This window comes from Isoptericola maris, from assembly GCF_048065335.1.
In the GTDB taxonomy this organism is placed as follows: domain Bacteria; phylum Actinomycetota; class Actinomycetes; order Actinomycetales; family Cellulomonadaceae; genus Isoptericola; species Isoptericola rhizosphaerae.
The window spans coordinates 140,486-182,605 of record NZ_JBLUNY010000006.1 but is presented as its reverse complement, the minus strand read 5'-3'; the positions used below and the strand labels follow the sequence as shown (position 1 = coordinate 182,605).

34 protein-coding genes and 2 tRNA genes (1 of these 36 running past the window's edge) are annotated in these 42,120 nt (G+C 73.6%); 23 read left to right on the top strand and 13 right to left on the bottom strand.

The features are described 5' to 3' along the window. Positions 1 to 91 precede the first annotated feature (91 nt). A complete protein-coding gene (xylA, locus tag ACH5HR_RS11020) occupies positions 92 to 1,255 on the bottom strand; it encodes a xylose isomerase (RefSeq protein WP_402374368.1) in 1,164 nt (387 codons plus the stop codon). A gap of 92 nt (positions 1,256 to 1,347) precedes the next feature. Here xylA and ACH5HR_RS11015 point away from each other — a divergent pair, with 92 nt between their 5' ends. From ACH5HR_RS11015 to ACH5HR_RS11005, 3 genes are all read left to right on the top strand, one after another. Further along, positions 1,348 to 2,583 (top strand): ROK family transcriptional regulator, encoded by a 1,236-nt coding sequence (locus tag ACH5HR_RS11015; protein ID WP_416477847.1) that lies wholly within the window; start codon positions 1,348 to 1,350, stop codon positions 2,581 to 2,583. Positions 2,584 to 2,667: 84 nt separating this feature from the next. Then, positions 2,668 to 2,740: transfer RNA gene (locus ACH5HR_RS11010), tRNA-Arg, on the top strand. Positions 2,741 to 2,792: 52 nt separating this feature from the next. Continuing rightward, a complete protein-coding gene (locus ACH5HR_RS11005; protein WP_416477846.1) occupies positions 2,793 to 3,311 on the top strand; it encodes a DinB family protein in 519 nt (172 codons plus the stop codon). Positions 3,312 to 3,321: 10 nt separating this feature from the next. On the opposite strand, the gene ACH5HR_RS11000 is transcribed toward ACH5HR_RS11005, so the two are convergent. Beyond that, a complete protein-coding gene (locus ACH5HR_RS11000; RefSeq protein ID WP_416477906.1) occupies positions 3,322 to 4,512 on the bottom strand; it encodes an MFS transporter in 1,191 nt (396 codons plus the stop codon). Positions 4,513 to 4,888: 376 nt separating this feature from the next. Between ACH5HR_RS11000 and ACH5HR_RS10995 the strand changes: the two genes are divergently transcribed. Then, positions 4,889 to 9,148 (top strand): PDDEXK-like endonuclease domain-containing protein, encoded by a 4,260-nt coding sequence (locus ACH5HR_RS10995; RefSeq protein WP_416477845.1) that lies wholly within the window; start codon positions 4,889 to 4,891, stop codon positions 9,146 to 9,148. Next, complete coding sequence (locus ACH5HR_RS10990; RefSeq protein WP_416477844.1) at positions 9,145 to 9,345, top strand: hypothetical protein; 201 nt, start codon at positions 9,145 to 9,147, stop codon at positions 9,343 to 9,345. The genes ACH5HR_RS10995 and ACH5HR_RS10990 overlap by 4 nt, the downstream gene beginning before the upstream one ends. 38 nt (positions 9,346 to 9,383) lie before the next feature. Here the strand turns inward: ACH5HR_RS10990 and mscL are convergent, their stop codons facing one another. The 3 genes from mscL to ACH5HR_RS10975 form a co-directional block, all read right to left on the bottom strand. Then, complete coding sequence (mscL, locus tag ACH5HR_RS10985; protein ID WP_416477842.1) at positions 9,384 to 9,779, bottom strand: large conductance mechanosensitive channel protein MscL; 396 nt, start codon at positions 9,777 to 9,779, stop codon at positions 9,384 to 9,386. A 47-nt stretch (positions 9,780 to 9,826) separates the two neighbouring features. Beyond that, positions 9,827 to 10,477: a Flp pilus assembly protein CpaB gene (cpaB, locus tag ACH5HR_RS10980; protein WP_416477840.1), complete on the bottom strand. Its 651-nt coding sequence runs from the start codon at positions 10,475 to 10,477 to the stop codon at positions 9,827 to 9,829. A gap of 93 nt (positions 10,478 to 10,570) precedes the next feature. Then, positions 10,571 to 10,930 (bottom strand): FmdB family zinc ribbon protein, encoded by a 360-nt coding sequence (locus ACH5HR_RS10975; RefSeq protein WP_416477838.1) that lies wholly within the window; start codon positions 10,928 to 10,930, stop codon positions 10,571 to 10,573. A 182-nt stretch (positions 10,931 to 11,112) separates the two neighbouring features. On the opposite strand from ACH5HR_RS10975, the gene ACH5HR_RS10970 reads away from it, so the two are divergent. Further along, positions 11,113 to 13,662 carry a penicillin acylase family protein gene (locus ACH5HR_RS10970; protein ID WP_416477905.1) on the top strand — a complete coding sequence of 850 codons (2,550 nt, stop codon included), beginning with the start codon at positions 11,113 to 11,115 and terminating at the stop codon, positions 13,660 to 13,662. A 20-nt stretch (positions 13,663 to 13,682) separates the two neighbouring features. Here the strand turns inward: ACH5HR_RS10970 and ACH5HR_RS10965 are convergent, their stop codons facing one another. Then, positions 13,683 to 14,339 (bottom strand): 5-formyltetrahydrofolate cyclo-ligase, encoded by a 657-nt coding sequence (locus ACH5HR_RS10965; protein WP_416477837.1) that lies wholly within the window; start codon positions 14,337 to 14,339, stop codon positions 13,683 to 13,685. A gap of 69 nt (positions 14,340 to 14,408) precedes the next feature. Between ACH5HR_RS10965 and ACH5HR_RS10960 the strand changes: the two genes are divergently transcribed. The 3 genes from ACH5HR_RS10960 (at position 14,409) to ACH5HR_RS10950 (ending at position 16,467) form a co-directional block, all read left to right on the top strand. Next, complete coding sequence (locus ACH5HR_RS10960; protein ID WP_416477835.1) at positions 14,409 to 15,044, top strand: GNAT family N-acetyltransferase; 636 nt, start codon at positions 14,409 to 14,411, stop codon at positions 15,042 to 15,044. 70 nt (positions 15,045 to 15,114) lie between these two features. Beyond that, entirely contained in the window at positions 15,115 to 16,290 is a 1,176-nt protein-coding gene (locus ACH5HR_RS10955) for a hypothetical protein (RefSeq protein ID WP_416477833.1), read from the top strand. Positions 16,291 to 16,394: 104 nt separating this feature from the next. Further along, positions 16,395 to 16,467 (top strand) — tRNA-Ala (locus tag ACH5HR_RS10950). A 13-nt stretch (positions 16,468 to 16,480) separates the two neighbouring features. On the opposite strand, the gene ACH5HR_RS10945 is transcribed toward ACH5HR_RS10950, so the two are convergent. Beyond that, positions 16,481 to 18,436 carry a heavy metal translocating P-type ATPase gene (locus tag ACH5HR_RS10945; RefSeq protein WP_416477832.1) on the bottom strand — a complete coding sequence of 652 codons (1,956 nt, stop codon included), beginning with the start codon at positions 18,434 to 18,436 and terminating at the stop codon, positions 16,481 to 16,483. Positions 18,437 to 18,505: 69 nt separating this feature from the next. Beyond that, complete coding sequence (locus ACH5HR_RS10940; RefSeq protein ID WP_402374394.1) at positions 18,506 to 18,745, bottom strand: heavy-metal-associated domain-containing protein; 240 nt, start codon at positions 18,743 to 18,745, stop codon at positions 18,506 to 18,508. 118 nt (positions 18,746 to 18,863) lie between these two features. Between ACH5HR_RS10940 and ACH5HR_RS10935 the strand changes: the two genes are divergently transcribed. After that, positions 18,864 to 19,961 (top strand): cytochrome P450, encoded by a 1,098-nt coding sequence (locus tag ACH5HR_RS10935; protein ID WP_402374396.1) that lies wholly within the window; start codon positions 18,864 to 18,866, stop codon positions 19,959 to 19,961. A 37-nt stretch (positions 19,962 to 19,998) separates the two neighbouring features. On the opposite strand, the gene ACH5HR_RS10930 is transcribed toward ACH5HR_RS10935, so the two are convergent. Next, positions 19,999 to 20,772 carry a Crp/Fnr family transcriptional regulator gene (locus ACH5HR_RS10930; protein WP_402374398.1) on the bottom strand — a complete coding sequence of 258 codons (774 nt, stop codon included), beginning with the start codon at positions 20,770 to 20,772 and terminating at the stop codon, positions 19,999 to 20,001. Then, complete coding sequence (locus tag ACH5HR_RS10925) at positions 20,769 to 22,823, bottom strand: heavy metal translocating P-type ATPase (RefSeq protein ID WP_416477829.1); 2,055 nt, start codon at positions 22,821 to 22,823, stop codon at positions 20,769 to 20,771. The genes ACH5HR_RS10930 and ACH5HR_RS10925 overlap by 4 nt, the downstream gene beginning before the upstream one ends. Before the next feature lie 456 nt (positions 22,824 to 23,279). On the opposite strand from ACH5HR_RS10925, the gene ACH5HR_RS10920 reads away from it, so the two are divergent. The 3 genes from ACH5HR_RS10920 (at position 23,280) to ACH5HR_RS10910 (ending at position 27,468) form a co-directional block, all read left to right on the top strand. After that, a complete protein-coding gene (locus tag ACH5HR_RS10920) occupies positions 23,280 to 24,251 on the top strand; it encodes a diguanylate cyclase domain-containing protein (protein ID WP_416477827.1) in 972 nt (323 codons plus the stop codon). Positions 24,252 to 24,350: 99 nt separating this feature from the next. Further along, positions 24,351 to 26,009 carry a hypothetical protein gene (locus tag ACH5HR_RS10915; protein WP_416477826.1) on the top strand — a complete coding sequence of 553 codons (1,659 nt, stop codon included), beginning with the start codon at positions 24,351 to 24,353 and terminating at the stop codon, positions 26,007 to 26,009. A 16-nt stretch (positions 26,010 to 26,025) separates the two neighbouring features. Next, entirely contained in the window at positions 26,026 to 27,468 is a 1,443-nt protein-coding gene (locus ACH5HR_RS10910) for a beta-N-acetylhexosaminidase (protein ID WP_416477825.1), read from the top strand. Between the two features lie 40 nt (positions 27,469 to 27,508). Here the strand turns inward: ACH5HR_RS10910 and ACH5HR_RS10905 are convergent, their stop codons facing one another. Beyond that, complete coding sequence (locus ACH5HR_RS10905) at positions 27,509 to 29,404, bottom strand: dolichyl-phosphate-mannose--protein mannosyltransferase (protein WP_416477823.1); 1,896 nt, start codon at positions 29,402 to 29,404, stop codon at positions 27,509 to 27,511. Positions 29,405 to 29,452: 48 nt separating this feature from the next. Here ACH5HR_RS10905 and rsmI point away from each other — a divergent pair, with 48 nt between their 5' ends. Then, entirely contained in the window at positions 29,453 to 30,319 is an 867-nt protein-coding gene (gene rsmI / locus ACH5HR_RS10900; protein WP_416477822.1) for a 16S rRNA (cytidine(1402)-2'-O)-methyltransferase, read from the top strand. Between the two features lie 28 nt (positions 30,320 to 30,347). On the opposite strand, the gene ACH5HR_RS10895 is transcribed toward rsmI, so the two are convergent. Continuing rightward, positions 30,348 to 30,926: an isochorismatase family protein gene (locus tag ACH5HR_RS10895; protein ID WP_416477820.1), complete on the bottom strand. Its 579-nt coding sequence runs from the start codon at positions 30,924 to 30,926 to the stop codon at positions 30,348 to 30,350. 104 nt (positions 30,927 to 31,030) lie between these two features. On the opposite strand from ACH5HR_RS10895, the gene metG reads away from it, so the two are divergent. The 7 genes from metG to ACH5HR_RS10860 all read left to right on the top strand — a co-directional run bounded on the left by metG (position 31,031) and on the right by ACH5HR_RS10860 (position 39,990). Then, positions 31,031 to 32,827 (top strand): methionine--tRNA ligase, encoded by a 1,797-nt coding sequence (gene metG / locus ACH5HR_RS10890; RefSeq protein WP_416477818.1) that lies wholly within the window; start codon positions 31,031 to 31,033, stop codon positions 32,825 to 32,827. Between the two features lie 2 nt (positions 32,828 to 32,829). Continuing rightward, the gene (locus ACH5HR_RS10885) at positions 32,830 to 33,747 is read left to right on the top strand and encodes a TatD family hydrolase (RefSeq protein ID WP_416477817.1); all 918 of its coding nucleotides are present in this window, start codon (positions 32,830 to 32,832) and stop codon (positions 33,745 to 33,747) included. Between the two features lie 75 nt (positions 33,748 to 33,822). Then, positions 33,823 to 35,019 carry an aggregation-promoting factor C-terminal-like domain-containing protein gene (locus ACH5HR_RS10880; RefSeq protein ID WP_416477815.1) on the top strand — a complete coding sequence of 399 codons (1,197 nt, stop codon included), beginning with the start codon at positions 33,823 to 33,825 and terminating at the stop codon, positions 35,017 to 35,019. Positions 35,020 to 35,297: 278 nt separating this feature from the next. After that, positions 35,298 to 36,560 carry a resuscitation-promoting factor gene (locus tag ACH5HR_RS10875; RefSeq protein WP_416477814.1) on the top strand — a complete coding sequence of 421 codons (1,263 nt, stop codon included), beginning with the start codon at positions 35,298 to 35,300 and terminating at the stop codon, positions 36,558 to 36,560. 268 nt (positions 36,561 to 36,828) lie between these two features. Continuing rightward, on the top strand, positions 36,829 to 38,160 hold the full coding sequence (locus ACH5HR_RS10870; protein ID WP_416477812.1) for a resuscitation-promoting factor: 1,332 nt from the start codon (positions 36,829 to 36,831) through the stop codon (positions 38,158 to 38,160). Positions 38,161 to 38,188: 28 nt separating this feature from the next. Beyond that, entirely contained in the window at positions 38,189 to 39,061 is an 873-nt protein-coding gene (gene rsmA, locus ACH5HR_RS10865; protein ID WP_402374424.1) for a 16S rRNA (adenine(1518)-N(6)/adenine(1519)-N(6))-dimethyltransferase RsmA, read from the top strand. Continuing rightward, positions 39,058 to 39,990 carry a 4-(cytidine 5'-diphospho)-2-C-methyl-D-erythritol kinase gene (locus ACH5HR_RS10860; RefSeq protein WP_402374426.1) on the top strand — a complete coding sequence of 311 codons (933 nt, stop codon included), beginning with the start codon at positions 39,058 to 39,060 and terminating at the stop codon, positions 39,988 to 39,990. Before rsmA ends, ACH5HR_RS10860 begins: the two co-directional genes overlap by 4 nt. Positions 39,991 to 40,045: 55 nt before the next feature. Here the strand turns inward: ACH5HR_RS10860 and ACH5HR_RS10855 are convergent, their stop codons facing one another. After that, on the bottom strand, positions 40,046 to 41,023 hold the full coding sequence (locus ACH5HR_RS10855) for an acetylxylan esterase (protein WP_402374428.1): 978 nt from the start codon (positions 41,021 to 41,023) through the stop codon (positions 40,046 to 40,048). A 90-nt stretch (positions 41,024 to 41,113) separates the two neighbouring features. On the opposite strand from ACH5HR_RS10855, the gene ACH5HR_RS10850 reads away from it, so the two are divergent. Both ACH5HR_RS10850 and ACH5HR_RS10845 read left to right on the top strand, forming a co-directional pair. Next, a complete protein-coding gene (locus tag ACH5HR_RS10850; RefSeq protein ID WP_402374430.1) occupies positions 41,114 to 41,653 on the top strand; it encodes a putative immunity protein in 540 nt (179 codons plus the stop codon). 13 nt (positions 41,654 to 41,666) lie between these two features. Continuing rightward, a protein-coding gene (locus ACH5HR_RS10845) for an ABC-F family ATP-binding cassette domain-containing protein (RefSeq protein WP_416477809.1) crosses the window boundary here: on the top strand, positions 41,667 to 42,120 show its 5' end (the start). It continues 1,382 nt past the right edge of the window; only the first 454 of its 1,836 coding nucleotides appear in the window; the start codon lies at positions 41,667 to 41,669; its stop codon lies off the right edge, out of view.

Below are 42,120 nucleotides of genomic sequence, written 5' to 3'. Positions count from 1 at the left end.
GTTGTGGGCGCGATTTCTGGGCCCGGAAGCCCGGCGAACCGGGCATACCGGGCCAGAAATCGCGCCCACAACGACGAAGGTCAGCTGCGACTCAGCCGATGAGGTGCTCCAGCGCGAGCTGGTGCAGCTTCACCAGACCGTAGTCGCGCGCGGCCACGGCGTCGACGTCGATGCCGTCCACCGACTCGTCCGCGAGGAACGCGTCGAAGGACTCGCCCTCACCCAGCGTCGACTGACCCAGCTCGAAGATGCCGGCGTGCTCGAACGCCTGCTGCACGGCAGGGTCCTCGCGGTACGCCTTCGCCTTCGCGGCGAGCATGTCGTAGGTGGCCATGTTGGCCTTGGCCGACTCCCACACGCCGTCGAGGTGCTCGGTGCGGCTCGGCTTGTAGTCGAAGTGCCGCGGGCCCTCGTAGCGCGGGCCGCCGTTCGGGAACCCGTTCTCCAGCAGGTCGACCGTGAAGAACGCCGACAGCAGGTCGCCGTGACCGAACACGAGGTCCTGGTCGTAGCGCGGGCCGTGCTGGCCGTTGAGGTCGATGTGGAACAGCTTGCCGCAGTACAGCGCCAGCGCGAGACCGTGCGTGTAGTTGAGGCCCGCCATCTGCTCGTGCCCGGTCTCCGGGTTGAGCCCCACGATGTCGCCGTTGTCGAGCGTGTTGATCAGCGCGATCGCGTGCCCGATGGTCGGCAGGAAGATGTCGCCGCGGGGCTCGTTCGGCTTCGGCTCGAGACCGATCTTGAGGTCGTAGCCCTTGGACTTGATGTAGGCGGCGACGGTGTCGATGCCCTCGGCGTAACGGGCGTGCGCGGCGGCGAGGTCCTTCGAGTTGTCGTACTCGGTGCCCTCGCGGCCGCCCCACATGACGAACGTGGAGGCGCCCATCTCCGCGGCGTTGTCGACGCTGCGCAGCACCTTCTTCAGACCGAAACGGCGCACGTCGCGGTTGTTCGAGGTGAACGCGCCGTCCTTGAAGATCGGGTGCGAGAACGTGTTGGTCGTGACCATCTCGCAGACCAGGCCCGACTCCTGGGAGGCCTTCTTCACGGCGTCGAGGCCCGCCTGACGGTCGGCCTCGGAGGCGCCGAACGGGAACACGTCGTTGTCGTGGTACGTGAAGCCCCAGGCGCCGAGGTCGGCCAGCTTGCGGATCGACTCGGCCGGGTCCAGCTCGGGGCGGGTCGCGGTGCCGAAGGGGTCGTTCGCGGGCCAGCCCACGGTCCACAGGCCGAACGAGTACTTGATGTCGCTCACGGGTTCTCCTCGTCGAGTCGGGTGCCGGGCGACGCCGCGGCAGTTTTGTTGTACGGATGAACTATTGCCGGTACCTGGGCTACAGTCAAGGCGTGACCGCCGAGCCGACGACGACGCAGCGCACCACCGGTGCACCCCCGGGTGGCGGGAGCAGCGCCTCGCGGCAGCACACGCTGCGCGAACGCAACCTCCGTCTCGTGGCGAGGGCCATCTACGACGCCGCCGCCGGACCTCCGGACGCCGTACCACCGTCCCGCGCCGACGTCGCCGCCGCCACCGGGCTGACCCGTGCCACCGTCTCGACGCTCGTCGACCACCTGGTGGCCGCCCGCCTCGTCGCCGAGCTGCCGCCCGCCGCCGCCCAGCGCGCCGGCCGTCCCGCCGTGCCGCTCGTGCCCGCCGCTCGCACCGTCGTCGGCCTCGGGCTCGAGGTGAACGTCGACCATCTGGGCGTGCGCGCCCTCGACCTCTCCGGACAGACCGTCGCCGACGCCGTCGAGCAGGGCACGTTCCACGACTCCGAACCGGCGACCCTGCTCGGCCGGCTCGGCGCGCTCGCCGCCGGCGTCGTCGACGCCGTCGAGGGCGAGGGCATGCGCGTCGCCGGGGCCCGGCTCGCGCTGCCCGGCCTCGTCGACGCCCGCACCGGCGAGCTCGAGGTCGCACCCAACCTCGGGTGGTCGTCGCTCGACCCCGTGCCGCTGCTGGGGCTCGGCGACCTGCCCGTGCGGGTCGCCAACGAGGCCAAGCTCGCCGCGCTCGCCGAGCTCGCCGGCGAGGTCCCCGACTCCTTCCTCTACGTCTCCGGCGACGTCGGCATCGGCGCCGGCATCGTCGTCGACCGCGGCCTGTTCCTCGCCGAACGCGGCTGGAACGGCGAGGTGGGCCACGTCGTCGTCGACCCCGCCGGCCCGCGCTGCACCTGCGGGGCGCGCGGCTGCCTCGAGCAGTACGCGGGCAAGGAGGCCGTGCTGCGCGCCGCCGGGCTGCCGGTCGACGCCCCGCTCGACACGCTGGTCGCCGCCCTCGAGGCGGACGACGACGGCGCACGCGACGCGCTGCACCGTGCCGGCCGGGCGCTGGGCTCGGCGCTCGCCGACTTCGTGAACCTCACCGGCGTGTCCACCGTGGTGCTCGGCGGCGTGTACGCCGAGCTGGAGCCGTGGCTGCACGACGACGTCACCGCGGTGCTGCGGGAGCGGGTGCTGGCCGCGCCCTTCGCGGAGCCCGACGTCCGGGCCGCCCGGGCCGGTCAGCACGCCGCGCTGTCCGGGGGAGCGCGCGAGGTGCTGCGAGAGGTCGTGGCCGACCCGGCCGCGTGGGGCTGATTCCGCGGTGCGCGGGCTCGGGCGCTAGGCTGTGGGCGTCGTCGGGGCCCGGTCCTGACGACGTCGCCGCCCTCGTGGCGGCGAGCGCCCGTAGCTCAGGGGATAGAGCACGGCTCTCCTAAAGCCGGTGTCGCGCGTTCGAATCGCGCCGGGCGCACCCTGGCAGTGCGACGTCGTTCGGCAGGACGTCGCCGCCGTACGCTGCACGCATGCCGCTCTCCGCCGTCGAGCCCCGGCTCGACTCCTCGGACCCGAAGGCCCACTTCGTCGCCTACCTCGACTACTACCGCGACGCCGTCGAGCGGAAGCTCCACGGCATGACCGACGCCGCGCTGCGCACCAGCAGGCTGCCGTCGGGCTGGACGCCGTTGGAGCTGCTGATCCACCTGGTCCACATGGAGCGCCGCTGGTTCGTGTGGGGCTTCCTCGCCGAGCACGCCCCCGACCCGTGGGGCGACCACGCCGACGGCGACCCGCACGGGCGGTGGGTGGTGCCCGACGGCGTCACACGCGACGCGCTGGTCGCCGCGCTGCACGCCGGTGCCGAGCGGACCGGAGCGGTGCTGGCCGATCACGACCTCGCCGAGCGTGGCGCCGTCGGCGGCCGGTTCGAGGCCGACCCGCCCACGCTGGCGTGGATCTGCTTCCACGTGCTGCAGGAGTACGCGCGCCACGCGGGGCACCTCGATGTCGCTCGAGAGCTGTCGGACGGCGCGACGGGCGAGTAGCCCGCCGAGGTCAGCCGGCTTCGGCGTGGGCGATGTGGTCGAGCTGGCGCCACACCAGCGCGAGCGTCACCCCGGCACCGACGAACGCGAACCAGAACGGCGCCGTGATGCCCCACAGGTCGGTGAGCACCCCGCCGAGGGCGTTGCCGACCACGATCCCGCCGAACAGCCCGATGAGGTACACCGACCCGACCCGCCCCTGGTACTCGGTCGGCACCGCACGCTGGCGCACGGTGTTCGACACCGTCCCCCACACGAAGGTGTAGGCGCCGAACACGAAAACGGTCGCCATCGCGACCCAGGCGGACGTCGTCAGCGCGAGCACGAGGTGGAACGCGACCTCCATCGCCAGGACCGTCTTCATGAGGGTCGCGAGCGAGAACCGTCGCTCCAGCCGGCCGTAGAGCAGCGTCCCGAGCACCCCGCCGACGCCGGTGGCGGTGGTCAGCAGGCCGTACCCGACCGGTCCCATCTGCAGCCGGTCGAGCGAGTACAGCACCAGGACGCCCCACGGGGCGGCCCACGTCGCGTTGAACGTGAAGATGACGAGCGCGAGCGTCCGCACCGGGGGGTGGGTCCACAGCCAGCGCAGCCCGTCGAGGATCTCTCGGCGCGCCGGGGCGGGGCTCTCGGCACGCGGCACCGCCGGCAGGGTGATGCGGCTGATGAGCACGATGGCGAGCAGCACGCACACGACCTGCACGAGGAACGGCCATGCCATACCGAGGGCGAACAGGAACGCCCCGATCGGCGGCCCGGCGAGCTGGTTGCCGGTGAGGAACCCGGCTTGGAGCCGCGCGTTGCCGGTCCCGAGGTCCCGCTTGTCCACCAGCATGGGCAGCAGCGTCTGGGAGGTGGTGTCGGCGAACACCTCGGCGACACCCATGAGAAGCATCGCGGTGAGCACCACGACGATGTGCGCGGCACCGGTCGCGATCGTGAGGCACAGCACGGCGACGATGACGGCGCGCAGCGCGTTGGCGACGATGACGATCCGGCGCCTGTCGACCCGGTCGGCCAGGGCGCCCGCCCACAACCCGAAGAGCAGCCACGGCAGCCGCTGCAGCATCGCGGCCAGCGCGACGAGCGTCGCGGAGTCCGTCTGCGACGCCACGAGGAGCGGGCCGGCGGCCAGCGCGATGCCGTCGCCGATGTTGCTGGTCCAGCTCGACGCGAGCATCCACCGGAACGGGACCCCCATCCGGGCGGGGACGGCGGCCTCGAGTGCTCTCCTCACCGCAGGAGCGTAGGCGGAGGCGGCTCGTCGCTGCCACCTTTTTGCGAGGTGCGTCGCCCGACGTCACCGCAGGTGGGAGCGATCCCGCGAATGTGTCGGCTGAACGGCTCCGGAGTATTGACTGGTCAGACGCGCGGGGGGCAGACTGCCTGGTGGCAGCGCGCATCGCCCGCCCCCTGCGCGGTGCGCGCTGTCCTCGACCGGCTTCCGGTCGGACGCCTCCTCGGACCCCCCGCCGAGGGGGCGTCGACAGTTTCACTCCCTGGGGTTTCCCGGACGATCCCGGTCGCCCCGGCGTGCCCGGCGCCGTCGGCCCCGCGAGCCGGTCTACCGTGCTGGCGTGAGAGTCCTCCGCCGATCCACAGCCGCGGCCGCGGCCGAGCCCTCGGTCGAGCCGCAGGACGACAGTGCCCGCCGGCGGCCCGGGCGCGCGAACGCCCGCGGACGCACCGACGCGCGTGCCCCTGACGGTGGAGCCGACGACGGCGTCGCTCCCGCCGACGACGGCACGCCCGGTCCGCGCCCGGGTCCTTCCGCCCCGAACGGCCCCACGACGACGACCCCCCTCGTCGAGGCGGTCCGCCGGTGGCGTGCCGGGCTGGCCGAGATGGTCGGCGGGTCCACGCTCACCGACGTCGGGATGCTGGGCGAGGCGGTGGTCGACCTGTCCGCCGCGCACCCGTCGGGCGTCGCACAGCTCTTCGCCGGCCGGTCCACCCGGTTGTCCAACCTGGTGCGCGAGCCGGGCACCTTCCCCACGGCGCGGCGCCACGCGCGTGCCGTCGTCGTGCGCTCCGCGGAGCACGCCGCGCAGTACGGGCTGGCGCCGACCTCGCTGGCTATCGGTGTGGCGTCCTGGACCGAGCCGGTCGAGGAGGGCGAGTCCGCGGACGATCGCCATCGCGACCTCACCGCGCTCGCCGAGGTGGCCAGCGGTGCGAGCGCGACCTCGCCGGTACCGGCGGGGACGGACTCCGCCGGGTCGCCCGACGACGTCGCCACCGTCGCGTCCCCGGCGGATGCCGCCCGCGCCGCGCGGGGCGACGTGGCGGTCGCCGACGGCGCGACCGCCGACACGACGCCCGCGGTGACGACGTCGATCCCCGTGGTGAGCGTCGCGCGCCGGCAGAGCCGCCCGGCTCGTCGCCCGACCCCGCCCGACGAGGTCACGCCGGGCACACGGACGGTCCACGTGCCCATCCTGCTGCGCCCGGTGACGCTGGCGCCCCGGGGTGACGGCGAGACCGACTACGATCTGACGCTGGGGCCGACGGCGGAGATCAACCCGGTCCTGGCGCGCACCCTGCGTGCCCGCGGCGTCCAGGACGATCTCGGCGCGCTCGCGCAGGCGTCCTTCACGGCGGCCGGGTTCGACCCCGACGACGTCCTCGACCGGGTCGCCGCGCTCGGGGCCGAGCACCTCGCCGACTTCCGCTGGGAGCAGCGCGTCCTGGTCGGCACCTTCGTCCATCCGGGTCAGGCGCTGGTCGACGACCTCGACGAGGTCTCCCCGGCGCTGGGCCGGCACGAGCTGGTCGCGGCGCTCGCGGGAGCGGACCAGGCGATCGCGCGCGTCTCCACCGCCGAGCTGCCCGCGCCCCGCCGTGGTGACGCGGACCCGGCACGCGAGCGCGGCGTGGGCGACCTGGACCCCTACCAGCGTCACGTCGTGGACGCGCTGGGCACGGGGCAGCACTTCTTCGTGGACGCGCCGCTCGGGTCCGACGTCGCGGGGACGGTCGCCGCGGTGGTCACGGAGGCGGCCGCCGCCGGACGCTCGGTGCTGTACGTGACGGGTCACCGCCGCGCCGCCGACCGGCTGGCGCAGCGCCTGGAAGAGCTGGGGCTCGAGGGCCTCTCGTTGGACGTCACGCCGCGCCAGACCTGGCGCGAGGACATGGCGGAGCGCCTCCTCGCCGCGATGGCGACGGAGCCGGAGGCCGTCGACGCCTCGGCAGCGGCGCAGGTGCGCGACGCCCTGATCGGTGCGCGGTCGCAGCTCACGGGCTACATCGACGCCCTGCACGCCCGCCGCGAGCCGTGGGCGGTGTCCGCGTACGACGCGCTGCAGGAGCTGGCGCGCCTCACCTCGGAGCGGCCCGCGCCGTCGACGTCGGTGCGGCTGGACGCCCGCACGGCGGTTGCCCTGGACGGTGACGCCCGACGGCGGGTCGCGGGCGAGCTGGAGCGTGCGGCCGCGCTGGGCGCGTTCACGCTGCGGCCGTCCTCGACGGCGTGGTTCGGCGCCCACCTGACGACGATGGACGAGGCGCGCGACGCCCTGGCGCGCGTGCGGCGGCTCAAGGAGGCGACGCTGCCGCAGCTCCGCCGTCAGATCGCGTACACCGGCGAGGTGACGGGCCTGGAGGCGCCGACCACGATCAACGCGTGGGGTACGCAGCTCGCGATGCTCGCGGGCATGCGCAGCACGCTCGACGTGTTCCACCCGATGGTGTTCGAGCGCACCGCGACGGACCTGGTGCAGGCGACGGCGACGCGTCGGTGGCGCAGCGAGCACGGCGTGGAGATGGGCTGGTTCACGCGCCGGCGGCTGCGCAAGCGCGCGCGGGACATGGTCCGTCCGGGTGTCCGGGTGCCGAACCTCCACTCGGCGCTCATCGAGGTGGCCGAGCAGCGCGACGTCTGGGCCGAGCACTCGCCGCGCGGCGGGTGGCCGACGCTTCCCGAGGGGCTGGCCACCATCGAGGACACGTACGAGGCGGTGCGCATCGACCTCGTCGCCCTCGAGCCGGTGCTGGGACCGACGGTGCACGGTGCGCAGCTGCTCGACCTGGACCTCGACGCGCTCGCGGAGCGGCTGCACCAGCTCGCCCTGGACCCCCAGGCGCTGGAGACGCTGCCCGAGCGCACGAACCTGCTCCGCCGAGCCCGCGAGGCAGGTCTCGGCGAGCTGATCGACGACCTGACCTCGCGCCGCGTCGACGCCGACCAGGTGGCCGCCGAGCTGGACCTCGCGTGGTGGACCAGCGTGTTCGAGCAGATCCTCGGTGGCGACCCGACCCTCGCGGGCCAGGACGGCGCCGGGCTCGACGCGCTGGCGCGCCGCTTCCGAGACCTGGACGCCCGGCACCTCGCCGCTCTCTCGCAGCCGGCCAGGGTGGCCGCCCGCGCGCACCTGGGTGCGGCGATGCGGGAGGACCGCGCCGGGTCCGAGGCGCTGTTCGCCGAGCTCATCGAGGGCCGGATGGCGTCGCTGCGCGAGCTCGTCGAGAGGTACGGCGACGTGGCCCGGCGGTTGCGGCCCGTGGTCCTGGCGACCCCCACGCTGGTGCCTCACCTGCTGCCCACCCACCGCACGGTCGACCTCGTGGTGCTCGACGCGGTCCAGCACGTGCCGATCGAGGTCGTCGTCACCTGCCTGGCTCGTGGCCGGCAGGTGGTCGTCGTCGGTGACCCGCGCACGGCGTCGGGCACCAGCGTGCGCGAGCTGTCCCAGCTGCTGCCCACGGTGACGCTGCAGCCGCGGGAGAACCGCCGCGACCCCGAGCTGACCCGCCTGCTGGCGGCCCACGGATACGAGGGTCTGCTGCGGCCGGCTCCGCTGCCGCGGCCGGAGGCGCTCGTCCAGCTCGACGTCGTCGACGGCACGGGGATGCCCGACCCGACGTCCGGGTCCGTCGAGAGCACACGAGCCGAGGTGGACCGCGTCGTCGAGGTGTCCATCGAGCATGCGCTGACCCGCCCCGAGGAGACGCTCGGGATCGTCACGGTGACGGCCGCGCACGCGGACCGCATCCGCGACGCGCTGCTGGCAGAGGTGCGCGCCAACCCTGCGCTGGCCCCGTTCTTCTCCGGGCGACGTGCCGAGCCCGTCGTCGTCGCCGACATCACCGGCGTGGCCGGGCTCTCGCGCGACACGATCCTGCTCTCGCTCGGCTTCGGCCGGACGCCGCACGGCCGTGTGCTGCACCGGTTCGGCGTCCTCGGGGACGACGGCGGAGCGGCGATGCTGCTCGGTGCGCTCGGCGCGACACGCCGTCGCCTGCACGTGGTGTCCTGCTTCCCGGCCGAGGCTCTCGACCCCGACCGTCTGCGTGGCGCCGGGCCGGGGCTGCTGCGGGACGTCCTCGAGCTCGCCGAGCGACGCTCGGGCGTGGCGGACCAGGTGGAGCTCGGCAACGGGATCGACGCGGGCCGCGTCCCGGACAGGCTCCTCATGGACCTGGGCGAGCGGCTGTGGCGGCTGGGGTACCTCGTCGAGACGGACTACGGCACCGGCGACGGTGACCGGATCCCGCTCGTGGTGGGCCATCCCGACCTGCCGGGCGAGCTGCTCGTGGCGGTGCTGACCGACGACGCGCAGTACGTGGCCGAGCCGTCCGTGCGGGTGCGGGACCGGCAGCTGGCCCAGCGGCTCGAAGGGCTCGGCTGGACCGTCGCGCAGGTGTGGTCCGCGGCGGCGTTCCTGGACCCGGAGGGCGAGGCGGACCGCGTGCGACGGCTGGTGCAGCAGGTCCGCGACGAGCGGGTCGGCACCCCCGGTGGCGTGCCGGTCCCGCCCGAGGTCGTGGTGCCCGTGATGGCCGACGACGAGCCTGACGAGGTCGTCAAGGATCCCCGGGAGACAATGGGGGAGTGACGTCCTCCGAAGAACCTCCCACCGCGGACAGCGCCGGCACGCCGGACGCACCTGCCACCGGTCGGCGTCGTGGCCCGCGGCGTGCGGTGCGGCGGGGCGCCGAGCGCGAGACCGTCTGGGGCGTCACCGCCGACGACGAGGGCGGTCACGAGTCCAACGACGACCGCCTGCGCCGGGACGTGCCACCGCACTGGTGACGCGCCCCGGCGGGCCGACCCGGACCGGGCGGGCGGTGTCAGGGCCGGCGGGCCTGCTCGGCGAGCAGGTCGCGGATCTCGGTGAGCAGAGCGAGGTCCGCCTCGGGCTCCTCGGCGACCTCGTCGTCGACCCGGCGGCGACGCTCGGCGTAGGTGTTCATCGGCAGCACGACGAAGAAGTACAGGGCCGCTGCCACGATGAGGAAGTTCAGCACCGCCTGCAGGAAGAGGCCGATGCTGAACGCCGCTCCGTTGAGCTCGAAGGTCCCGACCCCGGAGATGTCCGGCTGGCCGAAGATCGCCGCGATGAGCGGGTTGAGGATCCCGTCCATCAGCCCGGTGATCACCAGGGCGAACGCGCCACCGATGACGATGCCGACGGCGAGGTCGACCACGTTGCCCCGCATGATGAACGTCTTGAAACCAGCCAGCATGTTCCCGTCCTCTCGAGAAGGGGAGCGCGTGTCGCCCCTGCCGTGTCTCAGGGTACGAGCACGGCGGCGATCGTGCCCCACGTCGCGCCAGCGGAGACGTCGGCGGCCTCGTCCGGGTCGACGGCCACGAGGGTCACGGCGGAGTCCTGGCCGGCGGGTGCGGCCGAGCCGAGCAGACCGCCCGTGCTGGCCGCGCCGTCGTCGGCCGGGAGCCCTGGCAGGACGAGCGCACGCCGGGCGAGGCGGTCGGCGTCGTCGTCGGTGGAGAGCAGGTCGACGCGGTCGCCGGGGCGCAGCCACGTGGCCTCGGTGAGCCGGACGCCGACGACGACGGTGCCGTCGGGCGCCCGCTCGGCCATCCCGCCCCCGGCGACCAGGTCGGCGTGCACCGGGACGCCCGCGGCGAGGGTGACGGCAGGGGAGCGGCCGACGGCGTCGGCCGGGTCGGTCAGCAGCCCGTCCGGCGCGAGCTCGGCCGCCACCGTCAGCGTGGTGAGGTCGCCCGCGCGCAGGGTGGTGCCCGCCGGCAGCGCGCGGGCAGCGACGACCACCTCGCGGGTGGCCGGGGGCTCGGGCCGCATCGCGTGGACGGTCACGCCGGCGGCCAGGCCGCAGCACAGGGCGGCGACGACGAACCGGCTGCGCCAGGCGACCGTCCGCGCGTGGCGGGCCAGGCGGGACGTGGTGGAGGGCTCCATGCCGGGCACGCTAGGGCGCGCGGCGCGGCCGGTGCGGTCGCCGTCGTGCGCCGGTGGACCGCCTCCACCTGGGGGTGGCCTCGGGTGCCCGCGTCAGGCGGAGGCGGCCTTGGACGCGCCCGAGGAGCCCGACCCCGAAGAACCCGACGAGCCCGAGGACCCCGACGAGCCGGAGCCCGACGAGCCCGAGGTCGAGGAGCCCTTGTCGGAGCCGCCGGACTTCTTGTCGGACGAGCCGGAGGTGCCGGACGACGAGCCGCCCGAGCTCTTCGACCCGTTGCGCGAGTCGGTCCGGTAGAAGCCGGAACCCTTGAAGGTCACGCCCACCGAGCCGTACTGCTTGCGCAGCCGCCCGGAGCACTCCGGGCAGACCGTCAGCGAGTCGTCGGTGAACGCCTGGTGGATGTCGAAGGCGTGGCCGCAGTCGGCGCACCGGTAGGCGTAGGTGGGCACGGGTTCTCCTCGTCGGGCTGGCACTCAGATGATGCGAGTGCCAATCATACGCGGACGGTAGTCTCGCCTGCGTGTCAGCGAGCGACCTCCCCTCAGCGAACGAACCCGACGAGACCCGACCGCCCGAGGACGCAGGCGAGGAAGAGCCCGTCCCCGGGCCCCGCTCCCGCCTGCGGCGAGGAGTGGTGGGGATCGCGGTGGTCGTGGCGCTCGCCCTCGTCGCGACCGTGACCTTCACCGTCGTCACGGTCCGCAAGCCGCTGCCGGAGACCTCCGGGACGCAGAACGTGCCCGGGCTCGCCGGCGAGGTCACGGTGCACCGCGACGAGCAGGGCGTGCCGCAGGTGTACGCATCGACCGCGGAGGACCTCTTCGCCGCGCAGGGGTACCTGCACGCCCAGGACCGGTTCTTCGAGATGGACTACCGCCGGCACGTGACGTCGGGGCGGCTCGCCGAGCTCGTCGGCGACGTCCCCACCGCGATCGACGCGGACAAGGTCATCCGCACCTTCGGCTGGCGCGAGGTGGCCGAGGAGGAGTGGAACCTCATCTCCCCGGAGTCGCGCGGCTACCTGCAGGCGTACGCGCAGGGCGTCAACGCCTACCTCGCCGACCGCAGCACGGACGAGATCGCCCTCGAGTACACCGTGCTCGGTGCCACGGTCGACGTCGCGACACCCGCGCCCTGGGACCCGGTCGACTCCCTCGCCTGGCTCAAGGCGATGGCCTGGGACCTGCGCGGCAACTACGACGACGAGCTCGACCGGGCGCTCGCGTACGGCGCGCTGGAGGACGTCGAGCTCGTGGACGAGCTCTTCCCGAGCTTCGTCGAGGGCGGTAACACCCCGATCCTGGCGGAGAGCGACCTCGTCGAGGACGACGGGCGCAAGGGCTCGCGCACCGCGCCGGCGGACGTCGCCTGGCGCGGCGACGCGCTCGGCGGCGCCGTCTCGTCGGCCGCTGCAGCGCTCGACGCCGTACCCGTCCTCGTCGGTACCGGCGACGGCGCCGGGTCGAACTCCTGGGTGGTCTCCGGTGACCTCACCGCCTCCGGCTTGCCGATCCTCGCCAACGACCCGCACCTCGCGCTGGACGTGCCGAGCCTGTGGTCCCAGGTGGGCCTGCACTGCGAGCAGGTCTCGGCGGACTGCCCGTTCGACGTGTCGGGGTTCTCGTTCGCGGGATTCCCGGGCGTGATCATCGGGCACAACGCCGAGCTCGCCTGGGGACTGACGAACATGGGCGCCGACGTGACGGACTTCTTCGTCGAACGCGTGCGCGACGACACGTGGCTGCGCGACGCGGACGCCGAGGAATGGGTGCCCATGGAGTCGCGCACCGAGACGATCCGTGTCGCGGGAGCGGACCCGATCGAGCTGGAGGTGCGCTCGACCGACCACGGTCCGGTGGTGTCCTCGGTGCTCGACGTGGGCGCCGTCGTCGGCTCCCCGACCGAGGTGGGCACCGACTTCGGCGAGTACGCGGTCTCGCTGGCCTGGACCGCCCTCGAGCCGGGCCGGACGGCGGACGCCATCTTCGCGATGGCCGCCGCGGCCGACGCCGAGGACGTCCAGGAGGCGGCCGCGATGTTCGACGTGCCCGCCCAGAACATCGTGTTCGCCACGACCGACGGGCACATCGGCTACCAGGCGCCGGGCCGCATCCCGGAGCGGAAGCGGGTCTCCGGACCGGTGCCGGCCGACGGCACCTGGCCGCGACCCGGCTGGGACCCCCGGTACGACTGGCGCGGCTGGGTCGACGCGGAGGAGATGCCGCGGTCGCTGGATCCCGAGGAGGGGTTCATCGTCGCGGCCAACCAGGCGGTGCTGCCCCACGGCGTCGGACCGGACCTGTCGAAGGACTGGGACCACGGCTTCCGCTCCGAGCGCATCCGCGAGCTGATCACGCAGCAGGTCGCGGCCGGGCGGCCTTTCTCGGTCGAGGACATGAACAACCTGCAGAACGACGACTGGTCGCCGTTCGCCGCAGCGCTGGTGCCCGCCCTGCTCGACGTCGAGATCGACGACCCGTACGACGCGGACGGCCAGCAGCTGCTCGCCGGCTGGGACTACACGACGGAGACGGACTCGTCGGCCGCCGCCTACTTCAACGCGGTGTGGCGCAACCTGCTGCGCACCACCTTCTGGGACGACGTCCCGGAGGGCATGCGGCCGACCGGCGGGTCGCGGTGGCTCGTCGTGGTGCGCGACATGCTCGAGCGGCCGGAGCACCCGTTCTGGGACGACCGCTCGACCGTCAACGTGGTCGAGACCCGCGACGAGGCCCTCACCCAGGCGCTGGTGACCGCGCGGGGCGACCTCACCGTCGAGCTGTCCAAGGACGCGACGGACTGGCGGTGGGGCGCGCTGCACACGCTGGCGCTGGAGCACCCGGTGATCGGCGGGGAGTCGGTGCCCGCCCTGGTGCGCGACTACGTCAACCCGCGACCGGTCGAGATGGCCGGCGGCAGCTCGATCGTCAACGCCACCGCGTGGGACGCCTCGACGGGCAGCTTCCGGGTGACCACCGGCCCGTCCATGCGGATGGTCGTGGACCTGGGCGACCTGGACGCCTCGACGTGGGTGACGGTGACCGGCACGTCAGGCCACCCGGCGTCGTCCCACTACACCGACCAGCTCTCGGCGTGGGCCGACGGCGAGACGTTCCCGTGGCCGTTCAGCCGCGCAGCCGTCGAGGAGGCGGCGAAGGACACCGCGACCCTCGTGCCCTGAGGTCCTGCCGCTCCCGGTGACTACGCCGCCGGGAGCGGCAGCCAGCCGTCCGGGGTCACGACGGCGTGCACGGCCACGTCGTGCTCCAGGACCGGCAGCGGTCGCTCGGCAGCGTCGTAGAGCTCCTCCGGGAAGACCAGCGCGATGGACCGCACACCAGGACGCACCTGCTTCAGCACGCGGTCGTACCAGCCGCCGCCCTGCCCGAGCCGGGTGCCGCTCGTGTCGACGGCCAGCGCGGGGGCGATGACGACGTCGGCCTGCGTGATGGCCTCCGCGCCGAGACTGGGCCCGCCCGGCTCCGGCGGCCGGCCCGGGGCCCGTTCGCGGAGGTCGTCCGGACCGGTGTAGTCCGCCCAGTCGCGGGCGAGGCCCGCGCCGAGCACCGGGAGCAGCACCCGTGCGCCGCGCGCGGCGAGGCGCTCCAGCAGCGGCAGGGTGGAGGGCTCCGTGGGACGGGGGGAGTAGGCGACGACGACGGACGCCTCCTGCACGGCGGGGACGTCGGCGACGACCTCGGCGAGCGCCCTCGCCGCCTGGTCACGCAGCCGTTGAGAGCGTTCCGAGCGGTGGTGGCGGATCGCGCGCCGCAGCTCGTCCTTGGCATCTTCGGGTTCCATCCCCGCGACGACCGGGTACGGCTGATGCGCTGTCGAGGCCTTGAGGTCGCCGTGCATGTCCTTATTGTGGCAGGGTCCGGTGCCACGGGGACCCGGCGCGCCGGGTAGGTGGACGAGGGAACCGGGATGAACGATGCGAAGAGGTGGGCGGTGACCAGGCCCTGGCCGGTCACGCTCCGTGAGGACACGCCGTCGGGCGCCGTGGTGCTGCGGCCCCTGCGACGCCGCGACGGCGGCGAGTGGATGCGGCTGCGTCAGCTCAACGCGTCGTGGCTCCGGGCCTGGGAGGCCACCTCGCCGGGGGAACGGCCCGAGGCGACGTCGTTCGGCGACTACGTGCGCGCACTGAGCGCGCAGGCCCGGGCGGGCACCACCCTGCCGTTCGTGGTCGAGCTGGACGGTGCGCTGGTCGGCCAGCTCACCGTGTCCTCCATCCAGTACGGCTCCCTGTGCTCGGCGAGCATCGGGTACTGGGTGGCGCGCGAGTATGCGGGCCGCGGCATCATCCCGACCTCGGTGGCGATGGCGACCGACTACTGCTTCCTGGTGCTGGGTCTGCACCGCGTCGAGATCAACATCCGCCCGGAGAACGCGGCGAGCCTGCGCGTCGTGGAGAAGCTCGGGTTCCGGGACGAGGGAGTGCGGGAGCGTTACCTGCACATCCAGGGAGACTGGCGCGACCACCGGACCTTCGCGCTCACGACCGAGGAGGTTCCCGGCGGTCTCCTGGCGCGGTGGCAGCAGGCGCGCGACGGCGCCTGAACGGGTCAGGTCGCGGACACGCCGCCCGTCGGTGCGGCACGGCCCGCCCCGCCTCGCCTAACGTCGGCGTGTGGAGACGTCGCCGGCAGGACTCGCAGCCCTCGCGCTGTTCGTGCTGTGGCTGGGCTTCTGGGTCCCGCAGCGGTTGCGTCACCGTCAGCAGCTCGCCGACGCGCAGATCGACGACCGGTTCTCCGGCGGGCTGCGCGTCCTGGCCGTGGCGGACGGAGACGTCGCGGGCCGGTCTCGGCCGGAACGACGACGGAAGGAGCGTGCGATGCGAATGGACCGTGACGAGCTCGCGCCGGTGACCGGCAGCGTGCCGCTCGTGGGCGCACGGACCGCCGGGCTGCCGTCGGGCGCCACGCCGCGGGTGCGGACCCAGCGGCTGGCCGTGCTGGAGCGGCGGGCGGCACGCGCGCGCCGACGCCTGGTGGTGACGCTGGGGTTCGTGCTCGCCACCGCCGGCGCGTGGACCGCCGTCGGGCTCGGTCACCTGCCGTGGTGGGGCGCGGTCGTGCCCTCGGCGGCGCTCGCCCTCGTCCTCCTGCTCGGCCGGGTCGCCGTGCTCGCGGCGCGGCGCTCGGACGCGCGGTGGCGTGCCGAGCGGCGGGCGGAGCAGCAGCGCGCGACGCAGCAGCGGACCCTCGCGCACGGTGGTCCGTACGCCCCGCGCAACCGCGCACGGGTCACGGGCCGCGCGGTGCACCCCTCGGACACCAGCACGCGGATGATCCCGCGCGTGCAGCCCGCGGCGCGGCCCCAGACCGCGCCGGACCGCTCCGCGGAGGACATCGGCACCCCGGCCGGACGCCGGGCGACGTCGCGGGAGCCGACGGCCTCCGCGAGCGTGCGGCACTCCGGCGACGGCGCGAGCGAGGCCGACGACTCGGAGCGTGTGCCGGCGGCGCCCCGCACGGCACGCCCCGAACCGGTCGGCGGCGAGCCCTGGGAGCCGGTGCCCGTCCCGCTGCCCACGTACGTGACCAAGCCCGTCGCGCCGCGTCGCGAGCAGGCCACGACCGTGCCGACGCACGAGACGCGCGTCGAGCCATCCGAACCGGTGCGCGAGAGCGCCCCGGTCGCTGCCTCGGCGGCGTCGGCGGCATCCGCCCCGACAGCCCCGGCCGGTGCGGCGCGTGACGCGCACGACGCCTCGCTGACCACGGAGGAGCCGCGCCCGCGGACCGAGACGCTCGGGCTGCCGCTGGAGCAGATCCTGGCGCGGCGTCGGGCCGCGGGCTGAGGTGCCCGCGGCCCTGCCGTCGGTGCGATGCACGTCACGGCGACGACCAGCGGTTCGATTTGGTCAGGAGCCGTGGCGGGGTGCTAATCTGGCTACCGCTCCACGGGGCTATGGCGCAGTTGGTAGCGCGTCTCGTTCGCAATGAGAAGGTCGGGGGTTCGAATCCCCCTAGCTCCACGTCGATGATGTCTCAGGACGTCGGCACGGCCCGGTCCCACGAATCGTGGGTCCGGGCCTTTGTCGTGGGTGGGCGCTGCCCGTCGCGGCGGACGGCCGACGTGACCTGACGGCGGCGCAGCAGGCGCATGGCGTTGACGATGACGACCAGGACCGAGATCTCGTGGACGAGCATCCCGACGGCCATGGTCACCCCGCCGGCGAAGACGCCGGCCAGCAGCAGCGCGACGGTGGCCAGAGCGATGGTGATGTTCTGGCGCATCGTGGTCACGGTGCGACGGGCCAGCGTGACGGCCTCGGGCAGCTTGAGCAGGTCGTCGCCCATGAGGGCGATGTCGGCGGTCTCCACCGCCACGGCCGAGCCGGCCGCACCCATCGCCACCCCGATGTCCGCCACGGCGAGGGCGGGGGCGTCGTTGACGCCGTCGCCGACCATCGCCACCACGTGGCCACGGGCCTGCAGGTCGCGGACCGCGTCCAGCTTGTCCTCGGGCAGCAGGCCGGCACGGACCTCGTCGACGCCGGTGGCCGCGCCGACGGCCTCGGCGACCGACGGTGCGTCACCGGTGAGCATGACGACGGACCGCACGCCGGCCTCGTGCAGGTGGCGGACCATCGACGCGGCGTCGGTCCGGACCTGGTCGGCCACGCCGATCACTCCGGCCACGGCGTCGTCCACCGCGACGATCATGGCCGTCGTTCCGGCGGCGGCCAGCTCGTCGGCGACCTGGGCGGCGCCGACGGTGTCGGCGACGCCGTGCTGCTCCAGCAGTGCGAGGTTCCCGACGAGGACGCGGTGCCCGCCGGTCGTGGCCGCGATGCCCTTGCCGGGCACCGGCTCGGTGGACTCGGGCAGCCCGGGCGCTCTGACGCCCTCAGCAGCGGCAGCCTCCAGGACGGGTCGGGCGAGCGGGTGCTCGGAGCCGGCCTCGGCGGCAGCGGCCCACGCCAGCACCTGGCTGCGGTCCAGGGCCGGGTCCAGCACGACGACGTCGGTCAGCTGCGGGCGGCCCTCGGTCAGGGTGCCGGTCTTGTCCACCGCGACGGCCGTGATCCTGGCCGAGCTCTCCAGGTACTCCCCGCCCTTGATGAGGATGCCGTCCTTGGCCGCCCGGCCGATGCCGGCGACGACGGAGACGGGGATGGAGATGACCAGCGCGCCGGGGCAGCCGATGACCAGCAGCGTCAGCGCCAGGACGACGTCACCGGTGACGAGGCCGGCCAGCAGGGCCAGAGCCATGATGCCGGGGGTGTACCAGGTGGCGAAGCGGTCCGTGAGCTGTGCGGTCCGGGCCTTGGCGTCCTGAGCCTCCTCCACGCGGTGGACGATGCGGGCCAGCGTGGTGTCCGCGCCGATCCCGGTGGCGCGGACCTGGAGGAACCCGCCGCGCGAGACGGTGCCGGCGAAGACGCGGTCCCCGGCGGTCTTCTCCACGGGGATGGACTCGCCGGTGATGGAGGCCTCGTCGAGGGCGCCGGTCCCGTCGACGACCTCGCCGTCGACCGGGACCTTGGCGCCGTTCTTGACCAGGACCGTCTCACCGACGGCGACAGCACCGGCGGGCACCTCGACCTGGTGGCCGTCACGCAGGACGACGGCGACGTCGGGGGCGACGGCGACCAGCTCGGCCAGCGCCGAACGGGTCTTGTTCATCGTGCGTGCCTCGAGGGCGTGCCCGACGGCGAAGAGGAAGGTGACCGCGGCGGCTTCCCAGTGCTCCCCGATGATGACCGCGCCGATCGCGGCCACGGAGACGAGCAGGTCGATGCTGATGCTTCGCACCATCAGCGCCCGCACGGCCTTGATGACGATGGGGGTGCCCGCGACGACGGCGGCGGCCACCATGAAGAGGTCGCCGACCGCGTCCGAGCCCAGTACGCGGGCGACGAGGAACGACGCCAGGATCAGTACCCCGGAGACCGTGGGCACCGCCCACGGGCCGTGCCGCCACTGCTGCAGTCTGTTCATCGTGCACTTCCCTTCACCGCCGGCCCCGGTTCCCCGGGGCTCGGCGAGGTCTCTTGCGTACGGGGCGGGTCAGAAGGCTGCCGGGCGGGCGACGTACCCTGCCCTGGCGACGGCAGCGACGAGGTCGTCCACGGACGCACTGACCGGGTCGTGGTCCACCTCGATGCGGGCCGAGGCGAACTGGACCCGGACCGAGCGGACGCCGTCCAGTCGGCCGACCTGCTTCTCGATCTTGCCCACGCAGGAGGGGCAGGAGAATCCCTCGGCGCGCAGGACGGTGCGGGTGGTGGCGGGAGCGGTGCTGCTCATCGTCGGTGTTCCTTCCGTGCGATGTGTCTTCCCCTTCTGCGAGGGGCTGTGACTGTGACGTTACGAGCGGCCGCCGCGGCGGACCATGACGGGCATCAATCAACCGCACAATGGGTTCATGACTGAGCATCTGCCGGCCGCTGAGCCGACCTTCGCCGCGTCCGTCGACAGCGGCGCCTGCACGCTGTTCTCGCACGCCGACGTCGTCGCGGCGGCACGCGACCACGAGACGTTCTCCAACGCGGTGTCCCGCCACCTGCAGGTGCCCAACGGGCTCGACGGCGCCACGCACTCGGCGTTCCGCGCCGTCGTCGACCGCTACTTCACCCCGGAGCGGATGGCGGAGCTGGAGCCCGTGGTGCACCAGGTGGCGGCAGACCTGACGGCCGAGCTCGAGGTTCCCGGTCCGATCGACGCCGTGGAGACGGGCGCCCGGTTCGCCGTGCGGGCACAGAGCGCCTGGCTGGGCTGGCCCGCGGACCTGGAGGAGGACCTCCTGCGGTGGATGGCGGACAACCGGGCCGCGACCCGTTCGCGGGACGCTTCGCGCACCGCGGAGGTGGCCGCGCGGTTCGACGCCATCATCCGGTCCCTGACCGACACCCGCCGGGAGGCCGGTGACCGTGCCCCCGACGACGTGACCACCGACCTGGTGCGGGACCGTGTCGACGGCCGAGAGCTCACCGATGACGAGATCGTCTCGATCCTGCGGAACTGGACGGGCGGCGACCTGGGATCCATGGCGTTGTGCGTGGGCGTGGTGCTCGCCTACCTCGCCGACCACCCCGACGTGCAGGACCGGGTGCGCTCGGGCGTCTCCGACCGAGAGCTCGACGCGATCCTCGACGAGATCCTGCGGATCGACGACCCGTTCGTCGCGAACCGTCGCATCACCACGGAGCCGGTCACGGTGGCGGGACGGGTGCTCGCCGCGGGCGAACGTGTCGTGCTGCACTGGACCTCCGCGAACCGCGACCCGCAGGTGTTCGGCGACCCGGACGCGTTCGACCCGGAGGGCAACGCGCCGGACAACGTCGTCTGGGGCGTCGGGAAGCACGTGTGCCCAGGACGCCCGCTCGCGACCCTCGAGCTGCGGATCCTGACCCGCGCGGTGCTGCACGCGACCACGGCGGTCGAGCCCGACCCGGACCGGGCCCGGGAACGCTCGCTGCCACCCCTGGGCGGGTTCGCCGCCGTCCCGTTGCGCCTGCGGTGAGCGACGCCCGTGGGCGCCGTCACGGGCCTGCGTCGGGTCAGTCGCTCAGGGCGGCGAGGCGGTCCGGGTCCAGGACGGCGGTCCAGCGGCGCCCGGAGTCGATGACGCCGTCCTTGCGCAGCCGGCTCATCACGCGCGAGACGGACTCGGGGGTGGAGCCGGTCATCCCGGCCAGGTCGGCGCGGGAGAGCGGCAGCTGGATGAGCGTGCCGCCCCCGGCGCGGCCCTGACCGAACTTCTCGGCCAGCCGCAGCAGGGTGGCGGCCACCCGCTGGGTGACGGTGGCGGTGGACTGCGCGGTGACGTCGGAGCGGGCCCGGGACAGCAGCGCGGCCGTGTCGTCCAGGACGCGCAGGGCCACCCGGGGATGCTCGGTCAGGACGCGGCGGAACGCGTCGGTGCCGATGCGCAGCGCGCAGGTGGTCTCCATCGCCCGGACGGTCTCGCTGTGGGTGGGCTGGCCCAGGGTGTGCAGGGCGCCGAAGAGGTCCCCGGGGCCGAGGATGTCGACGACGACGTCCTGACCGGTCGATGCCGTGCGCACGGCCTTGGCGCGTCCGGTGGCCATGACGTAGAGATGCTCGGCGGGCTCCCCCGCGGTGTAGAGCGGGTCGTCCTCGGCCCAGGCCAGGGACACCATGTGCCTGTCGATCCCGAGGAGCTCGTCGGGCGAGAGACCCTCGAAGAGCGGGACCTGGCCGAGGACCTTCCGGCGCACGGACGCAGAGCAGTGGTGGGGCTGGGCACAGGTGGTCCGCAGCGGCACCCGGCGCCGCGTCGTCGAGCGGTCGGGCGTCGGGCTTCCGGTCACGACGTCACCTCCCCGGGGCGCAGATCGAGCCGGCGCAGCAGCTGGGCGTTGAGGGCGACCACGACCGTCGAGAGCGACATGAGGGCCGCCCCGACGGACATCGGCAGCACGAACCCGATCGGAGCGAGCACGCCGGCGGCCAACGGTACGGAGACGAGGTTGTACCCGGCAGCCCACCACAGGTTCTGCTTCATCTTGCGATAGCTCGCACGGGACAGCTCGATCACCGAGAGCACCGACCTGGGGTCGTCGCTGGCCAGGACGACCCCGGCGGACGCGATCGCGACGTCGGTCCCCGCGCCGATCGCGATCCCGACGTCGGCCTGCGCGAGCGCCGGGGCGTCGTTGACCCCGTCACCGACCATCGCGACCCTGCGTCCCTCCTCCTGCAGCCGGCGCACCTTCGCGGACTTGTCCTCCGGCCGGACACCGGCGAAGTACCGGTCGATGCCGAGCTCGTCCGCGACCGTCGCGGCCACGGCCTCGGCGTCGCCGGTGATCATGACGACCTGCACGCCCTGGGCGTGCAGCGCGTCGACGGCCTCGCGGGACTCGGGACGGACCTCGTCGGCGAGCGCGAGGGCACCGGCCACGCGGCCGTCCACCAGCACGTGGAGGATGGTCGCGCCGTCCGCGCGCCACCGGTCGGCGGCTGCCAGCTCGCTCGCGTCGTGCTGCACGAGCAGGTGGGGGCCACCCACCGCGACCGTCCGCCCCTGGACGGTGGCGCTGACGCCCACGGCCGGGGAGGACGTGAAGTCGGCGGCGCCGGAGACCTGCAGACCGCGGGCCCGTGCCGCCTGCACGATCGCGCGCGCCAGCGGGTGCTCGGAGTCGGACTCGGCAGCGGCCGCCAGCGCCAGGAGGGTGTCGCCGTCGTCGGCGGGGTGGACCTTGGTGACGGTCGGCTGCCCCTTGGTGAGCGTGCCGGTCTTGTCGAACAGCACGGAGGTGACGGTGCGCATGCTCTCCAGGGCGAGCCGGTCCTTGACCAGCACGCCACCCCGCGCCGCACGCTCGGTCGCGATGGAGACCACCAGCGGGATGGCGAGGCCGAGCGCGTGGGGGCAGGCGATGACGAGCACCGTGATCGCGCGGACGACGGCGGCGTCCGGCATCCCGGCGATCGACCAGACCGTCGCGGTGATCACGGCGGCGCCCAGCGCGAACCAGAACAGCCACCCGGCGGCCCGGTCCGCCAGTCGCTGCGCCCGGGAGCTGGAGCTCTGCGCGTCGCTGACCAGGCGCTGGATGCCGGCCAGGGCGGTGTCCTGGCCCACGGCGGTGACCTGGACGCGTACCCCGGAGTCGGTCGCGACGGTGCCGGCGACCACCGGGTCCCCGTCACCGCGACGCACCGGGCGGGACTCCCCGGTGATCATGGACTCGTCCATGCTGGCCGAGCCCTGCACGACGTGGCCGTCAGCAGGGACCCGACCGCCCGGCCGTACGACCACGACGTCGCCGACGCGCAGGTCGGACGGCGGCACGGTGACCACGTCCTCGCCCTCGACACGCTCTGCCTCGTCGGGCAGCAGCGCAGCCAGCGAGTCCAGTGCCGACGTCGTCTGGGCGAGGGACCGCATCTCGATCCAGTGGCCGAGCAGCATGACCACGATCAGCAGCGCCAGCTCCCACCAGAAGTCGAGCCGATGGTCCAGCAGCCCCAGGCTCGCGCCCCAGGACGCGAGGAACGCGACGGTGATCGCCAGCCCGATGAGCAGCATCATCCCGGGCTTGCGGGCCCGGAGCTCCGAGACCGCGCCGGTCAGGAAGGGTCGCCCGCCCCACGCGTACATCACCGTGCCGAGCACCGGGGACACCCAGGCCGTTCCCGGGCCGTCCGGCAGCGTGTAGCCGAGGATCGTCGCGAACATCCCGGAGAGCCCGACCACCGGCACCGCCAGCACGAGCATGATCCAGAGCAGACGTCGGTACTGGCCGACGTGGTCGCCGTGGCCTCCGTGGTCGCCGTGCGCAGTGTGGCCGTCGGCGTGCATGGCGTGCTCGTCCGACCCGCCGTGCCGGTCGTGCTGATGGTCGTGGCTCATGGTGGCCACCTTTCGCCCGGTGAGGCGGGCGAGCAAGTGGGGCGGCTCGGTGCGGTGCGCCGGTGCGCCGCGTCGACGACGCACCGGCGACGACAAGGACGCCCCGCCGGACCGCATGGGGGGCAGATCCGGCGGGGCGCCTCGTCGCAAAGTATCGGGGCCGGCTCAGGTGTCCCGCGGGGCAACCTCAGGAATTCGTCAAGGTCGCCGGCGGGCAGATGTTCGACACCCCGCCGGGTGGAGACGGGGGATATCACCCGGCGGGGCGTCTGCTGCCAAGCTATCCACGGAGTCTCAGCGTCACCTCGAGGGTGCCTCAGGGAGTGCTCAAGATCTGGGGCAGGAACGGTGGGTGCGGTGATCCGGCGGGTGAACGCCGTGAACGCCGGCTGAACAGCGTCGGTCGATATCGCTGCGGTGCCGCACGGCGGGCGGCGGGTGCGCCATGGTGGCCCCGTGCATGACGAGATCACCGAGGTGGCCCGGCACCGGCAGGTGCGGGGCGGCACCCGACTCGCAGGAGTGGCGTCCGACCTGGCCCGCCCCGTGGACGTGGTCAGCTCCACCATGCCCGTGGGCCAGCTGGAGGTGATGTTCCGCAACCCTGACGTGAGCTCCGTCGTCGTCACTGACGACGCCGCGGGTCGAGCCGGGATCATCATGCGGGCCGGTCTCACGGCCGCGCTGACGGGGCGGCTCGGCTACGGGCGCGCCGTGCTCGAGCGCAAACCGACGTCCGCCGTCACCGACTGGTCGCCCATGGTGGTGCACCCGCAGGACCCGGTGTCCTCCGTGGCCACCCGGGCGATGGAGCGGACGGACGCGCACCGCTACGACGACGTGCTGGTGGCCACCGACCGGTGGCTCAGCGCCGGGACGGCCGACCTGATGCGCGCTCTCGTCGCGGCGCTGGCCGAGCGGTCGACGCACGACCCGCAGACCCGGCTGCCCACCCGGGCAGCCACCTGGCACTCCTTGGCGCGCCGGTGCGAGCTGGTGCACGGCACCGGGACCCGGGTGGTGCTGGTGCTGCTGGACGTCCACGGCATGACGCGCCTGAACGCCCGGCACGGCTACACGACGGGCGACACGGTGCTCGTCGAGCTCGCCGACCGGCTCGTCGGCGGCCTGCCGCGCGGCTGCGAGGCCGGTCGGGTGGACGGCGACCGCTTCGCCGTCCTCGCGACGCTGCCACCGATGGACGACATCCAGGCCGCCGCCTCGGCGGACCACCTGCGCCGCCACGTGCTGGCCAACCTGACCGAGCCGTCCGGCGCCGTCGACGTCCTGGTGTGGCCGGAGCTGCGTTCGTCCGTCGTCTGGTCGGTGGCCGGTGCCGCGGTCGCGGACGAGCTCGTCCGCGAGGCGGAGGCGCGGCTCAGCCGGGCCTCAGGGCAGGCGGCGCCGCCGCTGCGACAGGCCGTCTGACCGAACCGGCTGGTCCGGGGCATCGACCTCACGTCCGGAATGCGCGAGGATAGGCCCGTGCGTGTACGGAACGCCCGATTCGTCCTTCCTCTCGTCTGCGTGGCCGCGCTCGTCGTCGGCTGCGGCGCCGACGACCCACCTCCCGACCCTGCTGAGGTCCCGGCGGGGCAGGCCGTCGTCTCCGCACCGACGGCCCACACCCTGCTGCTCGGTGCCGCGGACCCGGCCGAGCTCGCGCTGACCACCAGCCAGCAGATCTTCGAGCGCTCCCCGGTGGCGGTCGTCGCCGAGGCTCACGACGTCGACGACGGCGCAGCGGACGACGGCGCAGCGGACGACGGCGCCGCGGTGCGGGCGGCGCAGGCCTCGGCCGCGGAGGCGCTCGGTGCTCCCGCCCTGCTCGTCGGGGGTGCGGTCTCCGCCCAGGGTGTCGCGGACGAGCTGGGCCGCCTGGGTGCGCAGGTCGCCGTGGTGGTGAGCGCCGAGCCGCCCGGCGCGGGTGCGCCCCTCGGCGCGGGAGGCGCCGGAGAGTCCGGCGGGCCCGACGACGCGACCGACGACACCTGGTCCGACGAGGGCACCGCGGTGGGCGCCGAGCTCAGCGAGGCCGAGCAGGCGGCCGCGACGGCGGACGTCGACGTCGTGCACCTGCGGGTCAGCGGGCTGCCGGATGCCGGCGAGGACGAGCCCGGTGCGTTGAGCGCGGCCGAGGTGGCGAGCCTGCAGGACGACGTCGGCGCGGCGCTCGCGGACGGTGCGTCACCCGAGCCGCAGGACCCTGCCGAGGTGCGGCTGCGTGAGGTGCTCGCGCTCACGGACCCGCAGCCCGGCCAGGAGGCGGCGATCGCGACCCTGCGCGCGGCCGGGGCCGTGGACCATGCGGTGCCGGGTGGCGACATCGCCGCCTCGCCCGAGTCGATCACGGAGATCGACCTGGCACAGGCGCTCGCCGTGGTCGGCGTGGGGCCGACGTTCGGCGGCGCCGCGGAGTTTGCCTGGCGGGTCGAGGCGGCCGAGCGGGGTGACCTGCTGCCGACGGGGACGCAGCAGCTGCTCCCGGCGCGCTACGTGACCACGGTGGCAGAGCCGTCGGAGGACCCGGCGGCGGTGACCGCACGGGCGGCGGCCGCGGCCGAGGCGTACGCGGGTCTGGGCGACGGTCCGGTGGTGCCGACCGTCGTCGTGCAGGCCGGTGCGGCGGCGGGGCGGCCCGCCGAGGAGCGCGTCGCCGAGCTCGAGCCGGTGGTCGACGCGGCCCGGGACGCGGGGCAGTACGTGCTGCTCGACGTCGCGGCGGGGGACTCGGCGCTGCTGGAGGAGGTGGAGCCGCTCGAGGAGCTGCTCTCGAGCCCGGGGGTCGGCGTGGCGCTGCACCCGGAGGATCGCGTCTCCGACGGCGTGCTGCCGTCCCAGCAGGTGTCGGTGGAGGAGGTGCAGGCCGTGATCGCCTATATTGAAGGGGTGGTTACTAACCGCGGTCTGCCGCCGACGACGGTGCTCGTGCACCAGACGCGACCGGAGTCCGTCGTCGACCGTGAACGCCTCGCCGACGTGGCTGCCGGCACGGAGGCGGTGGAGATCGTCCTCGCCGCGGACCGGACCGGTGGGCCGACCACCGGCGAGTGGGTGTGGAACCGCGTGTCCGACAACGTCCCCGACGGGGTGCACACCGGCTGGGCGGGACCGACCTACCTCCCCGCCCAGGGCGCCGACCTCGTCCCCACGGACCCGGCGCCGCTGTTCGTCGCCGGGCCCTGAGCAGGAGAACCCCCGCATGCTTCCCCTCATCCCGTGGCCCACCGAGGTCACGCAGCCCGACGCCCCTGCCCTCGAGCTGCCCGCGGTGCGCGTCGACGCGCCCGACGCGCAGTTCGCCGAGCTCGTCGCCGAGCAGCTCTCGGCGGCCGGGGTGCCCCTCGCCGCCGCGGCGGACGCCGTGCCGTTCACGCTGCGCCTCGACACCGCCGCGGGACCCCAGGGCTCGGACAGCCCTGAGCGGTACACGCTCGCCGTGGGCGAGGGCGCGATCACCGCGACCGCTGCCGAGCCGGTCGGCCTGCTGCACGCCGCGCGCAGCCTGCGCCAGCTCGTGGTGCGCCCCGACGATGCGGCGGGACGGAGGGGGAGCGTCCCCGCCGTCGTCGTCCACGACGCCCCGCGCTACCGCTGGCGCGGGCTGTCCTTCGACGTCGTGCGCCACTGGTTCGGACCGGACGACATCCGTGCCGTCGTCGACCTCGTGGCCGCGTTCAAGCTGCGCGTGCTGCACCTGCACCTCACCGACGACCAAGGCTGGCGCATCGAGATCCCGTCGCGGCCCGAGCTGGAGAAGGCGTCCGACAACCAGGTCGGCGGCGGCTCCGCCGGCTACCTGACCGTCGAGGACTTCCGTGCGCTGCAGGACTACGCCGGGGCGCGCCACGTGACGATCGTCCCCGAGTTCGACATGCCCGGGCACGTCAACGCGGCCACGCACGTCTACGGCGGCCTGACCGACGACGGCGTCGCCACCGACGCGTACGGCGGCATCGAGGTCGGCTTCTCGCGGCTGTGGTTCGACAACCCCGCCACCGAACCCTTCGTGCGCGACGTCGTCGGCGACCTCGCACGCATGACCGACGGCGAGTGGGTGCACGTGGGCGGCGACGAGGTGCTGACCATGGAGCGCGAGGAGTTCGCGCGCTTCGTGGAGCTCGCGCAGCGCGTCGTGCGCGAGCACGGCAAGACGCCGGTCTTCTGGCAGGAGGGCGCACGGGGCCCGGTGGAGCCCGGGACGCTGCTGCAGTACTGGGAGCCGAAGGGCGAGGACCTCGACCGGTTCGTGGCGGCGGCCCAGGGTGGTGCACGGTTCATCATGTCTCCCGGCAACCACACCTATCTCGACATGAAGTACACCGCCGAGCACCCGTTGGGTCTGCAGTGGGCGGGCTTCGTCGAGCTGCGCGACTCCTACGAGTGGGAGCCCACCGCCGTGATCGAGGGCCTCCCTGCCGCCGCCGTGGAAGGCGTCTCCGCCGCGGTGTGGACCGAGACGCTCACCACCCGTGACGAGCTGTTCTCGATGCTGCTCCCGCGGCTCGGCGCCGTGGCCGAGGTCGCCTGGACCTCCGCCGAGGCGAAAGACTTCGACGGGTTCACGGCCCGCACCGCGGCCCAGGCGCCGGCATGGCGCTCCGCCGGGTGGGCGTTCCACCCGACGCCGCAGGTCGCCTGGTAGCTCCGTCCGACGGATGGCTCCGCGCCGACGCCGGGGGCCGTCAGATCCAGTTCTGGAAGCGGATGACCTCGCGCCAGTAGTCGTACGGCACCTGCATCGCCGACCAGAACGGGTAGAACGCCACCGACACCGCCGTGATCGTCAGCAGCACGCCGGCGATCACGGCGAGGGTCCCGCCGCGCCCGGACCGGTGGCGCGTGCGTTCGAGCGCCACCACCATCGGGTACAGGAGCGTGAGGATCACCCAGGGCGTGAACACGATCGAGTAGAACGTGAAGATGGTCCGCTCGGAGTAGAAGAACCACGGGGCCCAGCCGGCGATCGTGCCGGACAGGACGGCCAGGGCCCGCCAGTCGCGCAACCAGACGCCGAGCACGATCGTCACGACGATCGCGATGGCGGCGAGGAACCACAGCAGCGGGTTGCCGATCGCCGAGACCGCGACGGCGCACGCGCCGCCGTCCGGCGGGCAGCCGTTCTCGCCGGCGGCGGAGCGCTCCCAGAAGAACGACGTGGGCCGCCACTGCACGATCCAGCCCAGCGGGTGCGAGGCGTAGGCATGATCGGAGTTCAGGCCCGTGTGGAAGCCGAACATCTGCTGGTGGTAGTACCAGAGGCTCGCGAGCCAGTCGGGCATCCACGAGACCGCCTCGTCCGGATGGTCGGCGGCCCAGGTGCGGTAGTAGCCGTCCTTGCCGACGATCCATGAGGTCCACGACCCCACGTAGGTGACCACCGCGACCGGCACGATCTGCAGGAAGGCGAGCGGGGCGTCGAGCGCCAACGACTGCAGCCAGCCGTGCCGGATGCCCGCCCGCTGCCGGGCCGTCAGGTCCCACAGCACGGTGAGCAGGCCGAACACGGCCACGAACCACAGCCCCGACCACTTGACCCCGCACGCCAGACCCAGCGCGATGCCGGCGGCCAGGCGCCACCAGCGGAACCCCAGCCCGCGCGGTCCGAACCTCGCGACGGTGCCGCCCGCCTCGAGGACCGACCCGACGCCGGCTGCCAGCCGCCGGCGGGACTGCTCGCGGTCCAGCAGCAGGCAGCCGAAGGCCACGAGCACCCAGAACATGAGGAACTGGTCCAGCAGTGCGACCCGCGAGTGGACGATCGCCTCGCCGTCGATCGCCAGGAGGAAGCCCGCGGCGAGGCCCATCACCGTGCTCGAGAAGAGACGACGGGCGATCCGGACGAGCAGCAGCACGGCCAGGATGCCGACGACGGCGCTCGCCAGGCGCCACGCGAACGGGTTCGCCGGACCGCCACCGGCCTCCATGCCCAGCCAGATCATCCACTTGCCGACGGGCGGATGGACGACGTAGGCGGCCTGGTCGAGGTACGAGTCGACGTCACCCGCCTCGAACGCCGGGTTGGGGTCCTCGGGCCACTGCCGCTCGGTGCCCTCGCGTCCCAGCGTGTACGCGTCCTTGACGTAGTAGGTCTCGTCGAAGACCAGGCTGCCCGGCCGGCCGAGCTCCCACAGGCGGGTCACCGCCGCGAGCAGCGTGACCACGATCGTGCCCACCCAGCCGAGCACCTGGGCACGCCGGGTGGCCCCCAGCGCCAGGCGACGCTCGCCCAGCAGCCGTACCAGCAGGGTCTGCTCCGTGACGGCCGGCTCGCCCGGCGTGGTCTCCGCCTCGTTCGCCGGCAGGTCCGTGCCCGACGGCGGTACGTCCGCCCCGCTCCCGGCGGCGGTGGGAGTCCCGTTGGCCGGCGTGGGCGGGGTGCGCGACGAACCGTTCTGCCCGACGCTCGGGACGGCACCGGTGATGGCGCGGAACGCGCCGGTCACGATGGGGATGCCGCGGGTGTCCGTGCGGTGGCCGTGGACGTCACGCCGTGAGGGGTACTGGCGGCGCGGCGCGGACGGCGAGTCGATCTCCGGGTTCTCACCCGTGGCGGGAGCGTCGGCATCAGGGGCGGTCACCTCGGCCACTTTAGAGGGTCATGACGTCGCCGTGGGACAGTTGCCCACATGAGTCGTGAGGCAGGGTCCGTCGTGCTGGCCGCCACCCCCATCGGCAACGTGGAGGACGCCTCGCCGCGCCTGCTGCGCCTGCTGCAGGAGGCCGACGTCGTCGCCGCCGAGGACACCCGCCGGCTGCACGGCCTGGCCGGCCGGCTCGGCATCAAGGTCGGGGGCCGCGTGGTCTCGTACCACGAGCACAACGAGCGGGACCGGGCCGATGACCTGCTGGACGTGGTCGACGGCGGCGGGACCGTCGTCGTCGTCACCGATGCCGGGATGCCGGCCGTCTCCGACCCCGGGTTCCGGCTCGTCGAGCGTGCCGTCGAGCGGGGGCTGCCGGTCACGGCGGCGCCGGGTGCCTCGGCGGTGCTCACGGCGCTCGCGCTGTCCGGGCTGCCGACCGACCGCTTCACCTTCGACGGGTTCGTGCCGCGCAAGGCGGGGGACCGGGGCCGGTTCCTCGGCGCGCTGGTGACCGAGCCGCGCACCATGGTCTTCTTCGAGGCGCCGCACCGTGTGGTCGAGACGCTGGCCGCGATGGCCTCCGCGTTCGGCCCGGACCGTCCTGCGGCCGTGTGCCGCGAGCTGACCAAGACGTACGAGGAGGTGCTGCGCGGCCCCCTGGGTGAGCTCGCGGCGCTGGCGGGCGAGCGGGCCGGGTCGGGTGCCGGGCTGCGCGGCGAGATCTGCGTCGTCGTCGGCGGAGCCCCGGCCGCGGAGACGCCGCGCGTGGAGGACCTGGTGCCCGAGGTCCTGGAGCGCGTGCAGGGTGGAGAGCGGCTCAAGGCCGTCGTGGCGGAGGTGGCGACGGCGGCCGGCGTCCCGAAACGGGACCTCTACGCCGCCGCCCTCGCCGCCCGCCCGCCGAGGTAGTAACGCCGGCGCCGAGGTAGGAGCGGCGCTACCTCGCGGCGCCGGAGTCGGCGAGCTCGACGCCGGCGGCGGCCAGCTCCTCGCGCGCCCGCTCGCCCAGCTCGGGCGACACCGGCGCGGTGAGGTCCGCCAGCACCCTCGTGGAGAACCCGAGCCGCGTCGCGTCCAGCGCCGTGTGCTTGACGCAGTGCGACTCCGCCAGGCCGACGACGTCCACCGCGGTGGTACCGGCCTCCCGCAGGACCGACTCGAGCGACCGGCCCGCGCCGTCGGCCCCGTCGAACCCGGAGTACCCGTGGTCGTACTGCCCCTTCTTGACCGCGACGTCGGCGGCCAGGTCCGCGAGCGCCGGGTGCAGCTCCGCGTTCGGCGAGCCCGCGACGCCGTGCACCGGCCACGAGTCGACGAAGTCCGGGGTGTCGCTGAAGTGCTCGCCCGGGTCGATGTGCCAGTCCTGGGTGGTGACGACCAGGCCGTACCGGTCGCGGTGCTCCCCGGCGTACGCGGCGACGTCGGCCGCGACACGGTTCCCGCCGTCGACGCCGAGCTCACCGCCCTCGCAGAAGGTCGGCTGGACGTCCACGACGATCAGTGCGCGCGTGCTCATGCCCACCACTGTGCCACCTTCGTCGCCGCCGTCGCCGCCGGCCGTGGCGGCCGGACCCTGGACGCCCGGGTCCGCGGCCGCCGTCGGCCATTAGGATTCGGGGCATGACCCACATCCTCTCGGCCGTGGCATGGCCCTATGCCAACGGCCCGCGGCACATCGGCCACGTCGCCGGCTTCGGCGTTCCCTCCGACGTCTTCAGCCGGCACATGCGGATGGCGGGTCACGACGTCCTGATGGTCTCCGGCACGGACGAGCACGGCACGCCGATCCTCGTCCAGGCCGAGTCGGAGGGCGTCACCCCGCAGGAGCTCGCGGACCGCTACAACCGGGTCATCGTCGAGGACCTGACCTCCCTGGGCCTGTCCTACGACCTGTTCACGCGCACCACGACGCGCAACCACTACGCCGTCGTGCAGGAGATGTTCCGCACGGTGCACCAGAACGGCTACATGGTCGAGAAGTCGACGATGGGCGCGATCTCGCCGTCCACGGGCCGCACGCTGCCCGACCGCTTCATCGAGGGCACCTGTCCCATCTGCGGCTACGACGGCGCTCGCGGCGACCAGTGCGACAACTGCGGCAACCAGCTCGACCCGATCGACCTGAAGAACCCGCGCAGCCGCATCAACGGCGAGACGCCCAAGTTCGTCGAGTCGAACCACTTCTTCCTCGACCTGCCGGCCCTCGTCGACGCGCTGTCCTCGTGGCTCGAGAAGCGCGACGGGTGGCGGCCCAACGTGCTCAACTTCAGCCGCAACCTGCTCGACGACGTCCGCCCGCGCGCCATGACGCGCGACATCGACTGGGGCATCCCCGTGCCGCTGGAGGGGTGGGAGGACAATCCCGCCAAGCGGCTCTACGTGTGGTTCGACGCCGTGATCGGCTACCTGTCCAGCTCGATCGAGTGGTCGCGACGCCAGGGCACGCCCGAGGCGTGGCGCGAGTGGTGGACGAACCCGGACGCCCGCTCGTACTACTTCATGGGCAAGGACAACATCACCTTCCACTCCCAGATCTGGCCGGCGGAGCTGCTGGCGTACGACGGAGGCGGGTCGCGCGGGGGTGCGCCGGGCCGGTTCGGCTCGCTGCAGCTCCCGACGGAGGTGGTCTCCAGCGAGTTCCTCAACGTCGAGGGCCAGAAGTTCTCCTCCTCGCGCGGCGTCGTCATCTACGTGCGCGACATGCTGGCCCGGTACCAGCCCGACGCGTTCCGCTACTACGTCGCGGCGGCCGGGCCGGAGAACCAGGACGTCGACTTCACGTGGGACGGGTTCCTGCGACGCACCAACGACGAGCTCGTCGCCGGCTGGGGCAACCTGGTCAACCGCACGGCGAGCATGGTCCACAAGAACTTCGGGCAGATCCCGACGGCGGGCGAGCTGACCGACACCGACCGTGACGTCCTGGCCGCCACGAGCAAGGCGTTCACCGACATCGGGTCCCTCATCGAGTCCAACCGGCAGCGGGCCGCGATCGCGGAGGCGATGCGCGTCGTCGGCGACGTCAACCGCTACGTCTCCGAGACCCAGCCGTGGAAGCTCAAGACGGACCCGGAGCGGCTGGCCACCGTGCTGCACACCACGACGCAGGCGGTCAGCGACTGCAACACGCTGCTGGCCCCTTTCCTGCCGCACTCGGCGCAGTCCGTGCACGAGGTCCTGGGAGGTACGGGCGAGTTCGCGCCGCAGCCGCGCATCGAGGAGGTCACCGACCTCGACGACGACTCGCGGCACTACCCGGTCATCACCGGCGACCACGACGGCGGCTACCGGTTCCCCGCGTGGGAGTCCAGCCCCGTGGTGCCGGGCACCCCGATCGCGAAGCCGTCGCCGGTGTTCACCAAGCTCGACGACTCGATCGTCGACGAAGAGCTCGAGCGGCTGCGCGAGAAGGCCTGAGCGTGGCGCGCAAGCGTGAGCGCGGGTTCCCGCTCGACCCCGAGCCGCTGCCCGTCCCCGTCGTCGACAACCACACCCACCTGGACGCGATCGCGGACCTCGTCGCCGACGGCTCGCCGGTCCCGACCGTGGCCGACCACGTGGCCCGGGCTACCGCCGTCGGCGTGGACCGGATGGTGCAGGTGGGCTGCGATCTGCCGTCCGTCGAGTGGACCGACGCGCTCCTGCGGGATGCGGAGGCCGACGCGCTCCTGGGTGCGGTGGCGATCCACCCCAACGAGGCGGTGCTGCACGCCGGTGTCCGGGAAGTCGGCCCCGACGGGCTCGAGCCGCAGCCGCGGCCGCACCACTCGACATCGCTGGCGGACGCGATCGCCCGCGTCGCCGAGGTCGCCCGCGACAACCCCCGCGTGCGGGCGGTGGGGGAGACGGGCATGGACCTGTTCCGCACCGGGCCGCAGGGCGAGGAGGCGCAGCGCGAGTCGTTCCGCGCCCACGTCGCGCTCGCCAAGGAGCTCGGGCTGGCGCTGCAGATCCACGACCGCGACGCCCACGAGCAGGTGATCGAGGTCCTGCTGGCGGACGGTGCGCCGGAGCGGACCGTCTTCCACTGCTTCAGCGGGGACGCGGCGATGGCGGCGCTCGCCGCCGAGCACGGCTGGTACCTGTCCTTCGCCGGGACGGTCACCTATCCGAAGAACACCCATCTGCGCGAGGCGCTGCGCACGGTGCCGCTCGAGCTCGTCCTCGTGGAGACCGACGCGCCCTACCTGCCGCCGCACCCGTTCCGGGGGCAGCCGAACGCCCCGTACGTCGCCGCGCACACCGTGCGGGCCATGGCCGAGGTGCTCGACCGACCGCTCGCCGACGTCTGCCGAGCGGTCTCGGACAACACCGGACGGGTCTACGGGTCGTGGTGACCCCTGTCGCTCGAGCCCAGGTTCGGCTACGGTCTGGTGACCGTGGCGACACCTGAGGCTGGACGACGGCGTGACATGACCCGGAGGCGCCGTCCCCCGGAGCGGTACGTCGGCCGCCGCGGCCCCCTGGGCGCGATCATCCGCGGTGCGCTGCAGGTGCTGGTGGTCGTCGCGGTGGCGCTCGGCACGACGGGCGTCCTCGCGGCGCACAGCACGGTCACCGTCGACATGGACGGCCGGGTGCAGACTCTCGACGGCTACGGGCGCACGGTCGGTGAGGTCCTCGCGTTCCACGGCATCGAGCCGGGCCCCGACGACCTGGTGCAGCCCGTCGCCTCCGCCCCCGCGCCGCGGGACGGCGAGGTCGTGGTGCGCACCAGCAAGGAGGTCACGCTCGAGGTCGACGGCGAGACCACGAGCTTCCGGACGACGGCGCACACGGTGGGCGAGCTCCTCGCCGCCCTGGGGCCGCGGGGCGACGGCGCGGTGGCCTCGGCGTCCCGCAGCGACCCGTTGGGCCGCGGCCCGGTGCGGGTGTCCACGCGCAAGACCGTCTACGTGTCGGTCGACGGCTCGGTGCTGCCGCTGCGGACCACGCAGGCGACGGTGCGGGACGTGCTGGCCGAGGTCGAGATCTCCCTGGGCGAGGACGACCGGACGTCGGTCCCGCTGGGGGCTGCCGCCGTCGACGGCATGGTCGTGGTGGTCAACCGTGGCGGGACGGCGTCCGACATCGTCACCGAGGTCGTCCCGTTCGAGACCGAGCGCATCGAGTCCGACGACCTGCCGAAGGGGCACGAGACCGTACGGACCCGTGGCGTGCCGGGCGAGCGCGTGACCACCTACGAGGTGCACACGCTCGACGGCGCGGAGGTCCGGCGCACGGTCGTCGACCGGTCGGTGACCGTGGAACCCGTCGACGAGGTCGTCGTGGTGGGCACGCTGGACGTGTCGCAGGTGCAGGCCGACCCGGGCTCGGCGAAGGCCATCGGCCGGGCGATGGCGGCCGAGCGCGGCTGGGGCGACGACCAGTTCGTGTGCCTGGACAAGCTGTGGACCAAGGAGTCCAACTGGCGCTGGAACGCCGAGAACCCCTCGAGCGGGGCGTACGGCATCCCGCAGTCCCTGCCCGGGTCGAAGATGGCGTCCGCCGGATCCGACTGGCGGACCAACCCGGCCACGCAGATCTCGTGGGGCCTGGGCTACATCTCCGGGCGGTACGGCACCCCGTGCAGCGCGTGGGAGCACTCCATGTCGGTCGGCTGGTACTGACGGGGCCGGTCGGGTGCGTTCGACCGGGTGCTGGTGTGACGTCCGTCGCGAGAACCCGGGCAGTTTTCCGGCATACCGTCCCTTAGCCGGGCATACATACCGCAGGGTGTCTTGGATGTAGATCACGATGCGGTTACGCTCGTCGGAGCCACCGGATCGACGCCCGGCCCGACCGCCAGTCGGGGACCCGCCGTCGTGCCCGCACCTGCCGACGTCTGGAACATCTCTTGAACGACTGGTCCGACGACTCCGTCACGCCACCGACAGCACCCGTCCCCGTGAGTGCCGAACCCGCCACGGAGCAGACCGCCGGGGCGGCTGCGGCCGCCACCGCGCTGCGCCGCCGCCGCTGGCCGCTGATCACCATGGTGGTCGCGCTGAGCATGGTCGTCGCCGGCGGCGTGAGCTTCGCCGTCGTCGAGCAGCTCCGCAAGGACGTCACGCTCGACGTCGACGGCGAGCTCGTCTCGGTGACCACCTACGCCGACACCGTGGACGACGTCCTCGCCGAGGAGAACGTCCGCGTCGGCAGCAACGACGAGGTCACGCCCGCGGCGGGCGACGAGCTGCGTGACGGCGCCGTCGTCGAGGTCCGCTACGGCCGCGAGCTGACCGTCGAGACCGACGGCGAGGAGCAGGACGTCTGGGTCACGGCGCTCGACGCCGCCGGGGCCCTGGCGGCACGCGCCACGCGGGCCGATCAGGGCCGCCTCGGGCCGGCCGGGGCCGCGGCCCGGGCGACCCTGCCCATCCGTCTCGACGCCGAGCAGCCGGTGGCGCTCGTCGTCGGCGGCGACGAGACGGTGGTCGACGACGGGGCCACGACGCTCTCGGAGCTCTTCGAGGCGGAGTCGGTCGAGATCGACGCCGACGACCGCGTCCACGTGGACCGGATCGAGGCTGCCGCGCCCGGCGACCCGACGGTGCGCGTCGTCGTGCAGGTCGTCGACGTGGAGAAGGTCACCAAGACCAAGAAGATCGCCTTCGACACCGTCACGAAGAAGGACCCCGACCGCTACAGCGACAAGGGCTCCACCGTGTCCCGCGAGGGCAAGGACGGCGAGCGGACCATCGTCAAGCGTGTGACGCGCGTCGACGGCGAGGTCGAGTCGCGCGAGAAGGTGTCGAACAAGGTCACCACCAAGCCGGTCGACGAGATCGTCGTCACCGGCACCAAGGAGCGGCCGGAGCCCGAGCCGGCGCCCGCCGACTCCGGTTCGAGCAGCTCGTCCTCGAGCGGTTCCTCGTCCAGCAGCTCCAGCTCGAGCGGTTCGTCCGGCGGCTCGTCCGGCGGCAGCGCCCCGGCCGGCGTCTGGGGCCAGCTCGCCCAGTGCGAGTCGGGCGGCAACCCGTCGACCAACACCGGCAACGGCTACTACGGGCTGTACCAGTTCTCGCTGCCGACGTGGCAGGCCGTGGGCGGCTCCGGCCTCCCCTCGGACGCGTCGGCCGCCGAGCAGACGAAGCGCGCGAAGATCCTGCAGCAGCGCTCCGGCTGGGGCCAGTGGCCGCACTGCGCCAGCAAGCTCGGCCTGCTCTGACCTGGCCGACGTAGCGCACCACCCGACGAGGTGGTCGAGGGTGCCGCGAGGTAGTACCACCTCGCGGCACTCTCGACCACCTCGTGGTGTGTCCGGGCCGAGAAGCCCTGAGGCCCGGGACCGCCAGGTGTGACCCACGTCGTCTTGCGCTCTATAACGAATCAGTTACGGTCGGGTGTCGTTCGCGCTCCCCGAGGCGTGCCAGTCGTGTAGACCGCCGCCCAGCTTTCGAGAGCCGACCCCCACCACGTACCCCCTCAGGAGTTCTATGACCTCCGCACCGGAGAACCACGAGCCTCGGCCCACCACCGCCGAGACCCGCGCCGTCCGCACGCGCCACGCGCGCCGTCGTCGGACGCTGATCGCCGGCGCCACCGCCGGCACCCTCGTCCTCGGCGTCGGCTCGGCCGTCGCCGTGTCACAGGCCCACAAGACCGTCACGCTCGACGTCGACGGCGAGACCCGGACCGTGAGCACCTTCGCCGGTGACGTGGACGGGCTGCTGGCCGACGAGGGCGTCGCCGTCGGTGACCGCGACCTCGTCGCCCCCGCCGGGGGCACCGCGCTGTCCACCGACGACGAGATCGTCGTGCGTAGCGGCAAGGAGCTCGACGTCGAGATCGACGGCAAGGAGAGCACCGCCTGGGTGACCGCGGCGGACGCCCACGAGGCGCTCAACCTGCTCGCGCAGCGCGGCGAGGACATCGCGCTCGTCGCGTCGCGGTCCGAGGACCGCGCCGAGCTGCCGCTGCAGGTGCACGACGGCGACCAGGTCGCCGTGGTGCACGACGACACCGTGGCCGTCGCCGACGGCACCGACGAGCTCGACGACGTCCTCGACGACGCCGAGGTCGCGGTGGACGAGGACGACGTCGTCACCCTGCACACCGCGGGCGACGCCGGGGTGACGGCCGAGAGCCTGCCCGAGGGCGCCGACGTGCCGCAGGTCGCCGTCGTCGTCCAGCGTGTCGAGGTCGAGCGCGTCACCCAGGTCAAGGAGATCGACTTCGACACGAAGACGAAGAAGAGCTCCGACCGGTTCGAGGACCTCGACCCCAAGGTCAAGAAGAAGGGCGAGCCCGGCTCGCGCACCGTCGTGCGGGAGATCACCACGATCGACGGCGAAGAGGTCTCGAACGAGAAGGTCACCTCCCTGGTGACTGCCGAACCGACCACCGAGGTGCTCGTCGAGGGCACCAAGGAGCGGCCGGAGCCTGAGCCCGAGCCGGCGACCTCGTCGTCCGGCTCCTCCTCCGGTTCGTCCGGCGGGGCGTCCACGTCCGCAACCGGCAGCTACTCGGGATCCAACCGGGAGATCGGTCAGCAGATGGCCGCGGCCCGCGGTTGGAGCGGCGGCGAGTGGACCTGCCTGGAGAACCTGTGGACCAAGGAGTCCGGCTGGTCGCACACGGCCGCCAACCCCTCCTCGGGCGCCTACGGCATCCCGCAGTCCCTGCCGGGCAGCAAGATGGCCACCGCCGGCTCCGACTGGCAGTCCAACCCGGCCACCCAGATCTCCTGGGGCCTGGACTACATCGCCGGCCGCTACGGCTCCCCGTGCGGCGCCTGGGGCCACTCGCAGGCCAACAACTGGTACTGAGAGGTCCGGTCGGGCGATACTCAGCCCCATGACTGACACCCCCGGCGCCCTGCTCGGCCCTGCGGAGATCCGCGAGCTGGCAGGGCGCCTCGGCGTCCGGCCCACCAAGACGCTCGGGCAGAACTTCGTGCACGACGGCGGCACGGTGCGCAAGATCGTCCGTGCGGCCGGGGTGCAGCCAGGCGACCGGGTCGTGGAGATCGGCCCCGGCCTGGGGTCGCTGACTTTGGGGCTGCTGGAGGCCGGCGCGTCGGTGGTGGCGGTCGAGATCGACCCCGTCCTGGCCGGGCAGGTCGCCGAGACCGTCGAGCGCCACCTGCCCGGCGCCGACCTCGAGGTGGTGACCGCGGACGCGATGGACGTCACCGAGCTGCCCGGCGAACCGCCGTCAGCCCTCGTGGCGAACCTGCCGTACAACGTGGCCGTGCCGGTGCTGCTGACGTTCCTCGAGCGTTTCGACTCGCTGCGCTCGGTGCTCGTCATGGTGCAGGCCGAGGTCGCAGACCGCCTCGCCGCCCCACCCGGGTCGCGGACCTACGGTGTACCGTCCGCCAAGGCCGCCTGGTACGGGTCCGCCCGCCGGTCGCTGACCATCGGGCGCAACGTGTTCTGGCCCGTGCCCAACGTGGACTCGGCGCTCGTCGCGTTCGAGCGGCACGAGCCGCCGTCGACGACTGCCACGCGCCAGCAGGTGTTCCGCGTGGTCGACGCTGCGTTCGCCCAGCGCCGCAAGACCCTGCGGGCCGCGCTGTCGGGCCTGTTCGGCTCCGGGGCCGCCGCCGAGGAGGAGCTGCGCGCCGCCGGCGTCGACCCTTCGCTGCGCGGTGAGCGCCTGGCGGTCTCGGACTTCGCCCGCATCGCCGAGCGCCTGGACGCCGGTGCTGGCACGGTGGACGCGTGAGCCACCTCGCTGCCGCCCCCGCGCCGTCCGTCCGCGTGCGTGCCCCGGGGAAGATCAACCTGACGCTGCGCGTCGGGCCCGTGGCCGACGACGGCTACCACCCGCTCGTGACGGTGTTCCAGGCGGTCACCCTGTACGAGGAGATCACCGCCACCGAGGTGCCCGAGGGCACGGGCATCTCGCTGACCGTCGAGGGGCCGCAGGCCGACCGGGTGCCGCTGGACTCCGGCAACCTGGCCTGGCAGGCCGTCGAGGCGATCGCCCGGCACGTGGGGCTCGACCCGAGCGTGGCGCTGCACATCGCCAAGGGCGTGCCGGTGGCCGGAGGGATGGCCGGCGGCTCGGCCGACGCTGCCGCGACGCTGCTCGCCTGCGACGCGCTGTGGGGCACCGCCCTGCCGCGGCACGAGCTCCAGAGCATCGCGGCGACGCTGGGGTCGGACGTGCCGTTCGCGCTCCTCGGGCACACCGCCGTCGGGACGGGCCGTGGGCACCTGCTGACCCCGGCGATGGCCCGTGGGGAGTTCCACTGGGCGTTCGCCACCCGCGACGAGGGGTTGTCGACCCCGGCGGTGTACCGGCGGTTCGACGAGCTCGGCGGAGGCGCGGGCTCCGACGTCAGCTCGGCCGACGACAACGGTCTGATGCAGGCCCTGCGCGCCGGCGACCCGACAGCGCTGGGCCAGGCGCTGCAGAACGACCTCGAACCGGCCGCGCTCGACCTCCGCCCCGAGCTGGAGCGCACGCTGGAGATCGCGCAGAATGGTGGCGCGCTCGGGGCGATGGTCTCCGGGTCGGGGCCGACGGTCGCCGCGTTGGCGCGCTCGCGTCAGCACGCCCTGGCGATCGCCGCGACGTGGACCGCCGAGGGGGCGGCCGACGCCGTCTGGTGCACCACCGGCCCGGCCGCGGGCGCCCGCGTCCTCTGACGAGGTGGTACCGGTCTCGCCGGGGTAGTACGGCGCCCGTCGAGGTAGGACGGCGTCACACCTCGCCGACGTGCTTGCGCAACCAGGCCAGGGTCGGGGCGAACCGGTAGTGCTGGCCGCCCTCGTGCCCGTTGTACGGATAGACGTCGATGCTCTTGTCCGAACCGCCCCAGGCGTTGTACGACGCGTACACGGTCGACGGCGGGCAGATGGCATCCATCAGGGCGACGGAGTACAGCCCGGCCGCCTGCGCGCGCCGCGCGAACGAGACCCCGTCGAGGTAGGACAGCGTGCGCCAGACGGCGTCCTCGTGCTCACGGTGCACCGACAGGTACTGGGTGATCTCGCCGTACGGAAAAGCATCCGTGATCTGTACAGCTCGCCGGAAGTGGCTGAGGAACGGCACGTTCGGTGCGGCGGCGACCACGTCGGGCAGCAGGCCCGCGACAGCGATCGCGATACCGCCACCCTGGCTCGTCCCCGCGACCGCGACGCGCGCCGGGTCGATGCCGTCGAGCTGCCGGACGGCGTCGACCGCTCGGACACCGTCGGTGAAGACCCGGCGGTAGTAGTGCTCCGCGGGGTCGAGGATCCCGCGGGTCAGGAAGCCGGGCGAGGCCGGTGCGTGGCCCACCGGGTCCGGGGTGTCACCGCCGGAACCCCAGCCCGAGCCCTGCCCTCGCGTGTCCATGATCAGGTGCGCGAAGCCCGCCGCTGCCAGCCCGAGCTGCTCGTGCGGCAGTCCGCGGCCCCCTCCGTACCCGAGGTACTCGACGACGGCGGGCAGCGGCCCGTCCACCCGTGCGGGGCGCACCAGCCACGCCTTGACGGGGTGGCCGCCGAAGCCCGGGAACGTGACGTCGTCGACCGTGATCTCCGAGAGCCCGGTGTCGACGCGCTCGACCCGCACGTCCTCGCCGTGCCCACGCGCCTCGGCGACGGTGCCGGCCCAGAACTCGTCGAAGTCGGCCGGCTCGTCGAGCTGCGGAGCGTACTGCTCGAGCTCGGGCAGGGGCAGGTCGAACTGGGCCATGCGTGGTCCTCCGTACGTGGCGCGGTGATGAGCGGCACTCTATCGCTGCCGGTCAGGCGGGCTGCCGTCCAGCAGTGGCACCATCGACGCATGTCTGGTGCCTCCGGCGACTTCGAGCTGACCGGCGACGAGCTGCGTGCGGTGGCGCGCTACGCCGCGACGTCCGCAGGCGACGTCCTCGGCGTCTTCGAGCAGGAGCGGCCTGACGACGGCCGGCCGCGCGCCGCGCTCGAGTCCGCGCGGGCGTTCGTCGACGGTGCACCGCGCAGCCGGTGGCAGCGCACGGCCGCGATGGACGCCCACCGCGCCGCTGCGGCAGCCCCGACGGAAGCGTCCCGACTGGCAGCGCAGGCGGCCGGGGATGCCGCCGCGGCGGCGTACCTGCACCCGATCGCCAAGGCGCACCAGGTGGGTCACGTCCTGCGTGCCGCGGCGAACGCCGTGCGCATCGCCGAGATCCGGGCCGGCGCCGACCTGGGCGCTGTCGAGCGGTCCCTCGCCCAGGCGCGGGACCGTGCCACGCCGGTCGTCGTGGACGTGCTCCGCCGGTACCCGCCGGCACCGGCCGGACGGAGCCGGGTGGCCCGGCTCATGACGGAGCTCGACGTCTCGCTGCGCGCTGGGAGGTGACTACCCTTCTGGGGTGGCTCATCTTCTCGGTGCGGACGGCATCTCTCTGACCATCGGCACCCGCACCCTGCTCGACGGCGTCTCGCTCGGCCTCGACGACGGCGACCGGATCGGCGTCGTCGGACCCAACGGTGCCGGCAAGTCCACCCTGCTGCGCCTCCTCGCGGGGACCGCGACGCCCGACGGCGGACGGGTCACCCGGGTGGGCGGCTCCCGGCTAGGCATGCTGGACCAGCGCGACGAGGCCCGGCCCGGAGCCACGGTGCTCGACCTGGTGCACGGCGACGATGCGACGCACGAGTGGGCGTCCGACGCCCGCATCCGCGCCGTGCACTCCGGGCTCCTGGCGGACCTCGACCTCGACCAGCCGGTGTCGACCCTCTCCGGCGGGCAACGCCGTCGGGCGGCGCTGGCGGCGCTGCTGGTGACCGACCCGGACGTGATGCTGCTCGACGAGCCCACCAACC

What these genes read in the sequence shown, in the direction of transcription:
- ACH5HR_RS11005 (WP_416477846.1), top strand. Translation starts at nt 2,793, where the DNA reads ATGCCGCTCTCCGCCGTCGAGCCCCGGCTCGACTCCTCGGACCCGAAG.
- ACH5HR_RS11000 (WP_416477906.1), bottom strand. Translation starts at nt 4,512, where the DNA reads ATGGGGGTCCCGTTCCGGTGGATGCTCGCGTCGAGCTGGACCAGCAAC.
- mscL (WP_416477842.1), bottom strand. Translation starts at nt 9,779, where the DNA reads ATGCTGGCTGGTTTCAAGACGTTCATCATGCGGGGCAACGTGGTCGAC.
- cpaB (WP_416477840.1), bottom strand. Translation starts at nt 10,477, where the DNA reads ATGGAGCCCTCCACCACGTCCCGCCTGGCCCGCCACGCGCGGACGGTC.
- ACH5HR_RS10965 (WP_416477837.1), bottom strand. Translation starts at nt 14,339, where the DNA reads ATGCACGGCGACCTCAAGGCCTCGACAGCGCATCAGCCGTACCCGGTC.
- ACH5HR_RS10960 (WP_416477835.1), top strand. Translation starts at nt 14,409, where the DNA reads ATGAACGATGCGAAGAGGTGGGCGGTGACCAGGCCCTGGCCGGTCACG.
- ACH5HR_RS10945 (WP_416477832.1), bottom strand. Translation starts at nt 18,436, where the DNA reads ATGAACAGACTGCAGCAGTGGCGGCACGGCCCGTGGGCGGTGCCCACG.
- ACH5HR_RS10940 (WP_402374394.1), bottom strand. Translation starts at nt 18,745, where the DNA reads ATGAGCAGCACCGCTCCCGCCACCACCCGCACCGTCCTGCGCGCCGAG.
- ACH5HR_RS10935 (WP_402374396.1), top strand. Translation starts at nt 18,864, where the DNA reads ATGACTGAGCATCTGCCGGCCGCTGAGCCGACCTTCGCCGCGTCCGTC.
- ACH5HR_RS10925 (WP_416477829.1), bottom strand. Translation starts at nt 22,823, where the DNA reads ATGAGCCACGACCATCAGCACGACCGGCACGGCGGGTCGGACGAGCAC.
- ACH5HR_RS10910 (WP_416477825.1), top strand. Translation starts at nt 26,026, where the DNA reads ATGCTTCCCCTCATCCCGTGGCCCACCGAGGTCACGCAGCCCGACGCC.
- rsmI (WP_416477822.1), top strand. Translation starts at nt 29,453, where the DNA reads ATGAGTCGTGAGGCAGGGTCCGTCGTGCTGGCCGCCACCCCCATCGGC.
- ACH5HR_RS10895 (WP_416477820.1), bottom strand. Translation starts at nt 30,926, where the DNA reads ATGAGCACGCGCGCACTGATCGTCGTGGACGTCCAGCCGACCTTCTGC.
- metG (WP_416477818.1), top strand. Translation starts at nt 31,031, where the DNA reads ATGACCCACATCCTCTCGGCCGTGGCATGGCCCTATGCCAACGGCCCG.
- ACH5HR_RS10880 (WP_416477815.1), top strand. Translation starts at nt 33,823, where the DNA reads ATGACCCGGAGGCGCCGTCCCCCGGAGCGGTACGTCGGCCGCCGCGGC.
- ACH5HR_RS10870 (WP_416477812.1), top strand. Translation starts at nt 36,829, where the DNA reads ATGACCTCCGCACCGGAGAACCACGAGCCTCGGCCCACCACCGCCGAG.
- rsmA (WP_402374424.1), top strand. Translation starts at nt 38,189, where the DNA reads ATGACTGACACCCCCGGCGCCCTGCTCGGCCCTGCGGAGATCCGCGAG.
- ACH5HR_RS10855 (WP_402374428.1), bottom strand. Translation starts at nt 41,023, where the DNA reads ATGGCCCAGTTCGACCTGCCCCTGCCCGAGCTCGAGCAGTACGCTCCG.
- ACH5HR_RS10850 (WP_402374430.1), top strand. Translation starts at nt 41,114, where the DNA reads ATGTCTGGTGCCTCCGGCGACTTCGAGCTGACCGGCGACGAGCTGCGT.